General features: G+C 58.9%; 54 protein-coding genes and 1 tRNA gene (2 of these 55 running past the window's edge). 25 read left to right on the forward strand and 30 right to left on the reverse strand.

The features are described 5' to 3' along the window. A protein-coding gene (locus PG871_RS17820; protein ID WP_270731822.1) for a hypothetical protein crosses the window boundary here: on the reverse strand, nucleotides 1-1,071 show its 5' portion. It extends 858 nt beyond the left edge of the window; only the first 1,071 of its 1,929 coding nucleotides appear in the window; the start codon lies at nucleotides 1,069-1,071; its stop codon lies beyond the left edge, outside the window. A 154-nt stretch (nucleotides 1,072-1,225) separates the two neighbouring features. On the opposite strand from PG871_RS17820, the gene PG871_RS17825 reads away from it, so the two are divergent. From PG871_RS17825 to PG871_RS17890, 14 genes are all read left to right on the forward strand, one after another. After that, complete coding sequence (locus PG871_RS17825) at nucleotides 1,226-2,173, forward strand: ABC transporter permease (protein ID WP_270731825.1); 948 nt, start codon at nucleotides 1,226-1,228, stop codon at nucleotides 2,171-2,173. Next, the gene (locus PG871_RS17830) at nucleotides 2,170-2,991 is read left to right on the forward strand and encodes an ABC transporter permease (protein ID WP_443020509.1); all 822 of its coding nucleotides are present in this window, start codon (nucleotides 2,170-2,172) and stop codon (nucleotides 2,989-2,991) included. The genes PG871_RS17825 and PG871_RS17830 overlap by 4 nt, the downstream gene beginning before the upstream one ends. Next, on the forward strand, nucleotides 2,988-4,592 hold the full coding sequence (locus PG871_RS17835) for an ABC transporter ATP-binding protein (protein WP_270731827.1): 1,605 nt from the start codon (nucleotides 2,988-2,990) through the stop codon (nucleotides 4,590-4,592). The genes PG871_RS17830 and PG871_RS17835 overlap by 4 nt, the downstream gene beginning before the upstream one ends. Beyond that, on the forward strand, nucleotides 4,579-6,027 hold the full coding sequence (locus PG871_RS17840; RefSeq protein ID WP_270731830.1) for an aldehyde dehydrogenase family protein: 1,449 nt from the start codon (nucleotides 4,579-4,581) through the stop codon (nucleotides 6,025-6,027). Before PG871_RS17835 ends, PG871_RS17840 begins: the two co-directional genes overlap by 14 nt. Before the next feature lie 75 nt (nucleotides 6,028-6,102). Continuing rightward, nucleotides 6,103-6,846, forward strand: a complete 744-nt coding sequence (locus PG871_RS17845; protein ID WP_270731833.1) for an SDR family oxidoreductase — start codon at nucleotides 6,103-6,105, stop codon at nucleotides 6,844-6,846. 158 nt (nucleotides 6,847-7,004) lie between these two features. After that, entirely contained in the window at nucleotides 7,005-7,589 is a 585-nt protein-coding gene (locus PG871_RS17850; RefSeq protein WP_270731836.1) for an ANTAR domain-containing response regulator, read from the forward strand. Continuing rightward, nucleotides 7,586-8,764, forward strand: coding sequence for a CmpA/NrtA family ABC transporter substrate-binding protein (locus PG871_RS17855; protein WP_270731838.1), 1,179 nt, complete (start codon nucleotides 7,586-7,588; stop codon nucleotides 8,762-8,764). The genes PG871_RS17850 and PG871_RS17855 overlap by 4 nt, the downstream gene beginning before the upstream one ends. Before the next feature lie 251 nt (nucleotides 8,765-9,015). Then, the gene (locus PG871_RS17860; protein WP_270731840.1) at nucleotides 9,016-10,380 is read left to right on the forward strand and encodes a CmpA/NrtA family ABC transporter substrate-binding protein; all 1,365 of its coding nucleotides are present in this window, start codon (nucleotides 9,016-9,018) and stop codon (nucleotides 10,378-10,380) included. Between the two features lie 157 nt (nucleotides 10,381-10,537). After that, entirely contained in the window at nucleotides 10,538-11,620 is a 1,083-nt protein-coding gene (locus tag PG871_RS17865; RefSeq protein ID WP_270731843.1) for an ABC transporter permease, read from the forward strand. A 5-nt stretch (nucleotides 11,621-11,625) separates the two neighbouring features. Further along, nucleotides 11,626-13,305, forward strand: coding sequence for an ABC transporter ATP-binding protein (locus PG871_RS17870; RefSeq protein ID WP_270731845.1), 1,680 nt, complete (start codon nucleotides 11,626-11,628; stop codon nucleotides 13,303-13,305). Nucleotides 13,306-13,310: 5 nt separating this feature from the next. Continuing rightward, a complete protein-coding gene (locus PG871_RS17875; RefSeq protein ID WP_270731846.1) occupies nucleotides 13,311-13,736 on the forward strand; it encodes a globin family protein in 426 nt (141 codons plus the stop codon). Next, the gene (nirB, locus tag PG871_RS17880) at nucleotides 13,733-16,183 is read left to right on the forward strand and encodes a nitrite reductase large subunit NirB (RefSeq protein ID WP_270731848.1); all 2,451 of its coding nucleotides are present in this window, start codon (nucleotides 13,733-13,735) and stop codon (nucleotides 16,181-16,183) included. Before PG871_RS17875 ends, nirB begins: the two co-directional genes overlap by 4 nt. Further along, nucleotides 16,180-16,518, forward strand: coding sequence for a nitrite reductase small subunit NirD (nirD, locus tag PG871_RS17885; RefSeq protein WP_270731850.1), 339 nt, complete (start codon nucleotides 16,180-16,182; stop codon nucleotides 16,516-16,518). The genes nirB and nirD overlap by 4 nt, the downstream gene beginning before the upstream one ends. Continuing rightward, on the forward strand, nucleotides 16,515-19,136 hold the full coding sequence (locus PG871_RS17890; protein ID WP_270731852.1) for a nitrate reductase: 2,622 nt from the start codon (nucleotides 16,515-16,517) through the stop codon (nucleotides 19,134-19,136). Before nirD ends, PG871_RS17890 begins: the two co-directional genes overlap by 4 nt. 3 nt (nucleotides 19,137-19,139) lie before the next feature. Here PG871_RS17890 and PG871_RS17895 read toward each other — a convergent pair whose 3' ends face one another. From PG871_RS17895 to hemP, 5 genes are all read right to left on the reverse strand, one after another. Beyond that, entirely contained in the window at nucleotides 19,140-20,228 is a 1,089-nt protein-coding gene (locus PG871_RS17895; RefSeq protein ID WP_270731855.1) for a DUF1513 domain-containing protein, read from the reverse strand. Then, on the reverse strand, nucleotides 20,209-21,231 hold the full coding sequence (locus PG871_RS17900) for an imelysin family protein (RefSeq protein ID WP_270731856.1): 1,023 nt from the start codon (nucleotides 21,229-21,231) through the stop codon (nucleotides 20,209-20,211). Before PG871_RS17900 ends, PG871_RS17895 begins: the two co-directional genes overlap by 20 nt. Continuing rightward, nucleotides 21,231-22,712 (reverse strand): di-heme oxidoreductase family protein, encoded by a 1,482-nt coding sequence (locus tag PG871_RS17905; protein ID WP_270731858.1) that lies wholly within the window; start codon nucleotides 22,710-22,712, stop codon nucleotides 21,231-21,233. The genes PG871_RS17900 and PG871_RS17905 overlap by 1 nt, the downstream gene beginning before the upstream one ends. 85 nt (nucleotides 22,713-22,797) lie before the next feature. After that, the gene (locus PG871_RS17910) at nucleotides 22,798-24,054 is read right to left on the reverse strand and encodes an imelysin family protein (protein WP_270731861.1); all 1,257 of its coding nucleotides are present in this window, start codon (nucleotides 24,052-24,054) and stop codon (nucleotides 22,798-22,800) included. A gap of 47 nt (nucleotides 24,055-24,101) precedes the next feature. Beyond that, nucleotides 24,102-24,239: a hemin uptake protein HemP gene (gene hemP / locus PG871_RS17915; protein ID WP_443020510.1), complete on the reverse strand. Its 138-nt coding sequence runs from the start codon at nucleotides 24,237-24,239 to the stop codon at nucleotides 24,102-24,104. Between the two features lie 260 nt (nucleotides 24,240-24,499). On the opposite strand from hemP, the gene PG871_RS17920 reads away from it, so the two are divergent. Next, nucleotides 24,500-24,907, forward strand: a complete 408-nt coding sequence (locus PG871_RS17920) for a GFA family protein (protein ID WP_270731864.1) — start codon at nucleotides 24,500-24,502, stop codon at nucleotides 24,905-24,907. Between the two features lie 96 nt (nucleotides 24,908-25,003). Here PG871_RS17920 and PG871_RS17925 read toward each other — a convergent pair whose 3' ends face one another. The 4 genes from PG871_RS17925 to PG871_RS17940 form a co-directional block, all read right to left on the reverse strand. Beyond that, nucleotides 25,004-25,429 (reverse strand): universal stress protein, encoded by a 426-nt coding sequence (locus PG871_RS17925; RefSeq protein WP_054000736.1) that lies wholly within the window; start codon nucleotides 25,427-25,429, stop codon nucleotides 25,004-25,006. 12 nt (nucleotides 25,430-25,441) lie between these two features. Beyond that, a complete protein-coding gene (locus tag PG871_RS17930) occupies nucleotides 25,442-28,075 on the reverse strand; it encodes a TRAP transporter permease (protein WP_270731866.1) in 2,634 nt (877 codons plus the stop codon). Between the two features lie 85 nt (nucleotides 28,076-28,160). Beyond that, nucleotides 28,161-29,123 (reverse strand): TAXI family TRAP transporter solute-binding subunit, encoded by a 963-nt coding sequence (locus PG871_RS17935; RefSeq protein WP_270731868.1) that lies wholly within the window; start codon nucleotides 29,121-29,123, stop codon nucleotides 28,161-28,163. Nucleotides 29,124-29,204: 81 nt separating this feature from the next. Next, nucleotides 29,205-30,071: a MurR/RpiR family transcriptional regulator gene (locus PG871_RS17940; RefSeq protein ID WP_270731870.1), complete on the reverse strand. Its 867-nt coding sequence runs from the start codon at nucleotides 30,069-30,071 to the stop codon at nucleotides 29,205-29,207. Nucleotides 30,072-30,261: 190 nt separating this feature from the next. Here PG871_RS17940 and PG871_RS17945 point away from each other — a divergent pair, with 190 nt between their 5' ends. Next, complete coding sequence (locus PG871_RS17945) at nucleotides 30,262-31,032, forward strand: 3-keto-5-aminohexanoate cleavage protein (RefSeq protein ID WP_270731873.1); 771 nt, start codon at nucleotides 30,262-30,264, stop codon at nucleotides 31,030-31,032. Continuing rightward, entirely contained in the window at nucleotides 31,029-32,351 is a 1,323-nt protein-coding gene (locus tag PG871_RS17950; RefSeq protein ID WP_270731875.1) for an aspartate aminotransferase family protein, read from the forward strand. Before PG871_RS17945 ends, PG871_RS17950 begins: the two co-directional genes overlap by 4 nt. Here PG871_RS17950 and PG871_RS17955 read toward each other — a convergent pair whose 3' ends face one another. The 5 genes from PG871_RS17955 to PG871_RS17975 form a co-directional block, all read right to left on the reverse strand. Beyond that, nucleotides 32,352-33,188, reverse strand: a complete 837-nt coding sequence (locus PG871_RS17955) for an alkaline phosphatase family protein (protein WP_270731877.1) — start codon at nucleotides 33,186-33,188, stop codon at nucleotides 32,352-32,354. Nucleotides 33,189-33,390: 202 nt separating this feature from the next. Continuing rightward, nucleotides 33,391-34,692 (reverse strand): histidinol dehydrogenase, encoded by a 1,302-nt coding sequence (gene hisD, locus PG871_RS17960; protein ID WP_270731882.1) that lies wholly within the window; start codon nucleotides 34,690-34,692, stop codon nucleotides 33,391-33,393. A 235-nt stretch (nucleotides 34,693-34,927) separates the two neighbouring features. Beyond that, the gene (locus tag PG871_RS17965) at nucleotides 34,928-35,407 is read right to left on the reverse strand and encodes a DUF2948 family protein (RefSeq protein WP_270731885.1); all 480 of its coding nucleotides are present in this window, start codon (nucleotides 35,405-35,407) and stop codon (nucleotides 34,928-34,930) included. Beyond that, nucleotides 35,404-36,672 (reverse strand): UDP-N-acetylglucosamine 1-carboxyvinyltransferase, encoded by a 1,269-nt coding sequence (murA, locus tag PG871_RS17970; protein ID WP_270731887.1) that lies wholly within the window; start codon nucleotides 36,670-36,672, stop codon nucleotides 35,404-35,406. The genes PG871_RS17965 and murA overlap by 4 nt, the downstream gene beginning before the upstream one ends. Beyond that, nucleotides 36,672-36,842: a hypothetical protein gene (locus PG871_RS17975; protein ID WP_270731889.1), complete on the reverse strand. Its 171-nt coding sequence runs from the start codon at nucleotides 36,840-36,842 to the stop codon at nucleotides 36,672-36,674. Before PG871_RS17975 ends, murA begins: the two co-directional genes overlap by 1 nt. Before the next feature lie 86 nt (nucleotides 36,843-36,928). Here PG871_RS17975 and PG871_RS17980 point away from each other — a divergent pair. The 5 genes from PG871_RS17980 to PG871_RS18000 all read left to right on the forward strand — a co-directional run bounded on the left by PG871_RS17980 (nucleotide 36,929) and on the right by PG871_RS18000 (nucleotide 43,878). Next, nucleotides 36,929-37,003: transfer RNA gene (locus PG871_RS17980), tRNA-Thr, on the forward strand. 683 nt (nucleotides 37,004-37,686) lie between these two features. Further along, nucleotides 37,687-41,940, forward strand: coding sequence for a Hint domain-containing protein (locus tag PG871_RS17985; RefSeq protein WP_270731891.1), 4,254 nt, complete (start codon nucleotides 37,687-37,689; stop codon nucleotides 41,938-41,940). Nucleotides 41,941-42,095: 155 nt separating this feature from the next. Further along, entirely contained in the window at nucleotides 42,096-42,878 is a 783-nt protein-coding gene (locus PG871_RS17990) for an HpcH/HpaI aldolase family protein (protein WP_270731894.1), read from the forward strand. 20 nt (nucleotides 42,879-42,898) lie between these two features. Then, the gene (locus PG871_RS17995; protein ID WP_270731897.1) at nucleotides 42,899-43,372 is read left to right on the forward strand and encodes a potassium channel family protein; all 474 of its coding nucleotides are present in this window, start codon (nucleotides 42,899-42,901) and stop codon (nucleotides 43,370-43,372) included. Then, nucleotides 43,369-43,878 carry a DUF2478 domain-containing protein gene (locus PG871_RS18000; RefSeq protein WP_333559690.1) on the forward strand — a complete coding sequence of 170 codons (510 nt, stop codon included), beginning with the start codon at nucleotides 43,369-43,371 and terminating at the stop codon, nucleotides 43,876-43,878. The genes PG871_RS17995 and PG871_RS18000 overlap by 4 nt, the downstream gene beginning before the upstream one ends. On the opposite strand, the gene PG871_RS18005 is transcribed toward PG871_RS18000, so the two are convergent. Both PG871_RS18005 and PG871_RS18010 read right to left on the reverse strand, forming a co-directional pair. Beyond that, nucleotides 43,875-44,972 carry an AI-2E family transporter gene (locus PG871_RS18005; protein ID WP_270731900.1) on the reverse strand — a complete coding sequence of 366 codons (1,098 nt, stop codon included), beginning with the start codon at nucleotides 44,970-44,972 and terminating at the stop codon, nucleotides 43,875-43,877. The genes PG871_RS18000 and PG871_RS18005 overlap by 4 nt on opposite strands. A 75-nt stretch (nucleotides 44,973-45,047) precedes the next feature. Then, entirely contained in the window at nucleotides 45,048-45,815 is a 768-nt protein-coding gene (locus PG871_RS18010) for a sulfite exporter TauE/SafE family protein (protein WP_270731901.1), read from the reverse strand. A 142-nt stretch (nucleotides 45,816-45,957) separates the two neighbouring features. On the opposite strand from PG871_RS18010, the gene PG871_RS18015 reads away from it, so the two are divergent. Then, nucleotides 45,958-47,646 carry an acyl-CoA dehydrogenase family protein gene (locus tag PG871_RS18015; protein ID WP_270731904.1) on the forward strand — a complete coding sequence of 563 codons (1,689 nt, stop codon included), beginning with the start codon at nucleotides 45,958-45,960 and terminating at the stop codon, nucleotides 47,644-47,646. 129 nt (nucleotides 47,647-47,775) lie between these two features. Here the strand turns inward: PG871_RS18015 and PG871_RS18020 are convergent, their stop codons facing one another. After that, on the reverse strand, nucleotides 47,776-48,168 hold the full coding sequence (locus tag PG871_RS18020) for a hypothetical protein (protein ID WP_270731905.1): 393 nt from the start codon (nucleotides 48,166-48,168) through the stop codon (nucleotides 47,776-47,778). An 83-nt stretch (nucleotides 48,169-48,251) separates the two neighbouring features. On the opposite strand from PG871_RS18020, the gene PG871_RS18025 reads away from it, so the two are divergent. Further along, nucleotides 48,252-48,803 (forward strand): TetR/AcrR family transcriptional regulator, encoded by a 552-nt coding sequence (locus PG871_RS18025; protein WP_270731907.1) that lies wholly within the window; start codon nucleotides 48,252-48,254, stop codon nucleotides 48,801-48,803. A 3-nt stretch (nucleotides 48,804-48,806) separates the two neighbouring features. After that, nucleotides 48,807-49,214 carry an META domain-containing protein gene (locus PG871_RS18030; RefSeq protein ID WP_270731908.1) on the forward strand — a complete coding sequence of 136 codons (408 nt, stop codon included), beginning with the start codon at nucleotides 48,807-48,809 and terminating at the stop codon, nucleotides 49,212-49,214. Here PG871_RS18030 and recO read toward each other — a convergent pair. The 12 genes from recO to PG871_RS18090 form a co-directional block, all read right to left on the reverse strand. Then, nucleotides 49,189-49,920: a DNA repair protein RecO gene (recO, locus tag PG871_RS18035; RefSeq protein ID WP_270731910.1), complete on the reverse strand. Its 732-nt coding sequence runs from the start codon at nucleotides 49,918-49,920 to the stop codon at nucleotides 49,189-49,191. The two genes, PG871_RS18030 and recO, sit on opposite strands and share 26 nt — an antisense overlap. A gap of 85 nt (nucleotides 49,921-50,005) precedes the next feature. Then, nucleotides 50,006-50,335, reverse strand: a complete 330-nt coding sequence (locus tag PG871_RS18040; RefSeq protein ID WP_270731912.1) for a DUF1491 family protein — start codon at nucleotides 50,333-50,335, stop codon at nucleotides 50,006-50,008. Nucleotides 50,336-50,337: 2 nt separating this feature from the next. Continuing rightward, complete coding sequence (gene era / locus PG871_RS18045) at nucleotides 50,338-51,246, reverse strand: GTPase Era (RefSeq protein WP_270731915.1); 909 nt, start codon at nucleotides 51,244-51,246, stop codon at nucleotides 50,338-50,340. Between the two features lie 94 nt (nucleotides 51,247-51,340). Continuing rightward, nucleotides 51,341-51,850, reverse strand: coding sequence for a phytanoyl-CoA dioxygenase family protein (locus PG871_RS18050; protein ID WP_270731918.1), 510 nt, complete (start codon nucleotides 51,848-51,850; stop codon nucleotides 51,341-51,343). 152 nt (nucleotides 51,851-52,002) lie between these two features. Further along, complete coding sequence (gene rnc, locus PG871_RS18055) at nucleotides 52,003-52,686, reverse strand: ribonuclease III (protein ID WP_270731920.1); 684 nt, start codon at nucleotides 52,684-52,686, stop codon at nucleotides 52,003-52,005. Beyond that, nucleotides 52,683-53,519 carry a signal peptidase I gene (lepB, locus tag PG871_RS18060; protein WP_270731922.1) on the reverse strand — a complete coding sequence of 279 codons (837 nt, stop codon included), beginning with the start codon at nucleotides 53,517-53,519 and terminating at the stop codon, nucleotides 52,683-52,685. Before lepB ends, rnc begins: the two co-directional genes overlap by 4 nt. 56 nt (nucleotides 53,520-53,575) lie before the next feature. Continuing rightward, entirely contained in the window at nucleotides 53,576-53,989 is a 414-nt protein-coding gene (gene acpS, locus PG871_RS18065; protein WP_270731925.1) for a holo-ACP synthase, read from the reverse strand. Further along, nucleotides 53,986-54,297 carry a Dabb family protein gene (locus PG871_RS18070; RefSeq protein WP_270731928.1) on the reverse strand — a complete coding sequence of 104 codons (312 nt, stop codon included), beginning with the start codon at nucleotides 54,295-54,297 and terminating at the stop codon, nucleotides 53,986-53,988. Before PG871_RS18070 ends, acpS begins: the two co-directional genes overlap by 4 nt. Then, a complete protein-coding gene (locus PG871_RS18075; RefSeq protein ID WP_270731930.1) occupies nucleotides 54,294-54,743 on the reverse strand; it encodes an ABZJ_00895 family protein in 450 nt (149 codons plus the stop codon). Before PG871_RS18075 ends, PG871_RS18070 begins: the two co-directional genes overlap by 4 nt. Next, nucleotides 54,740-55,474: a pyridoxine 5'-phosphate synthase gene (locus PG871_RS18080; protein WP_270731933.1), complete on the reverse strand. Its 735-nt coding sequence runs from the start codon at nucleotides 55,472-55,474 to the stop codon at nucleotides 54,740-54,742. Before PG871_RS18080 ends, PG871_RS18075 begins: the two co-directional genes overlap by 4 nt. Before the next feature lie 65 nt (nucleotides 55,475-55,539). Continuing rightward, nucleotides 55,540-56,220, reverse strand: coding sequence for a DUF2062 domain-containing protein (locus PG871_RS18085; RefSeq protein WP_270731935.1), 681 nt, complete (start codon nucleotides 56,218-56,220; stop codon nucleotides 55,540-55,542). Between the two features lie 18 nt (nucleotides 56,221-56,238). Beyond that, on the reverse strand, nucleotides 56,239-57,671 hold the 3' portion of the coding sequence (locus tag PG871_RS18090; protein WP_270731937.1) for a RelA/SpoT family protein. It continues 730 nt past the right edge of the window; 1,433 of the gene's 2,163 nt are visible here — the last part of the coding sequence; the start codon falls outside the window, past its right edge; it ends in the stop codon at nucleotides 56,239-56,241.

The raw sequence follows: 57,671 nt of genomic DNA on the forward strand, positions 1-57,671 counted from the left end.
AAGCGCCAGCGAATAATGCGACAAGGCCTTATCGACCAAGTCAGCCCGCCGCGCCATCGCGCCCGCAGCCTCCAAGAGCGACGCCTTGGGTCTCTGCTCGGCCAGAATTTTCTCGATTGCCGTGTGGGCGGCCTGCGCGTCCTCGCGCCGTCGTGCTTCCGATCCGGTCTGGCGCTGCGGATCCTCCGCATCCTGCATCTTGATCATCAAATCGCGGAACTGTTCGGGCGGCAAACCTCGCAAATGCGACAACTCACCGGGCAAATTCACCTGAAACAGCCGATAAGTCAGCGTATCCACCGCCTCCGGAATACTCGCCCCGGCATTGGGCAACCAGACAGTCTGATGCCCCTCAATGCCCAGCGCCTTGATGTCCCCGGCAATCGCGATACGGTTGTCCTGAATATGCACAGTGAACTGGATTTTCTTTTGCTTGGGCTTCAGAAACCCCGTGACCCACGACAACAGACCGGTCAGGTCCACGCCTTGAATCTTCATCTCGGGCGGCTTCGCGGCCGACCCGCTGCCCGACAGCAACAGCTTCGCCGCTGTGGTGCCATCCCCCTCCCGTTCACGTCCTTCCGCAGCATTGATCAGATCGCGTGCGTTTGGCGTGTTCCCGTCACCCTGCAAGGCTTTGTTGGCAAGACTGATCTTGCTGTCCAGCGCGTCCCGGCGCGACACAAGCAGGCTGGCCAACCCGCTGTCCGCGTTGGAAATCTTGCCCGTCGGGTCAATCACTTCGAACGGTGCAACCACAACGCCGCCTTTGTTGGCCGCAGGCTTGAAGACGTTCAGCATGGCAAGAATGAACAAAGAAACCGCCAGCAGAGCAAAGCTAAAGGTCACCGTCGTTCGCAGGATGGGGGCCGTGTCCTTACCGGCCAATTCCGCCCCAAGAACAACCGCCAAAACAAGAACAACCGCCACAAGTGCAAGAGTTTTCATGAGCCCGTCCGATACTGGAATGTCATAAGCCGGCAACAGGTAGGCTCCAGCGCTGACAGCAAACACCACAACGCCGAGAACAACCGGACGGAGGTATCCGTCCGCATTTTTGAAAATACCCAATGCCAAATGCGCGACCCTGATATGAGGTCTTCAATGCCAAAACCCTCGCTGAAATGGCACGATTCGTCAACTTTTGCGGGAGTTTCTCCCGGCGCCATCACCCGTGCCCCGGCTTCACAGGGCGCGGCCTGTGTGTTGGCTTAGGGTGTCCTGAATGCTGCGCTACGCTCTCAAACGTCTGCTGTCGCTGCTGATCAGCCTCGCCGTTGCGTCGATAGTGATATTTGCGGTGATCGAAATCGCACCCGGTGATCCGGCCAGCTTTATGCTTGGGATGAATGCACAACCCGACACCGTCGCTGCCCTGCGCGCAGAGCTCGGCTTGGACGTCTCCAAAACCCAAAGATATCTCAACTGGGTCGGCGGCATGCTGTCGGGTGATTTCGGCACCTCCTACACCTACCGCACGCCGGTGGGCGAGATGATCAAGGACCGCATCTGGGTCAGCTTGCCCCTCGCGCTCTATGCCCTCACGTTGTCCACACTCATCGCCTTCCCCGTCGGCATCTACGCCGCCGCCCGCCGCGGCAAACCCGGCGACATGGCCGTGATGGGCGCCACGCAATTTGGCATCGCTGTGCCGAATTTCTGGTTCGCAATGATGCTCGTGCTGATCTTCGCCATCAACCTGCGTTGGTTTTCCGCAGGTGGTTTTGCCGGCTGGGACAAAGGCGCGGCGACTGCCCTGAAATCCCTGACCCTGCCCGCCATCGCGCTGGCCCTGCCGCAATCTGCCATCCTTGCCCGCGTCATGCGCTCGTCGCTGCTCGATATCTTGGGCGAAGACTTCATGCGCACCGCCCGCGCCAAGGGCCTCACCCGCCGGCAAGCTCTCTTCCGCCACGGCCTACGCAACGCACTCATCCCTGTGCTGACCATCATTGGCATGCAATTCGCGTTCCTGCTCGCTGGCGGCATCATCATCGAACAGGTCTTCTTCCTGCCCGGTCTCGGTCGCCTGATCTTTCAGTCCATCTCCGCCCGCGACCTGATCGTGGTGGAAAGCGTGGTCATGCTGCTTGTGTTCCTTGTGATCATGGTGAACTTCGTCGTTGATCTGGCCTATGCCGCCGTCGACCCACGCCTGAGGGCCCGCACATGACCTTGTCGCGCAGCATTCTCATCGGCGGCCTGCTCAGCAGCCTGATCGTCACCGCCGCGTTGATTAGCTTTGTCTGGACCCCGTTTGACATCACCCAGATGGACATCCCCAACAAGCTGCAAACCCCGTCCGCTGAACATTGGCTCGGCACCGATCACTTCGGGCGCGATATCTTTTCGATGATCATGGTTGGCGCGCGCACCTCGTTGGCCGTGGCGCTGGTGGCGGTAGGCATCGGCATGGGCCTAGGCGTGCCACTTGGTCTCTGGGCGGCATCTCGCCAAGGTGGCTGGGCTGACGAAATCATCATGCGCGGCAACGATCTGATTTTTGCCTTTCCCAGCCTCGTCATTGCCATCCTGATCACCGCCATTCTCGGCCCCGGCGCGATCAACGCGATTATCGCCATCGGCATATTTAATATCCCCGTCTTCGCCCGCCTCACCCGCGCCGGCGCGCTTCCTTTGTGGCAACGCGAATTCATCCTTGCCGCACGGGTTGCCGGCAAATCCCCCGCCCGCATCAGCTTTGAACACATTCTGCCCAACGTCGCCAATCTGCTGATCGTGCAAGGCACCATCCAGTTCTCGCTCGGCATCCTCGCCGAAGCGGGGCTCAGCTACGTTGGTCTTGGCGCGCAGCCGCCCACGCCGTCATGGGGCCGTATGCTGGCCGACGCGCAAACCATGGTCGCCTTCGCGCCCCACCTCGCTCTGATCCCCGGCCTCGCCATTATCTCCGCCGTGCTTGGCCTCAATTTGCTGGGCGACGGATTGCGCGACCACCTCGACCCCAAAATCCGGGTGATGCGCACATGACACTTTTGTCCGTCGAAAACCTCTCCCTCGCCATCGGCCCTCTGCCGATCCTGCGCGACGTGACCTTCTCCGTCGCCCCCGGCGAGATCGTCGCCATCACTGGTGAAAGCGGCTCCGGCAAATCCATGACCGCGCTCTCGGTCATGCAACTCCTACCCGACGCCGCCACGACCCAAGGCGCGATCCACCTGCAAGACCGCGACTTGCTTACAATCCCAGAATCCGACCTTTGCGACATCCGTGGCAACGACATCGGCATGGTGTTCCAAGAACCCATGACCGCCCTCAACCCCGTGAAAACCATCGGCGAACAGGTGGCCGAAACTATCCTGATCCACTCGGCAAGCACCAAATCCGAGGCCCACAACCAAGCCGCCGCCATGCTCACCCGTGTTGGCCTGCCGCAAGACCGCTTCCCGCTCTCCCGCTACCCGCACGAACTCTCAGGCGGTCAGCGCCAGCGCGTCGTGATCGCCATGGCCATCGCCCGCCGCCCGCGCCTCCTGATTGCGGATGAGCCCACCACAGCCCTCGATGTCACAACCCAAGCCCGCATCCTCGACCTGCTCAAAGACCTCGTGCAGGAATTCGACATGGGCCTTTTGATGATCACCCACGACCTGGCCGTCGTGGCCGACATGGCCCACCGCATCATCGTCATGCGCCACGGCGAAATCGTGGAGCAAGGCGACACCCGTCACCTGCTCGCCAACATGAGCCACCCCTACACCAAAGCCCTCTTTGAGGCCTCCTCGCACCAAGTCGACCTGCCCGCCCCCGACGAGGGCCCCGTGCCCATCTTGTCCGTGGAAAACGCCACCCGCGACTACCCGCTCCCGCGCACCCGCCTCTTTGCCCCGCGCGAACACGCCCGCGCCGTCAACAACGTCTCCTTTGACATCCACCAAGGCGAACGTCTCGGCCTTGTGGGCGAGTCTGGCTGCGGCAAGTCCACCCTGACCCGCGCCATCCTCGGCCTTGAGCCGCTGCAATCCGGCACCATCACCGCCTTCGGCACCACGGTCAGCCCCTCCATGCCCGCAGCCCAGCGCACCAAAACGCAGGTCGTTTTCCAAGACCCATACGGCAGCTTCAACCCGCGCAAAAAAGTCATCAGCATACTTCTCGAGCCATTTCACAATCATCCGTCGCCCCCGCGCGGGCGGGAGTGGTTTGACGTGATCGGAGGTGCGCTCGAAGAGGTCGGCTTGCAAGATTCGGATTCCGACAAATACATCCACGAATTCTCCGGCGGCCAACGCCAGCGCATCGCCATCGCCCGCGCCCTGATCACCAAGCCAGAACTCATCATCTTTGACGAAGCCGTCTCCGCTCTCGACGTCTCGATCCGCGCGCAAATCCTCGACCTGATCGCGGATCTCTCCCGCCGCCACAACCTCGCCTACCTCTTCATCTCCCACGATCTGTCTGTCGTGCGGACTGTGACCGACCGCGTGCTGGTGATGCAATCCGGCGAAATCGTTGAACACGGCGACACCGAATCCGTCTTCACGGATCCACAACACCCCTACACCCGCAGCCTGATCGCCGCCGCGCCCGTTTTACCCGACCTAAAGGAGGTCCAAAATGCACTTGCCTGACTTGCCGTTCGCCCCGTCGCTCTGCCTGATCGGTGGCCACTGGACCGCCGCTCAGGGCAACGAAACGCTCGACCTGACCAACCCGTCTGACGGCACGGGCCTCGCCGCCATTGCACGCGGCACTTCCGCCGACATCGACGCCGCCGTCGCCGCCGCGCATGTGGCCCGCGCGGGCGCTTGGGGCAAAACCACCGCCGCCGAACGCGGCCGCATCCTCACCCGCATCGGCGAACTGGTCAAAGAACACGCCGACACACTCGCCCTGCTCGAAGCCTTGGATGTCGGCAAACCCCTGACGCAGGCCAAAAACGACGTCACAGCTCTGGCCCGCTACATGGAATTCTACGGCGGTGCAGCCGATAAAGTGCACGGTGAAACCATTCCTTATCTGGACGGCTACACCGTCTACACCCTGCGCGAACCCTTCGGCGTCACCGGCCACATCGTGCCGTGGAACTACCCGATGCAGATCATTGGCCGCTCTGTCGGCGCCGCTCTCGCCATGGGCAACGCCTGCGTCCTCAAACCTGCTGAGGAAGCCTGCCTCACCGCACTCGCCTTCGCCGACCTCGCCATGCAAGCCGGCCTGCCCGCGGGTGCGCTCAACGTCGTCCCCGGCCTCGGCGCCGAGGCCGGAGCCGCCCTCGCAGGCCATCCGGACATTCAGCACATCTCCTTCACCGGTTCGGTCAACACCGGCCGCCTTGTGCAAACCGCCGCCGCCCAAAACGTCGTCCCTGTCACGCTTGAACTCGGCGGCAAATCCCCACAACTGGTCTTTGCGGATGCCGACCTTGACGCCGCGCTGCCCTTTCTGGTGAACGCCGGCATCCAGAACGCCGGCCAAACCTGTTCGGCCTCGTCCCGCATCCTTGTTGAGCGATCTGTCTATGACGAGGTCACCACTCGCATGGCCGCCGCCTACGCTGACATGCGCGCCGCACCGGCGGTCGAGGATGCAAATCTGGGCCCGCTGATCTCCGCCCGCCAAAAGCAGCTTGTCTCAGACTTCCTGACCAAAGGCGCCGACCTCACCCACGCTGCCCAAGGCCAGATCGCCACTGACGCCCCCGGCCACTACATCGCGCCAACCCTTTTTGCCGATGTGCCGCCCGACCACAGCCTTGCTCAGGACGAAATCTTCGGTCCCGTGCAAGTCCTGATCCCGTTTGACACCGAAGAAGACGCCGTGCGGATCGCCAACAGCACCAAATACGGCCTCGTCGCCTCTGTCTGGTCGCAAAACGGCGCGCGCCAGATGCGCCTCGCCAAGCAACTCAACGCCGGACAGGTCTTCCTCAACAACTACGGCGCAGGCGGCGGTGTCGAACTGCCATTTGGCGGCACCGGCCACTCCGGCCACGGCCGCGAAAAAGGCTTTGAAGCCCTCTTTCACTTCTCCCAACTCAAAACCGTTGCCGCCCTGCACGGCTAGGCTTTCCTCTTGCCCCAAATATCCCCGTCGGAGGCACTCATCTCGCCTCAGCTACCAGCCAAAAGGACCAATTGCATGCGTCTACAAAACAAAACAGCCATCGTGACCGGCGGCGCCCAGGGCTTCGGTGCCGGGATCGTCGACAAATTCCTGACCGAGGGCGCGAAAGTGCTGGTGGCCGACATCAACGGTGACGCGGCCACGACCAAGGCCGCCGAGCACGACAGCGCCATCGCCGCCCAAACCGACGTGGCAAACCGCGCCAGCGTGCAATCCATGATCGACACCGCGCTCGCCGCATGGGGTCACATCGACATTCTGGTGAACAATGCGGGCGTCACCCACTTGCCAACCCCGCTGGAAGACGTCTCAGAGGACGATTTCGACCGCGTTTTCGCCGTGAACTGCAAATCGATCTACCTCACCGCACAAGCCATCGTGCCACACATGAAATCCCGTGGCTCCGGCGCGATCTTGCACGTCTCCTCCACCGCCGGTCTCTCGCCGCGTCCCAATCTCAACTGGTACAACGCCTCCAAAGGCTGGGTAAACACGGCCACCAAAACCATGGCGGTTGAACTTGCGCCTCAAGGCATCCGCGTCAACGCCCTCAACCCTGTCGCGGGCGAAACCCCGTTGCTGAAATCGTTTATGGGTGAAGACACCCCCGAAATCCGAGCCAAATTCATCTCCACAATCCCATTGGGTCGCTTTTCCCAACCCGAGGACGTGGGCAACGCCGCTGCCTTCCTTTGCTCGGACGAAGCCAGCATGATCACTGGCACACTGATGGAGGTCGACGGGGGGCGCTGTATTTGATTGTGCAGTCGCAGCATTCAATTTGCTCAATCATACGGCAAAAGCCGCAAGAATGCCGATAAATTAAGCAAACCACATGATGCACCCCACGCCACCTCTGGCCCCTGCTGTCCTTGCCCCGATACCAAAGGGGCAAGCCACTCCAGCAGGACAAAGCCGTGACCGACAAGCTCACCATTCTTATTGTCGAACCAGACAAAACCCGCGCCGAGGCGATCATCGACAGCCTCGCGGCCACCGGTGATCACCACATCCGCGTTCTGTCCGGCTCCACCGGCCTCGCGCGTTCGGTTGCTGAAATGAACCCGGACCTCGTGCTTTTGGACATGGCCAACCCCAGCCGCGACGCCATCGACGCGCTCACGCTGGCATCCTCCCCGCTGGAACGTCCCGTTGCCATGTTTGTAGACCGGTCCGATGACGGCTTGACCAAAGCCGCGATTGAAGCCGGCGTGTCGGCCTATGTCGTGGACGGCATGCAGCCGGACCGCATCAAACCCATTCTTGACGCCGCCATCGCGCGGTTCCACATGTTCTCGCGCATGCGCTCCGAGCTTGCCGCCACCAAACGCGCCCTTGAGGAACGCAAGATCATCGACCGCGCTAAAGGCATCCTCATGCGCGCCCGCAACATGTCCGAGGACGACGCCTACGCCCTCATTCGCAAGACCGCCATGAGCCAGGGCAAAAAGATCGCCGACGTCGCCCAAGCCCTCGTCACCGCCTCGGAGCTTCTGTCATGAGAACCCTTCCCCTGACCCTTGGCTTCATGCCGCTGGTGGACGCCGCCCCCCTTGTTATTGCCCGTGAATTGGGGTTCGCCGAAGAAGAGGGTCTCGCTCTCACCCTGCAAAGCGCACCGAGCTGGTCGACCCTGCGCGACCGACTTGTTCTGGGTCAGATCGAAGCTGCCCACATGCTGTCTCCGGTGCCTGTGGCGATGGCGCTTGGGCTTGGTGGATTGCCCACACAACTCGATGCGCTTTCAGTTTTATCCATAAATGGCAACGTGATAGGCATTTCCAACGCGCTCGCCGATCAACTCGACACCGCAGGATCCACGCCTGATTTTCTCGATGCCAAGGCGGCCGGCGCTGCACTTTCAAGCCTGAAAAAACCTCTGCGCATCGGCGTACCTTTCCCGTTTTCCATGCACGCCGAACTGCTGCACTACTGGCTCGCGGCTTCTGGCTTGAACACCGCCCAGGCGCTCGACGTACGCACCATCCCGCCCCCCCTCATGGCCGACGCCATCGCCACCGGCGAGGTCGACGCTTTTTGCGTGGGCGAACCTTGGGGCTCCATCACCGTTGAAAACGGCGGCGGCACGTTGTTGTTGCCGGGCGCGGCCATCTGGCAGTTCGCGCCGGAAAAAGTCCTCGCCGTGCGCCACGAATGGGCGGCATCAGAACCCGACATCACTGGCCGCCTGATGCGCGCAATTTGGAAAGCTGGCCGTTGGCTCGATCAGCCTGACAAACACGCCACCGCCGCCGAGATCCTGAGCTGGCCGGAATATCTCGGAGTCTCAGCCGAAATCACTGAACGCGCTCTTTCGGGAAATCTCCTGATCAATGCCCGTGGCCGTTCGCGCCATGTGCCACAGATGATGGATTTCTTCGCCGGCGCCGCCACCTTCCCGTGGAAAAGTCAGGGCGCTTGGATCGGGGCCCGCATGGCGGCCCGTTTTGGTCTGGACCGCGCACAATCCGCCGCCAAAGCCGCCGCCGTTTTCCGCTCTGATCTCTACCGCCGCCACCTCGGTCCGTTAGGCGCCGATTTGCCAGCAGCGTCAGAAAAACTCGAAGGCGCGCTGTCCGAACCCACCCGCGCCGCAACCGACTCAGGCACGCTGATTCTCGGTCCGGATCGCTTTTTTGATGGTCAGGTTTTCGACCCGGAGCGACCTGAGTGCTGATTTTTTGTGCAAACCCATGCACCAATGCGGCGGCGCAGCATAAATTGCCTCCCAGCTCTTGCTGCGCCGCCGCGATGACTGCCAGATAGGTACAAGTTTGGAGCAAGGTTGTTCCGACCCATGCTTTCCCCAAGGTTGGGGAAAATACAGAGCAAAGCCGCTCGACTTGTCGCCGTACCTCCTCCCTCGGCGCTGGTCAGCGGCTTTTTTCGTTCTCCCGCCTCGCCACAGGCACTGCAAAGGACAGTCTTATGAAACGCATCACTTCCATTCTCGCGGCCACCACGCTGCTCGCGGGTCCGGCATTGGCCCAATTGGAGCTCGAAAAAGACGAGCTGACATTTGGCTTCATCAAACTCACCGACATGGCACCGCTCGCAGTTGCCTATGAACAGGGCTATTTCGATGACGAAGGCCTGTTTGTAACGCTCGAAGCACAAGCCAACTGGAAAGTCTTGCTGGATGGCGTGATCGACGGACAACTCGACGGCGCGCACATGTTGGCAGGCCAGCCTCTCGCGGCCACCATCGGCTACGGCACCGAGGCCCACATCATCACGCCTTTCTCGATGGATCTGAACGGCAACGGCATCACCGTTTCCAACCAGATCTGGGAAGAAATGAAGCCAAACATCCCGCATGACGCCGAAGGCAAGCCGGTTCACCCGATCTCCGCATCTGCGCTCAAGCCTGTCGTTGAAAAATACACCGACGAAGGCAAGCCTTTCAACATGGGCATGGTTTTCCCTGTGTCGACCCACAACTACGAACTGCGCTACTGGCTCGCCGCCGGTGGTCTGGAGCCAGGATACTACTCCCCTGAAAACATCACCGGCCAGATCGGCGCAGACGTGCTCTTGTCCGTGACGCCTCCGCCACAGATGCCTGCCACAATGGAAGCTGGCACAATCTACGGCTACTGTGTGGGCGAGCCTTGGAACCAACAGGCCGTGTTCAAAGGCATCGGTGTTCCCGTGATCACCGACTATGAGCTCTGGAAAAACAACCCCGAGAAAGTCTTTGGCATCAACGCCGACTTCGCCGAGCAATATCCAAACACCACCATCGCCGTGACCAAAGCTTTGATCCGCGCGGCCATGTGGCTCGATGAAAACGACAACGCCAATCGAGAAGAAGCGGTAAAAATCCTCAGCCAGCCAGAATACGTTGGCGCGGATTACGACGTGATCGCCAACTCGATGACCGGCACGTTTGAATATGAAAAAGGCGACAAGCGCGAGGTCCCCGACTTCAACGTCTTCTTCCGCTACAACGCGACCTACCCCTTCTACTCCGACGCCATCTGGTACCTGACCCAAATGCGCCGCTGGGGCCAAATCGCAGAGCCCAAGACAGACGCTTGGTACGACGAGACAGCCAAGTCCGTCTATAAGCCTGCGATCTATCTCGAAGCAGCCCGCCTGCTGGTCGACGAAGGTCTGGCAAACGAAGCTGACTTCCCATGGGACAGCGACGGCTACAAAGCGCCAACCCCGTCCGAAGATATCATCGACGGCATCGCCTATGACGGCAAAGCACCAAACGCCTACCTCGACAGCCTGCCAATTGGCCTGAAAGGCGACCAGCGCGTCGTCGGCACCGAGATCCAGGGCTAACGATCACTCCCTCGGGATGGCGGGTGGGGCGGCGTTGCTCCTCAGAGCAACCAGCGACCCACCCGCCATTCCGCCTTTAACACCGCCGCCGGTTTGCCGACGCAATACCGACGCAAAACAGCCAAGCGAGAACGGCCGCCGCGCCAAGGACCCAGCCATGACCACAATCGACCCGCAATCCATTGCTGACGAAGACCGCGAAGCGCGCCGCGCCCGCCTCTTCACCCGCATCAACAAGGCCGACGGCTGGTTCCAAGTCCTCGGCCTTGGTTTCATGACACCCCTGCTCAAAGCCGCCGCCGGCGACAACCCGCGCGCCCAAGCCGCCGAAATCTGGCGCCTGCTGGGTGTGCCGCTTCTGGCAATCCTTGTCTTCCTGATGCTCTGGGCCAACTTCGCGCCCAAAGTGCAAACCTCACTCGGCGCCGTCCCGGGGCCCAAAGAGGTCTGGACCGAAGCCGTGCTACTGCACGAAGACGCCAAGGCCAAAGCCGCCAAAGAGGCCAAGTTCCTTGAGCGTGTCGATGCACGCAACGCCAAGTTCATCGCCAACGGTCAGCCCGAAAAAGTCAAAGATATCAAATACACAGGCAGCCCGAGCTACTACACGCAAATCTGGACGTCGATCAAAACCGTCTTTTTCGGCTTTCTGATCGGCACGCTGATTGCTGTGCCTGTCGGCATCATGGCGGGCCTGTCGCCCTACGCCAACGCCGCCGTGAACCCACTGATCCAGATTTTCAAACCGGTCTCGCCGCTCGCATGGTTGCCCATCGTGACGATGGTTGTCTCCGCGACCTACACCGTGGACGACGGCCTGTTCTCCAAAGCCTTCCTGACCTCGGCCATCACCGTGACGCTTTGCTCCCTCTGGCCAACGCTGATCAACACGGCCTTGGGCGTCGCCTCCATCGACAAAGATCTGGTGAGCGTGTCCAAAGTCTTGAAAATGAACACATATACCAAGATCACCAAACTGGTTCTGCCTTCGGCCTTGCCCCTGATCTTCACCGGTCTGCGCTTGTCGCTTGGGGTTGGCTGGATGGTTCTGATCGCCGCTGAAATGCTGGCGCAGAACCCCGGTCTTGGTAAATTTGTCTGGGATGAATTCCAGAACGGCAGCTCCTCCTCGCTCGCCAAGATCATGGTCGCCGTCTTCACAATCGGCATCATCGGCTTCCTGCTGGACCGCCTGATGTACGCGATCCAATCGCTCTTCACCTTCACATCAAACCGGTGATCCCCATGAGCATCCTCAAATTTGAAAACGTTTCCAAAAGCTTCGGTGAAGGCACCGCCAAAACCGACGTCCTGAACGGCATCGATCTGGATGTGCAGGAGGGCGAGTTCCTCGTCCTTCTGGGCTTCTCGGGATCTGGTAAAACCACGCTAATCAACCTGATGGCGGGGCTTGAAAGCCCCTCATCAGGCAATGTGACCTTCAAAGGCAAACCGATCTCTGGCCCCGGCCCCGAACGTGGTGTGATCTTTCAGTCTTACTCGCTGATGCCGTGGCTGACGGTGAACGGCAACGTGCGCCTCGCGCTCGACAGCGTGTTCCCGAAAATGCCCAAGGCCGAGAAAGAGGCCAAGGTCGATCACTACATCAAAATGGTCGGCCTCTCCCACGCCGCCACGCGTCGCCCAGCCGAACTTTCCGGTGGCATGCGCCAACGTGTGAACGTCGCCCGCGCCTTGGCGATGAACCCCGAAGTTTTGCTTCTGGATGAACCCCTTAGCGCCCTTGATGCTCTCACCCGCGCCAATCTGGCGGACGAAATCGAAGCCATCTGGCAGGCCGAGAAAAAAACTTGTGTGCTGATCACCAACGACGTGGACGAAGCCATCATTCTGGCCGACCGCATCATCGCGCTGAACCCTGACGGCACCTTGGGCCAAGAGTTCAAAGTAGACATCCCCCGCCGCCGCGACCGTATGGAAATGAACCACCACGACGGGTTCAAGAAACTGCGCGCCGAGGTGACCAAATACCTGATGGACGTCGGCATCGCAGCCAAGACCGAAGGCACCAAAGTGCTGCCAGACGTCACCCCGATCCACGGCGTGCCAGCAGCCGTCAAAGATGCCCAGAAAGGCATGATTGATCACAACTTTTTGGACTTCTCCAAACTGCACAAGATCTATCCCACGCCCAAAGGCCCGCTCACCGTTGTTGAAGACTTCGACCTCAAAATCCAACGCGGCGAGTTCATCTCTCTGATCGGCCACTCCGGCTGTGGCAAATCTACAGTCCTGACAATGGCGGCCGGCCTGAATGAAATATCCAAAGGCGGTATCCGTCTTGATGGCCGCCACGTCGAAGGCGCTGATCCTGAACGCGCGGTGGTCTTTCAATCACCCAACCTTTTCCCATGGCTTTCGGCCAAGGAAAACGTCGCGATTGGCGTGAACAAGGTCTATCCCAAGGCCTCGATGGCCGAACGCCAAGACGTGATCGAATACTACCTCGAGCGCGTCGGCCTGGGTGACGCCATGGACCGCCCCGCGCACTCCATGTCCAACGGCATGAAGCAACGCGTCGGCATTGCCCGCGCTTTTGCCCTGTCGCCAAAACTCCTGCTTCTGGACGAACCTTTCGGCATGCTCGACAGCCTCACCCGCTGGGAGCTTCAGGAAGTGCTGATGGAAGTCTGGGACCGCACCAAAGTGACCGCGATCTGCGTCACCCACGATGTGGACGAGGCCATTCTTCTGGCGGATCGCGTGGTGATGATGACCAACGGGCCACAGGCCACAATCGGCAAAATTGTCGATGTGGATCTGCCCCGCCCACGCACCCGCAAGGCGTTGCTAGAGCACCCTGACTACTACCGTTACCGCCAAGATGTGCTCGATTTTCTTGAAGAATACGAGCACGGTGCGAAGCCAAAGGCCAAACCGGCCAAGGCCATCGCAGCGGAGTAGCAAAGATGAACGATACCCAGATCACATTGGTTCAACAGAGTTTCGAAAAAGTGGCTCCCATCGCGCCACAGGCGGCAGAAATCTTCTACGCCCGCCTCTTTGAAATCGCCCCCGAGGTCACGCCGCTTTTCCAAAGCGACATAGCCGAGCAGGGCGCCAAGCTGATGGCCACTCTGGGTGCCGTCGTCAAAGGACTGCGCGATCTGGATCGCATCGTGCCAGTCGCACAAAACCTCGCCGTGGCCCATTTGGGCTATGGCGTGACCGCTGATCACTATGAACCTGTGGGAGCAGCGCTGCTCCACACGCTCAAAACCGGGCTGGGCAACGATTTCGACGCTGAAACCGAAGCCGCTTGGGAAACCGCATACACGACCCTTTCGGGCGTGATGAAAGACGCCGCTTATGGCGGGTCACCAGGACAGACATGACGCAGAAACTTATCATCATCGGGGCCGGGATGGCCGCGGGCCGCGCGCTCGAAAATCTCTTTGAAGCCGCCCCTGACGCTTATGACGTCACCCTTTTCAACGCCGAACCGCGCGGCACCTACAACCGGATCATGCTGTCCCCCGTTCTGTCGGGCGACAAAGCGTTTGAGGACATCATCACCCACCCCGCCGAGTGGTACGAAGAACACGGTGTCGCCTGCCGTTTCGGCCAGAAGGTCGCCAACATCGACCGTGCCGCCAAAACCGTCACATCCGACAATGGCGACGTGTTGGCCTATGACAAACTGATCATCGCCACTGGCTCCAACCCTTTCATCATCCCCCTGCCCGGCCATGATCTGGACGGCGTGATCGCCTACCGCGATCTGGAAGACACCAACGCGATGATCGCGCTTGGCGACAAACCTGATGCCAAAGCCGTTGTAATCGGCGGCGGCCTTCTGGGTCTCGAAGCCGCCGCAGGTCTTGCGCTTCGCGGTGTCGACGTGACCGTGGTGCACATCATGGGCCACCTGATGGAACGCCAGCTGGACGAGGCCGCCGGATACCTTCTGCGCAAGGCTCTTGTGGACAAAGGCATCACCGTCAAATGCTCTGCCAACTCCAAGGAAATCCTTGGCGAAAACGGCAAGGTCAAAGCTCTCTTGCTGGATGACGGCACCGAATTGCCCTGTGATCTTCTGGTGATGGCCGTCGGCATCCGCCCATCGGTGGCGCTGGCTTCGGAGGCCGGATTGGCCACTGGCCGCGGCATCCATGTGGACGACCAGATGGTCACCTCGGATGAAAACATCCTGTCACTTGGCGAATGTGTAGAACACAACGGCGATATCTTTGGCCTTGTCGCGCCGATCTTTGACCAAGCCAAAGTCATCGCCAAAACCCTTGCGGGTGAAGAGGCGGCATTTTCGAACAAGGAAGTCGCCACCAAGCTCAAGGTCACAGGCTGCGATCTCTTCTCAGCCGGAGATTTCGCCGACGCAGAGAGGCGCGAGGACATCGTCTTCCGCGATCCCGCACGCGGCGTCTACAAACGCCTTGTGATTGAAGACAACCGCATCGTCGGCGCCGTCATGTATGGCGACACAGCAGACGGCAACTGGTTCTTTGGCCTGATCAAAGACCGAGAGGACATCTCCGAGATGCGCGATACGCTCATCTTTGGCCCCGCTTACCAAGGAGGGTCCCCCCTGGACCCTATGGCAGCCGTTGCAGCCTTACCGGATGACACCGAAATCTGTGGCTGTAACGGCATTTCCAAAGCACAAATCATCGCCGCCATCAACGACGGCGCCCATACATTGGACGCGGTCAAATCCATCTCCAAAGCTGGTTCTTCCTGTGGCAGCTGCGTGGGTCTGGTGGGCGATCTGCTGGGCTTCACGCTCGGCGACGAGTTCAAAATGCCCGAGAAGGAAGTGGTCTGTAAGTGTACCGACCTTTCCCACGACGATGTCCGCAAGCTGATCGTCGCCAAAGAGTTGAAATCCATCCCGCAAGCCATGCAGGAACTGGATTGGAAAACCACCTGCGGCTGCCACGTGTGCCGCCCCGCGTTGAACTACTACATGGTCTGCGCTTGGCCCGGTGCCTATGAGGATGACGGTAAAAGCCGCTTCATCAACGAACGCGTGCACGCCAACATCCAGAAAGACGGCACCTATTCGGTTGTGCCCCGTATGCTCGGCGGGATCACCACCCCGAATGAACTGCGCGCCATCGCCGATGCTGCAGACAAATTCGACGTGCCAACGGTTAAGGTCACAGGTGGGCAGCGGATTGACCTTCTGGGCGTCAAAAAAGACGACTTGCCCGCCATCTGGTACGACCTTGGCAAGGCCGGCATGATGTCTGGCCAAGCCTATGCCAAAGGGCTTCGCACGGTGAAAACCTGTGTGGGATCGGATCACTGCCGCTTTGGCACGCAGGACAGCACCGGTCTTGGCATCCAGATCGAAGACGCCATGTGGGGCGCATGGTCACCGCACAAATTCAAGCTGGCTGTCAGCGGCTGCCCCCGCAACTGCGCCGAGGCCACCTGCAAAGACCTTGGCATCATCTGCGTCGACAGCGGCTATCAGATCCTTGTCGGCGGCGCGGCGGGGCTTGATCTGCGCGAAACCGACCTTCTGGTCCAAGTCGCCACCGAAGAAGAAGCCATCGAGGTCTCCTGCGCTTTCTACCAACTCTACCGCGAAGGGGCGCAATACCTGCACCGCCCCTATAAATGGATCGCCAAAGTCGGTCTGGACTGGGTCAAGGAGCAGGTTGTTGACGATCTGGAAAACCGCAAGGCGCTGGCCGAGCGCTTCCACTACAGCCAGAAGTTCTACCAGATCGATCCGTGGGCGGAACGCGCCAAGCAAGGCGTTGACGCCCATGAATTCGCCCCCATCGCGGACTTTACAAAGGTGGCAGCAGAATGAGTGATTTCATCGACATTGGCAGCATCAACGACATCCCCCTGCGCGGCGCCCGCGTTGTGCGCACCCACCACGGCGACATCGCCGTGTTCCGCACCGCAACCGGCAACGTTTACGCACTGGATGAATACCTACCGGGCAAGGCTGGCCCGCTGTCCAACGGCATCCAGCACGACGAGAAGGTCACCGACCCGATGTACAACTGGGTCTTCGACCTCGCCACTGGCGAGGCCCAAGGCGCGGACGAAGGCAAGGTCGGCACCTATGCGATCAAATGCGAAGACAACCGCATTCTGATTTCCGCCGCCGCCGTGAAACCTTCGGTGGCCGCAGAATGAGCACATCAATCTGCACGACCTGCCCGTATTGCGGCACTGGCTGCGGTGTGCTGGCAACGCCCAACGATGCGGGCGAGCTGACCGTCAAGGGTGATCCCAATCACCCTGCCAACTTTGGACGGCTTTGTTCCAAAGGGTCGGCGCTCGGAGAAACCGTCACTGCGGACGGTCGTCTCCTCGCGCCGCAGATCGACAACCGGTCCGCAAGTTGGGACGAAGCACTCGATCTGGTGGCCGAAAAGTTCCGCGCCACGATTGCCGAACATGGCCCCGACTCTGTGGCATTTTACGTCTCCGGTCAGCTGCTGACCGAGGACTACTACGTCGCCAACAAGCTGATGAAAGGCTACATCGGGTCCGCCAATATCGACACAAATTCCCGACTTTGCATGGCCTCATCCGTCGCAGGTCACAAACGCGCCTTTGGCACCGACACCGTGCCCGGAACCTACGAAGACTTGGAGCTGGCCGACCTCGTTATCCTTACTGGATCCAACCTAGCATGGTGCCATCCGGTGCTCTATCAACGCATCGCGGCTGCCAAAGCCGCGCGTCCGGCGATGAAAGTCGTCGTTATTGACCCACGCCGCACCGCGACCTGTGATCTGGCCGACATGCACCTGGCACTACGCCCCGGCACGGATGTGGCCCTGTTCAACTATCTGCTGGCGCAAACCCACGCCCAAGGCGCCGTTGACGCAGCCTATGTCAGCGATCACGTCACGGGCTTTGCCGAAGCGCTGGACGCCGCTAGTTCGACTGACGTCTCTGATACCGGCTTGCCACCCGAGCAGCTCACAGCCTTTGCCGACCTCTGGCTGCGCACCGAAAAGACCGTAACCGCCTACTCCCAAGGCGTGAACCAATCCGATCACGGCGCCGACAAAGTCAACGCGATCCTGAATTGCCACCTTGCAACGGGTCGCATCGGCAAACCCGGCTGCGGGCCATTCTCGGTCACCGGCCAACCCAACGCCATGGGCGGACGCGAGGTCGGCGGGCTGGCCAACATGCTTGCCGCGCATCTCGACATCGAAAACACCACCCACCGCGACGTGGTACAAACCTTCTGGGACGCCCCCACGATGGCCGATCACCAAGGCCTGAAGGCTGTGGACATGTTCCAAGCCATCGGCGCGGGCAAGATCAAGGCACTTTGGGTGATGTGCACCAATCCCGTGGTCTCTATGCCCGACGCCGATACTGTCAAAGCGGCCATCAAAGGCTGCGATTTCGTAGCCGTTTCGGACCTGTCAGCCACAACAGACACCGCGCTTTTGGCCGACGTCGTCCTGCCCGCAACAGGCTGGAGCGAGAAAGACGGCACCGTCACCAATTCCGACCGCACCATCAGCCGCCAACGCGCTCTGATGCCACCCACTGGCGGTGCCCGCCACGACTGGGACATCATCAGCGACGTGGCCCGCCGCATGGGCTTTGCAGGTTTTGATTTCGACACGCCTGCGCAGATATTCCGCGAACATGCGGCCCTCTCCGAACGCGCCGCGGCGCAAGGCAAAGACTTCGACATTTCCGGCCTCGCTGATCTGGACGACGCCGACTATGACGCCCTGAAACCCACGCGCTGGCCGATCCGCACTGATGGCTCCCAAACCGAACGCTTCTTCGCCAGCGGTGGCTTCTTCACGATCAACAAACGCGCCAACATGCTGCCTGTCGCGCAACCCGCTTTAGCGGAACAGCCTGCCGACCGGCCTTACCGGCTCAATACCGGCCGAATTCGTGACCAATGGCACACGATGTCGCGCACCGCGCTTGCACCGCGCTTGAACCAACACTACGGCGAGCCGTTTCTCGAACTGCACCCCGAAGACGCCCTCGCGCTCGGCCTGCGGCCCGCCGATTTGGCCCGGGTCGGAAGCCCTTTTGGCGCCACCATCCTGCGTGCTTTGATCACGGATCGCGTCACGCCCGGCACCGTCTTCGCCCCGATCCACTGGACCGGCGAAACCGCCAGCGCGGGGCGGGTTTCCGTCCTCGTGCCCCCCAGAACAGACCCGATCTCGGGCCAACCCGACAGCAAATCCGCCGCCGTTTCTATCCGGCCTTTCGCGGCCACTTGGTACGGCTTTGCGGTCAGCGCCAAAGACATCGCACCAAACACCGCCTATTGGGCCAAAGCGAAATCCACAACCGGCTGGCGGGTAGAATTGGCCGATCTGGCGGCGCCAGACCACTGGCAGGATTACGCCCGCGACCTGTTTGACGCACCGGATGCTCAGATCAGCAGCGTCACCGATCCCGCCCGTAATCTCGCACGCGTCGCGTTGCATAAAGGTGGCCACCTAATCGGCGCGCTGTATGCCGGACCCTCACCTGTGAGCGTCTCGCGCAATTTCGCCACCGATCTGATTGGAACCTCCGGCCATGGCGCGCTCGCGGGCCATCCTGGCGCGGATCAACCCGATCCCGGCGCCACTGTCTGTGCCTGCTTCAATGTCGGGGTGAACACCATCCTATCCGCCATCCAGGCCGACCAATTGATGAGCGTCGAAGCCATCGGCGCTGCGCTCTCGGCCGGCACCAATTGCGGTTCCTGCAAACCCGAACTGGCCGCGCTTTTAAACAGTGCGCACAACCGTGCCGCCGCCGAGTAAGTCTCAGATCGCCACAAGGTGATTGTCAAACGCCAGCGGATGGTGCGCTGTGATACTCGCCTGAATGCCAACGACATGGCCGCCGCCCGTCGTCGCGACCATGCCCATGCCGGCACCGCTGATCCCGCACACATCCGCCGCACCCACTGAGCCCAGATACGCGCCGCTCATGGCGCTAAACCGCTGGACATGGCCGCCGCGCGGGCTTGAGATCGCAATCCACATACCGCTACCGCAATACGCCACGCTACCCGCATAACCTTTCATGCCCAGATGCTCAGCTTCGGGCGCCATGCAAAACTTTGCCTTTCCGCCCAATCGATGCAAACCCAACAGCGGTGGCGCGTCCCATTCATCGCCTTGCCATTGCATTGCAAACCCCACCTGACCTGTCGAATTGACGGCCAGATGCCGAATTGAGTTGAAGTGCCAATCGTCCCCGATCTGCACGCGTTGCGCCACCGCGCCATCGCCATCCAGATAGGTCAGATTGGGCCGCATATGCCGCAAGTTCAGCTTCTCCCGCCCGCTTTCGGGATGGGTATGAATGCCGCCATTGGCCACCACAAACACATCTTGCCCCGGCAAACGCAACACTTCGTGCGGCCCAACACCGCCCGACGAAAACTCACCCAAACGCCGGTACCCATTGCTGGCATCCCATACGCCGATCATGCCGGCCGCGCCCTCATAGTCATTCTCGGTGGTGTAAAGCCGGGTGCCGTCTTTGGAGAATGCGCCGTGGCCGTAAAAATGCCGCCCTCGGGGGGCTTCAAGCCGTGCCAAAATGCTGCCATCCGAGCAATCCAGCACAATGGCGTAGGTGCCGGGCCGTCGCGCAAAGGCCACCGCCTCCGCCCGTTCCGGATGGGCCGCGGCGGCATGTCCCCGTGCGGGCAGGGTAATCTCAAATGCCAAGGTCGCATCTCTGCGCAATCCAACCAAAACATAGGCCCCGTCAGACCGCCGGGCCGCGCTCAGATAACTTGGATCCCCAACAGCAGCCCAACTGCGCGCCGGTACCACACCCGCCGCCAAAGCCCCTGCTAGAAATCGTCGCCGCGACGTCATTTCAATCACCATCCAACGCATTAAAACCAATCGACACATCAAGCGCGACGGTCATTTCGGCCACGACTTGTTCACGCAGCGCATTGACGTATTGCTGCAGACTTTCGACCTTAAGCCGTGCAATTGGTTCCGCAACACCGGCAAACACCGGATCGTCAAATGTCGCATTGTTCAACACGGTTTCAAACGCATCATCCATTCGCTCGCCAACCGATGTCGTTCCGGCCAAGACCGTCGTCAGCTCTCGGGTCGCCTGCAGCGACAAAACCACATGAAGCTGTGACCGACCAGACCGCCATGCCTCCGCTCGCTTGGGTCGGGGGCGATCAAACGTACCCAAAGGCCGCGCCAGCCGCGCCTCTTCGGTGAACTGCAGCCCCGTCGCCACAGCCTTTAGCAACTCTCCCGCCGCTTCATTTGATGTGTGATACGCTCCGGCCTTAGAGGGTGCCATCATCTGGGCCGCAAAGTACTGTCCCCAATCCCCATTGATTTCCTCAGCCCGCACTGCGATTCCCTCGCTCAGACTGCGGATCAATTCGCAGCGGTACTCCGGCACACCCATCGTCATGTAGGTTGGATCATACAAAAGATAATCCAACGCATAAAAACCCTGCGCCGCTATCGAATGCTGCATCAGCTCTGCAGCCGCCAACCCTGCAGGCGATTCATCGGCAATCAAACCCGCCAAGGCCTTGGGGGTTTTGCCGCGCGTGTCCGGCCAAAAGGCCAGAGCAAAGGCGCGATTGTCGGTCTCACTCGGACCAAAGCGCAAATGGCTGACCCGCACCCAATCATCAAAGGCCGCGTGATATGTCCGGCGCAACTCCGCATCGTCGGCGTTACAATTGGAAAATGCGGCCCGTGACAATGCCCGCGCAGACGTCGCAAACCGTGCATACCTTGGCAAAATATGCTGCTCGACAGCCGCTGTCACCCGCGTTGAGAGGTCGACGTCCTGCGCCGCCGCTTGGGCCACAATGCTCAGCATCACAACAACGCTCAAGACCAAGCTTCGGAACATTACAAACTCTCCAAGAACGCCAGCAACGCGGCGCGATCCTCCGGTGACATTGTCACCACCTTATCTTTCGCGGTCTCAGCCTCTCCACCATGCCATAGCACCGCTTCCAGCACAGTGCGGGCGCGGCCATCATGCAGGTAGCCCTGCTGCCCGCCGACCTGGGCCACAAGGCCAAGCCCCCACAAAGGCGCCGTTCGCCATTCGCGCCCGGTTGCCGACCCATCCGGCCGCCCGTCCGCCAATCCGTCTCCCATGTCATGCAACAGAAGATCGGTATAGGGCCAAATCAGTTGAAAACTCCCCGCAATCGCCTGATCGAGGCGATGGGTCACATGTTTGGGGATGTGACAGGCCGCGCAACCAGAGACATGAAACAATTCCTTGCCGCGCAAGACCATTGGCGACGTCACATCGGACCGCGCCGGAACAGAGAGGTTCCGACTGTAAAGGTTCACCACTCTCATCGCGCGACTGTCCACTTCCAGCCCTTCACGCTCCGGATCGCCCCCATGTGGGGCGGCACGGCAATCGGCTTGCACCTCGGAGCAATCTCCCCAATGCCACGGGAACAGCGGTGTCGAGAGACCCAGATCGGCGGAGAACGCCGCCGCCGCCTGTTCGCTCACCGTCGGTAGCGTCGCTTTGTGACCAAACCGCCCCAACATCGGCACGCCGAATTCGGCACTGGTCACAACATTGGCACGTCCGGATATCCCGTCATTATTGGCGTCTTCTGGATCAGCCAAGGCCAAAATGGTTTCGCTCGGAATGGCCTCCAAAAGACCCAATCCGATCATCGCAGGTGCAACCCGCGCCGAGATCATTGCACCGTCCCCCAACGGACCCTGCTTTAAATCAAAATCATAGCTGGGCACACGCAAACTGGCGCTTTCGCCGCCCGCCAGCGCCACAACGACTTCGTCATAGCTTATAGCAAGCTGAAACTCCGCCTGCATGCCGCTCAGCGCTTTCTGCTGCAATTGTCCGCCATACGTTGGGTGTGGCACTGTTCCGCCATCGCCATCCGGCACCGAAACCCGGATCAACAACCCATCTGTTCCGGAAAATCCACGTCCGTCGTTGATATGGCAACTGCCGCAACTGCGCGCATGATAAAGCGGCCCAAGCCCATCAGACGCCCGCGTCGACGACGGGGATGCCACCCATAGTTTTTCAAACATCGCGCGGCCCAGCTCGAAATCCAGCCGCTGATCTTCTGGCAAATCTTTTGCCACCTGCGAAAACGCCCGACCATCCGTGCGCCGTGGCGCAGTCGCTGCGCCCCCGCTCAGAGCCTCATAGGTCTCAGGTTTGGAAAAATCTGTCGGCGGCTGCAAAATCGCGTCAATTCGCGCCTGCTCCTGGGTTGTTCTCGGAACCACGGACAAATGCGGTTCCGCCAGATTTTCGCCTGCCGACGCCCATCCAACACAGACCAAACCCGCTGCAAAGCCCCACCAAGCTCTCTTCTGTACCGACATACTCATGCCCTGATACTAACGGCGAAAGGGTGCGGATCAATCGTCCGCACCCCCGCGCTCTCATTTTTGTTCCTTGCAGTTGCGGTTACTCAAAAACCGCATTTGGATTGTCCAAACTGTCAGATCCTTCAACCGCGATGCCGTCCAGCCCCAGCGCGCCCACGACTCGTTCAATTGACTTGGTTTGATCCACAAAGCCGTTTACACCGCCCATAATCAGCGCTTCGCCTTCTGCGTTGCCGGCCTCAAGCATCATGTCATAGGCAAAACCGCCTTCAGCCGCGTCCTTGATTGCGCCCAACGCCATCATGGTTGCGCCGAGTTTTTCCTGCATCTCCGCATCGAGATCACCGTCTTTGGCGGCCACCAAACCAGACAAAGACGCACCGCTGATCACCGTGCCGTCGATACGGGTGTAGCTGCCGAGATAGACGTTCTGAACGCCCAGACCGTTATAGAAATGGCTGTTGTGGGTGTTGTCAGAAAAACAATCATGCTCCTCTTCCGGATCGTTTAGCATCAAGCCCAGACGCATCCGCTCACCGGCGGTTTCGCCATAAGACAGGCTGCCCATACCGGTCAGCATCGCACTCAACCCAACGGCCTCGTTCTCCAGAACCGCCTCACGCGCGGCACCGCCCTCACCCCATTGCGAGGTCATCCACATCAGATCGCTGATCAGCAGATCCGTCGCAGCCCTCAGGAAATCCGCACGTCGCGCACAATTGCCGCCAGTGCACGCATCATTCGCCGCGAAATCGCTCGCCGGACGCGCACCCGCACCCGCCTTGGTGCCGTTCAAATCCTGACCCCACAGCAAGAATTCAATGGCGTGATAGCCGGTTGCCACGTTGGCCTCGACCTCATCAGCTTCGTGCAGTGTTTCCGCCAAAAATTCCGGAGTGATGTTGGTCGCGTCGATTTCAACGCCGTTCACGGTCAGCGTTGGATTGGCGATCACATTGGCCACTGCCAAAGGGTTCTCGTCTGTTGTGCCACCATAAGACGGATCCACATAATCAATCAGACCCTCATCCAGCGGCCACGCATTCACCTTGCCTTCCCAATCATCCACAATTGCGTTGCCAAAACGATAGACTTCGGTCTGCTGATACGGCACGCGCGCCGCCACCCAAGCACTTCGCGCTGCGGCCAAACTGGCTTCGGTCGGATCCGCGATCAACGCGTCGACCGCCGTACCAAGTACTTTGGCCGTTGCGGTGCTGTCGCCATATTTTGCCGCGGCAATATCGGCATAGGTCGTCAACACGGCTGTGTCCGCCATGGCCGCACCGGCCGAAATCAGCGCCACAAACGAGGTGCCCAAAATTGTGCGTTTCATACTGTCTCTGTCCTTGGATGGAATCTCGTTCATGCGGATGGGCCGCATCATTTTGTCAGGATCAACTTGTTGGCTTTGGTGATGCGCAGCGTGTAGACCTGCCCGTCCAAAACGATACGCGCCTGCGTTTCGCCTTTGGTCAGATCTTTCGCGTCATACACCGGATGGTCCTCAAATGAGGTCATGCCCATGCTCCCTGTTGTCCCACGAGACTTATCTGACAAAATCACTCAATCATGTCAATCCGAGTTTTTTTGTCAGAATAAATAATTCTACCTAACTGTGACCCAGCAGGCCTTTCCCTCACATCGCAACGCGCGATCACTGAAAACAGCGGAGACCGTCTCAAGGATCGATGTGATCACTCTTGCGTTGCCGACTTGATGATCGTGGCGTTTCCCATAGGGTCGGCGCGACAACAACGCGCAAGCTCAAAGGAAATCCGATGACAAAACTTACTGGCCAATGCCTCTGTGGCGAGATCTCATTCGACGCTGACGGCGATGTGCCGGTCATGGCAAACTGCCATTGCACCGCATGCCGCCAATCCACCGGCAGCGCCTTCGCCACTTTGATGTTCATGAAACAGTCCGACGTAAAGGTCAGCGGCACCGCAAAGACTTACCAGCACAGCTCGGACACCGGCAACACGATGACCAAATCTTTCTGCGGTACATGTGGAACGCCTATGTTCACTCAAAACTCGGCACGCGAAGGCATGTTGGGGTTGCGCGCTGGCCTGATCAACGAACATCAGGAATTCACCCCGAAAGTGAATGTTTACACCTCGAGCAAAATGCAGGCCACGGTTCTTGACGACGCGCTCCCCGCTTTTGAAAAAATGCCGGGCTAAACCTGCCAATCCCATACCGTCAGTCTGGCCTTTAGGCACTTTCAAACAAAAAGGGCGCCCCGGTCGGAGCGCCCTTCTCACTTTCTAATAAACCGCTTATCGCACCACAAACACTGACTGTTTTGCATGGCGCGAAATCCGCGCCGCGTTGGGTCCGATCAGGTAATCCTGTAGATGCGACTTGTGGGCCCCGACGATGATTGCGTCGGCCTTGACGGCTTCGGCCTCCTTCAACACCAAATCATAGATCGTACCCTGATCCACATGCAGGCGCAGGTTTTGAACTTCGGCGAAGCGTTCTTTTCCCCAAGCCTCAAGCGCTCCTTTAGCTTCCTTTAGGATCGCCTTGTTGTGATCACCGCTGAAAAAGCTGCCGACAATCGACATGCCATAGTCCGGCACCACGTTCATCACATGCAGCTCTTCCCCTCCGTTTTTCATCATTTCGGAGGCTACGTCTGCAGGGCGTTCCGCCCCCTTCAGGTCATTCACATCAACCGTCAGCAAAATTGTCTTGAACATATCCGTTCCTCCTCAGAACGCCGGTTGTGTTGCGCGCGGACGCTGGATCAACATCAGACCCGCCAGCAACAACAGGGCCGGAATAAAGAACAGCTCTTTGGGCAAGCGCTCGTTCTCCACTTCGGCTTTTGCGATCACCACCGGACTGTCGCCGTAGTAATCATACTCGGTGCCCAACGTTCCGAAGAATGGCGAACCCGGGAAGGGTTCTTCAAGCAACAGCTTGTCCTCCTCGGCAAACACCGTCAGCCCGTTGTCCCCCATTGCGGCGTCCGCATCCGGTCCATCATAGACAAAAGTCACGGTTGTTCGTCGGTCCTTACCAGTGTCAAAATCCGGTCCCGACACCGTCAGTCGCACGGTACTGCCAAGCTCCTGAGCACTGATCACCTCAAGCGCCGCAGGCCCTTCAACAACAGTGTATTTCTCACTTACCTGATCGAGGAAAAAGTCCGGCCTAAACAGCATAAAGGCGATGAACAATAGCGCTGCGCTCTCCCATCGCTTCGATTTGGCGATGAAATAGCCCTGCGTGGCCGCCGCGAATATCAACATCGCAATCAGGGCAACACAGAACACCAGCACCGCTTTGCCCAGCCCCACGTCAATCAACAGCAAATCGGTGTTAAAGATGAACATGAACGGCAACAACGCGGTTCGGATGTCATAGGCAAAGCCCTGAATACCGGTCTTGATCGGATCGCCCCGCGAAATCGCCGCCGCCGCATAGGCCGCAAGGCCCACCGGTGGCGTGTCATCCGCGAGAATACCGAAATAGAACACGAACATATGCACCGCGATCAGCGGCACAACGAGACCCGATTGCGCGCCCACGCCGATGATCACCGGCGCCATGAGCGAGCTGACCACGATATAGTTCGCCGTGGTCGGCAACCCCATCCCAAGGATCAGGCTGAGCACCGCAACCAAAAGCAACAAGATCATCAGGTTGCCGCCCGAGATTACCTCGATCACCTGCCCGATCACCTGATGCGCGCCGGTCAGGCTGATGGTGCCCACAATGATACCAGCGGCACCCGTTGCAACACCAATCCCGATCATATTGCGTGCCCCCATAATGAGGCCCTGAACAAAGTCGTCTTTGCCCGCCATCACCGCTTCCGCCAAAGCACCTTCGCCACGGAAGAACGCTTTGATCGGGCGATGGGTCAGCGCCACGATGACCATAAAGATCGTCGCCCAAAACGCCGAGAGCGCAGGTGAAAGCCGCTCAAGCGAGTCGGTCTTCACCATCAGGTTCCACACAAGAATGAAAATCGGCAGCGCGTAATACAAGCCACCAATCAGCGTCGGCGTCAGCCTTGGCGCCTCAAGCGGTGAATTGGGATCGTCCATCTCGACGTCAGGATATTTCGACGCGACATAAAGCAAAGCCAGATAGATCAGCCCAACCATGCCGACGGCTGCATAAATGCTGTCTCCCATAATGGGATCAAGCACGCCACGCAGGCCAATCATCAAGAACGTACAGGCACCGAGGACAAGGAAGCCAGACAGGAACAGGATCAGAATAAGGATCGGTCCGATATGTCGCCCGGCCTTCTTCAAGCCCTGCATCTGCATTTTCAGCGCTTCAAGGTGCACGATGTACAAAAGCGCGATGTAAGAAATCACCGCAGGCAAAAACGCGTGTTTCACCACGTCGATGTAGGGAATGTTGACGTATTCCACCATCAAAAAGGCCGCGGCCCCCATCACCGGTGGCGTCAGCTGTCCATTGGTGGAACTCGCCACCTCAACCGCACCCGCTTTTTCGGCCGAAAACCCGATCCGCTTCATAAGCGGAATGGTGAACGTGCCTGTGGTCACGGTGTTTGCAATTGACGATCCGGAAATCATACCGGTCATCATCGAGGCCAAAACCGAAGCCTTTGCCGGACCACCGCGCAGCGCGCCCAAAAGGGCAATCGCCACTTTGATGAACCAGTTGCCCCCACCCGCACGGTCAAGCAGCGCGCCAAACAGAACAAACAGGAAGATCATCGTCGTCGAGACGCCCAGCGCGACGCCGAACACCCCCTCGGTCTGCATCCAATAGTGGCCCAGCGCCTTCTTGGGCGAGGCCCCACCATAGTTGGTGATGTCCCGCACCCATGCGCTTTCACCGCCGAAAAAGGCAAACAACACAAAGATCGACGCAATGATCACCAACGGCAATCCAAGCGAGCGATAGACACAGATCAACAGGACTATCATGCCGATGGCCGACACAATCATATCCGTATCGGTCCACAGACCTGGACGGTCAGCGATCTGATAGCGGAAGAAAACAAGATAGAGGCTGGCCCCAACGCCCAACGCAATCAACACCCAATCATAAAGCGGAATGCGGTCGCGCGGCGATGTCTTAAACAACGGGAACGCCAGAATCGCCAAAGACATGGCAAACGCCAGGTGGATGTAACGCGCCTGCGCCACCACATTGGCAAAATCGGTAAATCCGGTCAGTTGCGCCAGCACTCCGGGCAATTTCGACGCGATATAAAGCTGGAAAAGCGACCAGATGATGCAGATCCAGATAATAAGTTTGCCTTGAAATCCAGTCGCGTTGCGCGCGCCTGTATCGGCTTCTGCCACAATGGCGTCGGCGGCGGCGGTGCCATCATTTTGATGATCTTGTGCCATGTCTGTCCCCGTTGAACGAATATGCGAAGGCGCCCCGCATCACACGGGGCGCTTTCAATGGCTTTAACTCAGGGTCATACCCGCCTTACTGCAGGCCAAGCTCCATGTACGCTTTGGCCGCACCAGGGTGCAGCGGCGCACTCAGGCCGTCTTTGACCATTTCCGCTGGGTCCAGGTTGGCAAACGCAGGGTGCAGCTTGCGGAAATCTTCGATGTTTTCCATCACGGATTTCGCAACGATGTACACAACGTCATCAGGAATGGTCGCCGAAGTCACAAAGGTCGCGCCCACACCAAAGGTGGTGGTGTCGCCGTCGGTGCCTTTGTACATGCCGCCCGGAATGGTCGCCACGCGATAGAACGGGTTGTCTGCAACCAGCTTGTCGATCTCAGGACCCACAACGTTCACAAGGTTCGCGGCACAGGTTGTGGTCGCTTCCTTGATTGCGGCGGCCGGGTGACCAATGGTGTAAACCATTGCGTCGATGTTGCCGTCACACAGCTGCTTTGCCATTTCCGAGCCTTTGTACTCGGTCGCCAGAGCAAAATCGTCCATGCCCATGCCATAAGCGGCCATCACAACTTCCATCGTGGCGCGCTGACCGGAGCCAGGGTTACCAACGTTGACGCGCTTGCCTTTGAGATCGGCAAAGCTGTTCACGCCTGCATCCGCACGCGCAATCACGCTAAACGGCTCAGGGTGTACCGAGAACACAGCGCGGATGTCCGGGAACGGACTGTCGGCAAATTTGGACGTGCCGTTATAGGCGTGGTGCTGCCAATCGGACTGCGCCACACCAAATTCAAGCTCACCGGCTTTGATGGTGTTGATGTTGTAAACCGAGCCGCCGGTCGATTCCACAGCACAGCGGATGCCGTGCTCTTTGCGGCCTTTGTTCACCAGACGACAAATCGCGCCGCCGGTTGGGTAATACACACCGGTCACGCCGCCGGTACCAATTGAGATAAACTCTTGTGCAGTGGCAACACCGCCAAAGGTCATCGACGCGACAATGGCTGCGCCTGCCAGTTTCAGTTTGGAAATCATCTTAGGCTCCCTAGTTGATGATAGTAAAAGTTAGTGTTTTGTTTTTGCGCCCTGATTTTGCGGGCGGGTTTTGTCTTGGTCTTACTCAGCCCAGAAATCCCCCAGGCTCTTGTTCCGGCGTTCAACGTCACGGATGCGCTGACTCGTATCGGTTCCGGACTGCGCCACCAGCATGGCGATAATTGTCTCCATCAAGGCCAGAGTCGCAGCATAAGATGAGAAGAACTGTGGACTTTCTGACGGCACAATAAAAGGAAAAGTCGCATATTTGTTTGCCGGACAGGCATGGCTGTCGCAGATCACGATGGTTTTTGCCCCCACCTCCTGCGCCATTTCCGCGGCCCGCACAGCGCGGCTGGCATAGGGTGCTTTGGTCACGACAAGCAGCACATCCTCAGCTCCCATCGACGCCAGCGACGCACCAAGCGACGCCCCCATGCGGCCCGCGAGCGTCCAGTTGGTGGCAAAATAGTTCGCCAGATAAGCCATGTATTCCACAATGCCGGTCGAGCCGAAGGCGCCAAACAGCACCACATTTCGGGCCCCATCCAAAGCGTCCACCGCCTCTTGCAGGCGTGCGCGATCCAGCGTTCCGCCCATTTCCGAGAGGTTCCACACACAGGCCGCTGTCTGACGGTCCAAAATCGTCTGGCTTGAATCGCTGCTTTGTTTAAGCAGATCCGCGCGCTCCGCAAACGACGTCTGCCGCCCGCCAACCGCTGCGCGGCACAATTCGCGCATCTCTTCATAGCTGGAAAAGCCAAGCGATCGCGCCAGCCGCGACAAGGTCGCTGGCGACACACCACTGGCGGCAGAAACCGACCGTAAAGAGCGCGCCGCCACATCCATCTGGTTGGCCACAACGTAATCCGCTGCTGCCTGCAAACGCGCACTCAGGTCAGAATAGCTTTCTGCAATTCTGTCTTCGATCCGTATCGGTTTGTTCACGAATCCCCTCCACTTGACAGGAACATTCCATTCGTTTTACGCCAAGTCAACAGAAGAAACATTTGTTTCAAAGACACTCAGAACTGTCTCAAGAGACACATCCACGAGGAATAAGCGCAAGATGTCAGGTGGTTACAATTTTTCAGAAATTTTGACAGATCGGCGACTCACCGCCCCCACCGGGCAGAAGATGCCGGGAATCACCGTGGCTCCCAACGGCGCTCGGCGCCAGAAGGCGGATCATCCCGCTATTCCGTTAACCATTTCCGAGATCACAAAGACCGCGCGCTGCTGCCAAATCGCGGGCGCCAGTGCGATCCATTTGCACGTACGTGACACAGCCGGACGTCACACGCTCGACACCGGACTTTATCGCGAAACCATCGCGGAAATCGAAACCCACGCCCCCGACATGGCGATCCAGATCACCACCGAAGCTGGCGGCATTTTCGACGTGCCTGCCCAACTGGCCTGCCTGCAGGGTCTGCGACCCGCAGCCGCCAGTGTGTCGGTGCGCGAAATCATGCGCAGCCCTGATCTGGCCCAGCAGTTTTACGCCACCGCAGCCGATATCGGCACCGGGGTTCAGCATATCCTCTATGACACCGACGACCTAAACACCCTGCGCCACCTGATCGACGCCGGCACCATCCCGCAAGACATGCGCGACGTGCTTCTAGTGCTGGGCCGCTACACCCCGCCGCGCCCAGCGCGCACCTTCGAACTTGCGCCCTTTGTTGCAGCACTCAAGGGTGAATTCCCCAACTGGACCGTCTGCGCCTTTGGCGCCAACGAGCACGCCGTCATGCTTGAGGCCGCCAAGATGGGCGGCGACCTGCGCCTCGGTTTTGAAAATAACCTTTGTCGCCCCGACGGCTCGCCCGCTTTGGACAACGCCGAAAACATCGCCCGCATCGCCACCGCGCTTCGTGAACCCTCTAGAAAGGAGCCCACGCCATGAGCCACGTCTTCCCCCGTCACAGCCGCAAAACCCCACCCGTCGTTGCACGCGGCGAGGGCCCGTTCCTTTTTGACCAATCCGGCAAAGCCTACTTCGACGGTACCGGCGGCGCCGCGGTTTCCTGCCTCGGCCATTCCGATCCCGCAGTGATCCAAGCCATCAAAGACCAGATCGACACCGTCGCATTCGCGCACACCGGCTTTTTCACCTCCGAACCCGCCGAAGCCCTTTCCGACGCATTGATCCAAGCCGCACCTGGCAACCTAGACCGGGTTTATCTCGTGTCCGGCGGATCAGAAGCGATGGAATCCGCCCTGAAACTTGCCCGCCAATATACGCTGGAAAAAGGCGAGACCGCCCGGCGCCACATCATCGCACGCCGCCAAAGCTATCACGGCAACACCCTTGGGGCGCTCGCGGCGGGCGGCAACATGTGGCGCCGCGAACCCTTTGCGCCGATGTTGATGGACACGCATCACATCGCCCCCTGTTACGCCTATCGCGGCCAACAGGACGGCGAATCCGAATTCGACTACGGCCAGCGGGTTGCAAATGAACTCGAAGATAAAATCCACGACCTCGGTGCGGAAAACGTCCTCGCCTTCGTCGCTGAACCCGTCGTCGGTGCCACTTCCGGTGCCGTCCCACCCGTCGAAGGATATTTCAAACGCATCCGCGAGATCTGCGACACCCACGGCGTCCTTTTGATCCTGGATGAGGTCATGTGTGGCATGGGACGCACCGGCAGCCTATTTGCCTTCGATCAGGACGAGATCACTCCCGACCTTTGCGCCGTCGCCAAAGGTCTTGGCGCTGGCTATCAACCAATCGGCGCAATGCTCTGTACGGCCGAGATTTTTGACACCATCCGCGACGGCACCGGATTTTTTCAACACGGCCACACCTACAACGGCCACCCAACTGCCGCCGCCGCCGCCCTCGCTGTTCTGAACCGACTAACCACCGACGGCATTGCCGATCGCGTGGCCCCTATGGGTGAAAAACTGCGCGCCGCGCTGAACGACCGCTTCGGCCAGCACGCCCATATCGGCGATATCCGCGGCCGCGGCCTGTTTATCGGCATGGAACTTGTGGCGGACCGCGAAACCAAAGCGCCGTTTGATCCCGCGCTGCAAGTGCACGCCAAAATCAAAGCCGCCGCTTTTGACGCAGGGCTGATCTGCTACCCGATGGGCGGCACAATTGATGGCAAACAGGGCAACCACATTCTGCTGGCGCCACCATTCATTATGCAAGACGACCACATCGGCCTTATCACCGATGCGCTCGACACAGCCCTGACGGCAAGCCTGCCCTGATCACCGCAGGAACGGCTCACCCTTCATTGTCTCAGGAATCTCCGCGCCCATCCGGCTCAAAATCGTCGGCGCCAGTTGCAACTGATGCAAAACGGTGTCGCTGTCCGGCCCTTTGGCGTCACCGAAGTAATAGAGCGCGAATTCCTGCTGCAAATCGCTGCGCCCGCCGTGATGGCCGCGTTCGTCTTGCCCGTGATCCGCGGTCACGATCACCTCATAGCCAAACTGCCGCCACTTCGGAATGAATGGCGCCAGCATCTCATCCATCACAAAACAAGCATGATCCATCTCATGGCTTTCGTGCTGAAACCGATGTCCCATGCTGTCGAGCGTACAGGTGTGCAGCATGCCGTAGTCCAGCCCTTGCTTCAGACACAGGTTGGATAAGGTCGCAAACAAATCGACATCGCTTGGGGTCATCTGGTTGGCCGCCCCATAGCCGGTCATCGTGTGAAACCGCCCGTGGTTGATGGTCTTGGCATCGGGTTCATCATACTCAATGTCGCGCACGTAATCGAATGGATGGCGGTTGAAGAACTCGCTCCAGAACGAATGTGCCACCGCGCCGGTCTTGCCGCCCGCCTTGCGCACCTGCGCAAAAATGTCGGGCTGCTTGATGCGGAACACATTGCCATTGCCGGTGCAGCCATGCTCCTGAGGCGTCACGCCTGTATGGATTGACGCGTAACAACTTGCCGAAATCGACGGCAACACCGCGCGCATTTTCCATTTTTGCGCCGTGCCGTCTTCGACCCAGCCCTCAAGGTTGCCAAACAAACGGTTCCAGTTGCGCCACGGCACCCCGTCCAGAATGATCAACAAAAGTTTGCGGTCCATGATTGTCTCTCCAAGCCCATTGCCTTGGTCAAACTCTAGGCTGGCCCGTCGCTACGGCACAATCCGCAAACGACGCTTCCCGAGCGGCATCCGAACACAAAAATGCCGACCTATCCTCTTGCCTCAAATATCCTGGGGTGAGCGCGCCAGTGCGAGGGGCAACGCCCCTAAACCAAAACAGTGCCCCCACTTTGGCCAGCCCCTATTTGTTTAAGGCATCCAATCGCGCCCGCACACTCAACCCATGCGCCTCAAGGCTTTCAGACTGCGCCAACGTCTCCGCCGCCGGTCCAATTGCCTTTAGCGCTTCCGGCGTCATCTTCGACAGCGTCGTGCGTTTGACAAAATCCATCACCGACAGACCCGAGCTAAACCGCGCAGACCGCGCTGTTGGCAAAACGTGGTTCGGCCCACCTACATAGTCACCAATGGCTTCCGGCGTATACTGGCCAAGGAAAATCGCGCCCGCGTGGGTGATCTGGTTGGACAACCCATCCGGATCCGCCACGCACAGCTCAAGGTGCTCTGGTGCCACGCGATTGGACAGCGCCGCTGCCTCTGCCAAATCTCGCACCACAATCACCGCGCCATAATCACGCCAGCTCGCTCCAGCAATCGCACGCCGCTCCAGAGTCTCAAGCCGCGCCTCAACCGCCTCTGCCACCGCCTGCCCAAACGCGGCATCATCGGTGATCAGGATCGACTGCGCGCTTTCGTCGTGCTCGGCTTGTGACAACAGATCCAAGGCGATCCAATCCGGCGTGTTGTCTTTGTCGGCAATCACCAGAATCTCGCTAGGGCCTGCGATCATGTCGATGCCGACCTTGCCAAACACCCGCCGCTTGGCGGCTGCAACAAAGGCATTGCCCGGACCGGTGATCTTGTCCACCGCTTCGATGGTGTCTGTGCCGTAAGCCAGCGCCGCCACCGCTTGCGCACCGCCAATGCGGTAAATTTCGTCCACACCTGCAATGCGCGCGGCCAACAACACCAGCGGGTTCGCCACGCCATCCGGCGTTGGCACCACAATCGCCAGTCGCTCTACGCCAGCCACTTTGGCGGGGATCGCATTCATCAGAACCGACGACGGATAGCTTGCCAACCCACCGGGCACATAAAGGCCCGCCGCGCTCACCGCACTCCAGCGCCAGCCCAGGGTTGCGCCACTTTCGTCCGTCCAACTGTCATCCTGCGGCATCTGACGCGCGTGATATGCGCGGATGCGCTCCGCCGCCAACTCAAGCGCTGTGCGGTCTTCGTCACTGACCTCAGCGCAAAAGGCGTCGATTTCGTCTTTCGAAAACCGCATCGTCTCAGGCGTCAGTTCCAGCCGGTCAAACTTTGCCGTCAGCTCGATCACCGCCGCATCACCCCGATGTCGAACGTCCGCGATGATGTCGGCAACAACCGCATCCACATCCGGGCTGTCTTCACGCTTAGCACCCAAAAGGGCCGCAAAACGGGTTTCGAAATCGGCATCCGAGGTGTTCAGAAACTGAGGCATAAAAAGACTCCTTTGCGCGGGTGTCTTAGCCTTGGCAGAGCTTCCCCTCAAGGCGCAATGCCCGCGCGCCTTTGTTGCACCTAACTGTTGCGCAACGTACGCGGCCTTTACGGCCGCTCTCCGCGCCTGGCGCACCGACACGATACCGACGCAATGCTGCCGCCATGCCGCACCTCAAAACCCCAAGGATATAAGGGCGTTAACCATTTTCGGCGAATTTAGAAACCGGTGCCTGTCACGCGTCGTGCTGCGGCGCCGATTTGGAAGGCGCCACATAGGGCCGCGTGACATCCCGCAACGAGACTTCCAGTGCTTCAACCTGCAACCGAATGCCGCCATCGCCTGCCAGCATCAACTCGATGACTCCGTCAGCGTCTTCACCGACAGTGAAGGCCACGGACAACAGCGACAGGATCGTGTCTGTATCCCCGCGCGCCACACCTTGGCTCGCCACATGCACCACGTTGTCGATCACGAGCAAAGACTGCACCCGCTCTACCGCCCGCTTACGCGTCTCAGCGGCTTTGAGGTCCTCCCAACGAAACCGGTTCAGCAAAATTGCAAACCGCCGCTCGGTGGGAAGCCACTGCATCTCACTCGCCGGAAACACCGCATCCTGCGTCAGGGTGGACAACACCTTCAGGTCTTCGGCGTCCAGCGCCCCAAGGTTCAGCGGCTTGTCGCCCCCGTCTTCGAAACGTGCGTCTTCAGTCACTGATCCTTCACCCTTTCAATATGAGCGCCCACGGCCCCCAATTTATCCTCGATCCGCTCATAGCCGCGATCAAGGTGATAAACACGGCTTACCACGGTCTCCCCCTCTGCGGCCATCCCTGCCAGAATGAGCGATACAGACGCCCGAAGGTCCGTCGCCATCACCCGCGCACCCTTGAGCTGTTCAACCCCGTGCACCGTGGCTGTACCGCCATGCACCTCGATCGAGGCACCCATCCGGATCAGCTCGGGCGCATGCATAAACCTGTTTTCAAAGATCTTTTCCTCAAGCACAGACGTACCCTCGGCAATACACATCAGCGCCATGAACTGCGCCTGCAGATCGGTCGGGAACCCCGGGAATGGTTCGGTCGTTACATCGACAGCCTTCACACGGTCGCTTCTGCGCGCGACTTTCAAACCCGCCTTGGTCTCGGTCACGTCAATGCCCGCGAGGTCCAGCTTCTCCGCAAAGCTCTGCACTAAATCCATGCGGCCGCCCAGCAGCTCTACTTCGCCGCCACAGAACGCCGGCGCCAACATAAACGTGCCCAATTCAATCCGGTCGGTCACAACCTGATGCGTCGCACCGTGCAGTCGATCCACGCCCTGCACCACAATCTCAGAAGTGCCGTCGCCCTCGATTTGTGCACCCATCGCCCGCAAACAGTCCGCGAGATCGACAATCTCCGGTTCGCGTGCCGCGTTGCGGATCACCGTGGTTCCCTTGGCCAACGTCGCCGCCATCAGGATGTTTTCTGTTGCGCCCACAGAGGCAAACGCCAATTCCATCTCGGCGCCTTTAAGGCCACCGGGCGCTTTGGCATGCAGGTAACCGTCTTTCAATTCAATCTCGGCGCCCAGTTTCTCAAGGCCATAGATATGCAAATCCATCGGCCGCGCCCCAATCGCGCAGCCCCCTGGCAGCGACACCACCGCATGTCCCAGACGCGCTAACATCGGCCCCAACACAAGGTTGGACGCCCGCATTTTGCGCACGATGTCATAGTCAGCGACGTGGTTGTCGAGGTTGTGCGAGCTCATCGCTTGCACTTTGCCATCCTGCAACGAGGTCACTTCGGCGCCCAGCGATTGCAACAGTGTTGTCATCGTCTTGATGTCGCTCAGCCGTGGCGCATTGGTCAGCGTCAGCGGTTCTTCGCTGAGAATGGTCGCTGGCATCAACGTCAGACAGGCGTTCTTGGCCCCTGCGATCGGAATCTGCCCCTTAAGCGGACCATTCCCGCGCACTACAATAGAATCCATTATTCCTGCCCTTCACTCTTCACTGTCTCAATGTTTCCCTCCGGCGCGGCGGCGCGCGCCTTTGCCTGTGCCTTGCGACGGCCCATGTTGGCCTTAAGGGCCGCCTTAAGACGGTCCTCTTTGCTAAGCGCTTTTTGCGCTGGTTTTTTGGAGGGTGATTTGCGTTCCATGCACTTTCCTTACATGAGCAGCAAAAAACCGTCCAGATTGCGCTTGCACCCTCTGTGGTTTGAGTCTAAATCCCCGCCACGGTAATGCTGTGGTAGCTCAGTGGTAGAGCACACCCTTGGTAAGGGTGAGGTCGGGAGTTCGATCCTCCCTCACAGCACCACCGGATCCCCCCGAGATACGGCAAGACGATCTACCGCGCGCAAGCACCGACTCGCCCGAATGTCACTCGTATGATTCTTAGCACTCACACCGTCGCCCCTTCGCCAAATTATGTCGTTGATTCGAATCACCTTTGTTTGCGCATTCTGATCAATCAGGCGCAACGCGCGCTTTTGTTCGCGAATTGAAATCAATTCCGGTTACTCCCAAACAGCCACGTCACAACAGATTCTCAATCCACCAAATCTCCGGATTGGTTCCCATTTGGAAACGACTGAAGCAGCGGTATCAAATGTGGCGCGAAGCCTTTGCTGCAATTGAGCAATTTGGACCAAATTGTGTCAAAAATGCACACCGAAAACCGCACCTTTCCGCCACACTTCTGCCGCAATACGGAAACAATAGCCAAATTCCCCTGCAAAAACAGACAAGGTTAACAATTGGTTAACGCCACAATTTCGGTTCTTTTTCGACCAAATTTAGATGTTTTTGTTTCAACGCCGCCTTCTTTCGCCCATATTTGGGTCACGCCTATCTGGGGGGCGTATGTTCTGGCTGGGGCAGCCAATCAACAAATAGGCATCTTTCGGGATGTCGAATTGCCGCTTCTTTTTGAGCGGTGGGAGCGCTGTGCTTCGTGTTCATTTAGAACCACGAGCCGTGCACAAAGGAAACGAGGGAACAATGGCTGATCCGACAGGTCCTGGCATCGTGGACGGAACCGAGAACGATGACGTAGTGAATGTGGGTTTCACCGACGGCGAAGGTGACGCAGCTGCAAATTCCGGCGCCGCAATCAGCACGCAAGGTGGTGACGATCTGGTCGTCAGCGGTGCTGGCGATGACACAATTTATGCCGGTAACGGCGACGACACCGTTCTCGCAGGCGCCGGCGACGACGAGGTTCTCGGCGACGAATCCGACCCGCAAGACGCGGATCAGGATGGCGACGCGGAACCGGGCGATGACCTGCTTGCCGGCGAAGCTGGTTCCGACACCATCGACGGTGGCGGCGGCGACGACGTGATCTATGGTGGTTTTGCGCCTGTCAGCGATACCAGCGGCGGCACGTCTGGCGGTGTTGAAAGCTTTAACTGGAGCGAAATCGGCACGCCGGCGGATGGTGACCCGCTCGCGGGCCCCGTTACACAGGACACCGGTTCTGTTTCCGTGGCTTATTCCTCCACGACCACCGGCGGCACAACTCCAGAGTTTGACGACGCCACGCAAATCGTCGATGGCCTCGACGGCGGCGGCGAAACGATTGACCCGAACAGCGGCCTGCGCATGGACACCGGTGCCGGCACCGGTGCCACAACCACTGCGGCGCTTGAGTTCTCCGAAGCGGTTGAAAACGCTCAATTCCGCATCAATGACATCGACGGCAATGCCGTGACAAAGGTCTGGGCCTACGACACTGAAGGCAACCGGATTGAGGTCACACTGACCAGCGAAGATGGCAGCAACCTGCATCTCGTGGACATCGATGGCGACGGCACCACCGAAGGTGCAATCTCAGACGGTAGCGCTCCGGGTGACGCGGCGACTGGCGGCAACTCGGTCTTGGTGGACATTCCCGGTCCAGTGGCGCGCATCGAGATCATCACCATCAACCTCGATGATGAGTCAGCGGATGTGACCGTTTCCGACGTCTACTTCACCACAGATGGCGTTGTGACCTCGACCGAGGACGGCGACGACGTTCTGTTGGGCGGCGATGGCAGCGACATGATCTATGGTCAGGACGGCGAAGACGAGATCACCGGCGGCGCAGGTGTCGATACCATCGACGGCGGCGCAGATGCAGATACCATACTTGGTGGGTCTACTCTGGATCTGGTCGACGGCGGAAGCGACGGCGATGACAACGACACATTGGATCTGCGCGGTCTTGGTGCGATCACAGTCGTCTATGATCCCGAGAATGGCGAAAACGGCGTGGCCGTGATCGAAGAAACCGGTGAAGCGTTTGAATTCTTCGATATCGAGAACGTTCTCGCCGACGAGATTTCAGACCGCACACGTGACGGCATCGTCGAAGGCACGGCGGGAAGCGACCTGATCGACCTGGAGTACGATGGCGATCCGGACGGCGATTTTGTTGACAACGAAGACAACATTTTCCCTGGAAATGCCGAAAACGACGACATCATCGTAGCTTATGGCGGCGACGACACTATTGTCGCGGCTGAAGGTGACGACATCGTATTTGGTGGCGAAGGCAACGACGTCATAGGCGGCGGCGCAGGTGACGACAGCATGGCTGGCGGCGCGGGCGACGACTACATGGAAGGCGCAGCTGGCGACGACGTGCTTTACGGCCGCGACGGCAACGATACCCTCGCAGGCGGCGACGACAACGATATTCTCGTTGGCGAAGCCGGCGATGACGTCCTTGCAGGTCATTCGGGTAGCGACACCCTTGACGGTGGTTCCGGCAACGACACGCTCGACGGTGGTTCCGGCGACGACCTTATGAAAGGTGGCGCTGGAGACGACGAACTCGACTCGGGCGGTGGCGACGACACTGTGTTCGGTGGTGCTGGCAACGACTTCATTGAAGGAAACCCCGGGAACGACGAACTCTGGGGCGAAGACGGCGACGACACCATCTTCGGCAACGACGGCGACGACACCATCGAAGGCGGCGCAGGCAACGACGTGATTTCGACTGGACCGGGCGAAGATGTTGTTAACGCAGGCGACGACCGCGATACCATCATCGTTGTTGGTCAAGACAACCAGTTCATTGACGGTGCCGAAGGCGGCGACGACTTTGATACGCTGCAAGTTCTTGGCAACGCCGAGATCGAATACGACGTCGACAACCCGGAAAACGGTGTGGTCTATTATCTGGATGCGGACGATGTGCGCACCGGTGTAACCACCACATTCGTGAACATCGAGAACGTTGAAATCGTCGACCTCAGCGGGCTGGATGGTGTTGTCGAAGGCACTGACGGAGACGATCTGATTGACGCATCCTACGTTGGTGATCCGGAAGGTGACCGAGTCGACAATTTCGATGCGCTCGACAACTTCTTGGACGAAGCCCTCGATTCAACTGTACCGTCCAGCTTCTTCGAAGCTCCAGGCGGTGCGCCTCGCGGTGACCAACGTGATGCGATCGATGCCGGAGCAGGTAACGACACTGTGCTTTCCGGTGACGGTGACGACGTCGTCCACGGCGGCGCAGGCGACGATAGCATCGATGCCGGTGCAGGCTTTGACGATGTCGCCGGCGGAGACGGAGACGACACCATCTTCGGTGGCATCGGTACCGATAAGTTGTTCGGTGAAGCCGACGACGACGTTCTCTACGGCGGCGGTCAGTCCGACACCATATACGGTGGCGACGGTAACGACGAACTCTGGGGCGAAGACGGCGCTGACTCTTTGATCGGTGGCGACGGTGCCGACACCTTTGTTGGTGGCCAGGGCTCCGACACGATCGACGGCGGCGAAGGTGACGACTCGATCCTTGCTGGTGACGGCGATGACGTGATCATGACCGGCGATGGTGCCAACTTTGTTGACGCAGGCTCCGGTGACAACATGGTCATTGCAGGAGACGGCGACGATACGCTGACTGGTGGCATTGGCGGAGACAGCATTGATGGCGCCGGCGGCGACGACCTGATCATTGGTGGCGCGGGCGTGGACACCATCGACGGCGGCGACGGCAACGATGCGATCACCGGCGGCACGCCAGGTGTGACCGGCGTGGCCTCTGTGGGTCAAACACCCGACTTCCTCAGCGGCGGCGCTGGCGATGACATCATCAACGGTGACTCTGGCGACGACGTGATTAGCGGCGGTGCGGACAACGACAGCATCGGCGGCGGCATCGGTGGCGACACCATCACCGGCGGCACCGGCGACGATGTTATCTATGGCGAAGACAGCCTCGATCTGGCAACCGGCGAACTGGTCGACCGTCCCGCGGACTTCGACGATGCTCTGGCACTTGAACCGGGCGACGACGACATCCGTGGTGGCGCGGGCGACGACATGATCTTCGGTCAAGAGGGCGACGACACCATCCGTGGCGGCACCGGCAGTGACACCATTGAAGGTGGTGCTGGCACCGACGAGCTTCGTGGCGGAGCCGACGAAGACGTCTTTGTCATCGGGTCTGCCGAAGACGGCATTGGCGACCAAATTTTTGGCGGCGCAGCTGGAGTCGACCTCGATACTATCGACATCTACGGTGAGCGTGACGTTGATTGGCGCGTGACTAACCTTGTCACAGATAGCGATGGAAATGGTTTTGACGGAACCATCGAATTCCTTGATGCCGACGGTATGGTCACTGGCACTCTGGACTTCGAGAACATCGAAGGTGGTCCCGCCGTTGTCTGCTTCACACCAGGCACCAAAATCTTGACCCCGATGGGCGAAATTGCGGTGGAGAACCTTTCCGAAGGTGATCTGGTTGTGACCCGCGACAATGGTTTGCAGGCAATCCGTTGGGCCGGTTCCCGCAGCCTGAACACTGCCGAGATTGCGGCGCGCCCACAACTGCGTCCGGTGATGATCCGCCAAGGCGCATTGGGACCGAACCAGCCAGAGCGTGACATGATGGTCTCGCCAAACCACCGCATGCTGCTCGTGTCCGAGCAGGCCGAGCTGCTCTTTGAAGAGCGCGAGGTTCTGGTGGCCGCGAAGCACCTGACACATCTCGAAGGTGTGGACGTGGTTAACGTCGATGACGTGACTTACATCCACATCATGTGCGAACAGCACGAGGTGGTTCTGGCAGACGGCGCCTGGAGTGAAAGCTTCCAGCCTGGTGACTATTCGATGAAAGGCATCGAAAAATCCCAGCGCGAAGAGATCTATTCCCTCTTCCCGGAGTTGCGCAATGAGGAAGGCCTCGCCGCCTATCCAGCCGCGCGTTTGTCGCTCAAGCGTCACGAGGCTCAGCTGATCGCCTAGCCGGCGCACAGCACAAAGTTCGCTATGGGATGGGTCGGCCGTGGGGGCCGACCCTTCTCTTTTTAACGCGAACATTTCACATCTCGACTGGACAGCCTGATCGCGAAAGTCTTTGATCGGAAAAACGCAATTCATTTCGCTCGAAAGGACACGGCATGCCAGCGCCTAAAAACACATTCAAGGCCGCACTGGCACAACACAAACCGCAAATAGGCTGCTGGCTGACCTTTGCTGAAGCTTATGCCGCCGAATTGATGTCGACCACCGGCTTTGATTGGCTGGTCGTTGACGGAGAACACGGCCCCAATGATTTGCGCAGCATTCGCGACCAGTTGATGGTCATCGATCCCTCCCCCAGCCACGCCGTTGTGCGTGTACCCTACGGGCAGGACTGGATTGTCAAACAGGCACTGGATGCGGGCGCTCAAACCCTGCTGGTTCCTCTCATCGACACGGCTGAGCAGGCGCGAGACATGGTAAAAGCCTGTCGCTATGCGCCCAACGGCATCCGCGGCATGGGCGGCGCCGGATCACGTGTCACGCGCTTTGGGTCTATTCCGGATTACGTCACCACTGCGGACGCGGAAATCTGTTTGCTCGTGCAGGCCGAAAGTCGCCAAGCACTTGAGAACCTGGATGAAATTCTTGCGGTTGAAGGTGTCGATGGCGTGTTCATCGGCCCAGCTGACCTGTCCGCCGATATGGGATATCCCGGCAATGCCGGCGCACCTGAGGTTCAGACGGCCATCGAGGCCGCCATCAAGAAAATCCGCGCCGCGGACAAAGCAGCGGGCATATTGACCCTGACTTTGGACGGCGCAAAAACCCACCTCGATCAGGGTGCTACTTTTGTGGCCGTGGGCATGGACACGCTCGTTCTGGCTAAGGCCGCGCGCGCCCTGTCCGCCGACGCCAAAGGATTTGTGGACAAGGCATAGGACACCCCATGGGAGAAGTGATGAGCCAATCTGATCAACTCTTTTGGGGGTCTGTCGTTCTCAGCCTTTGCGCCATCATTCATGTCGGCCTTTTGGCTGCCATGATTGGGCCTCTGGAAATTCTGGGCCGCTGGATGCGGCGGCGGGGACGTGCAATTCGCACGGCCGTTCTCACAGGTGCCGCCTTTGGCATGATTGTGTTTTCCCACACAGTTCAGATTTGGCTCTGGGCCTATTTCCTGATGTGGATGGGCGCTTTGGTCGAGTTCTACGATGCGTTGTATTTCTCGATCGTCACCTACACCACTGTCGGGTACGGCGACCTTATCTTGCCGGTCGAATTCCGTGTCTTCGGAGCATTCGGTGGTGTGACCGGCATTCTGTGTTTTGGCATTTCGACAGCCTTTCTGGTTTCTCTGGTCAGCAGCTTGATGCCGCGCGCTATTGGTCGGTCGTTTGACTCCAAACCGCGTTCCAGCAACAAGGACACATGATGAAAATCGCCTACACGATGGCCCACGGACGGGGCGAACTTGATCTGCTGCTTGCGGAGCTTGCCAAACGTCTGGAGGCCCGCGGCGTTGCCACGCGCGGCATTGTGCAAATCAACAGCGAATGTGAAAGCGATCATCGCTGTGACATGGACGTGCAAATTCTGCCGAACGGGGACGTGATCCGCATCAGCCAGCATCTCGGCAAAGAGGCCCGTGGCTGTCGTCTCGATCCAAATGCCATGGCACATGCGGTGACCCAAGTCGCGCGCAGCATGGAAGCGCCATATGATGTCTTCATGCTCAACAAATTTGGCAAACAGGAAGCAGACGGGCAAGGGTTCCGCGACCTCATCGCGGAAGCTGCCGCAAGCGGTGCCACGGTGATCGCGGGCACCAACCCGCTCAACTCCGAAAAGTTCGAACAATTTGCTGACGGTATGGCGACCGAAGTCGCCCCGGACATCGACGCGCTACTGGCATGGTATGACAAGGTCAACGCCGCTTAATCGGCCGCGTCAGACAACTCTTCGCGGCGGCTTGGCACTTCGCCATTGTTGGTCAGCAAAATTGCCATTGGCCTCGTGACCGCAAAGAATGACATGATCGTCATAATGCCTGAGGTCAGAATGACGGACAAAATGGCGCCAATCAGGCCCCAGATCGCAGCCCAAGAGGCAAGCGAGACCATGACGATTACAGGACTTAGGTTCATCGACCGCCCCATCAGACGCGGCTCCCAAAAATAGCCGATCCCAAACTGCGCGGCACTTAGCAGCGAGAACAGCCAGAACACGTTCCAACTCAGCCCAAGCTGCCCGACGGCAAACAACATCGGCAGGGCCATTGCGATCCACGACCCGACATAAGGGATGTAGTTGAAGATCGCCGTCGTCACGGCAAAGAAGGCCGCAAATTCCAGTCCAAACATCTGAAAAATCAGCCAGCAGATCAGCCCCAACACAACGTTGATCATCGTCTTGGTGGTGAAATAGGTCCCGATCTGGTCGGTGATCAAGTCGATGGTATGCCACACATCCTGACGACTTTGCTCATCCGGCGTTATTGCTGCGACCTTAACGGCTATGCTTTCCCGTTCGATCAGGAATAGCACGGCATACAGGAACACCAGAGCCAGATATCCCGCGGAATAGCTGACCGAGTTCAAGGTGTATCGGATCAGCCATTGCACATCGATATTGTCAAAGATCAGCCGGTCAACCGATTGCCATGTCAGTTCAAATTCGACATCAAACCGCGCAGCAATTTCGGAGACCGCAACAGACAATCCGGTCACATAAGCCGGAATCGCGCGCACCACCGGGTCAAGGTTTCGGGCGAAAAAGCTGATGAGGCCGGTCAGCGCCACAAAAAGAACAACCGTGGTCAACGTCATACGCAGCCAACTTGGCACAACAGCACTGTAATACGGAATGCGGGCAAGAACGCGGGAAATCCCGTCCATCAAAAACGCCAGCAACGCACCAAGAACGATTGGAATGATGATCGGCTGCGCGGCGTTCAGAAACCAGCCAAAGGCAATCACCGCAATCACGGCTAGGCACGCGGTCGCAAGCCGGAGATAGCTGTTGGTTTGGGTCACGGGACGCCCTCATTCTGAGTCCATGCATCCTACCCTAGGTGCGCGTAGGAACAAGCAAGGAAAGCAAAGAAACGCTTATCCTAGTAACCCGCGGCGGATCAGGTTTAGGGAAGCCAACAGCAAAATCAGAAGGGTCGCCTGCCGGAACATGTCCTGATCAATCCGGTCCGAGATCTGGCCGCCAACCCACATGCCAAGAATGGCTGGCGGGATAAGCGCCATGGAAAACGGAACCGTTGCGGCACTCAGAACACCTGATCCGAGATGCGCACCCACCAGCAACAAGGCGCCAAGCCCATACACGACACCCTGCACACGGATCTGTTCTACCTTTGGCGTGCCGATGGCCGTCAGATAGGTCACAGTAGGCGGCCCCCAAACCCCGGACAGCCCCCCCAGCACGCCGGCTACCGTTCCTACGGCCATCTCGCCTCTTGCCGAAGGTTTGGCGATGCGGATTGGCCGTCCCAGCAACTGGCTGGCTGCAAACACCGAAACTGGTATCCCGATGATCAAAAGCATGATCTCCGACGGCAGCACTCGCACAAATTGGGCACTGATCAGCATCGTTATTCCTCCGGCAAAAAGGAACCGCCGAAAACGGCGCACGGATTGCCACGCTGCTCGGATGCCTTGGCGAAACGCTTGAATGCCGTTGGTGATTAGCGTCGGCAGAATCAGTCCCGCAAGCGCAAGTTCCGGCGCGATGAACGAACTCAGCCCGGAAATCAGAACCATCGGCATGCCGAAGCCGACCATGCCCTTTATCACCCCAGCCAGAATCGCCACGCCACACGCTAGAAAAAGTGTGACGGGCTCAAGGTTTGAGAAAAATACATCCATACCCTGCTATAGCCCGTAATTGCTGCACCCGCAAAATTCACGCGCGCAACATATGAACAAAACGTCGCGTTAGTTGGCATTTTTGTTGCGCTGCAACTGCAAAAGAATTATGTCACACTGCAGAAACAGAGGATACAATTCCATGGCCCATGATGGACAGGACCCGACGATGACAAGCCCCGTAATTCTCCCCGATCTTTTGACTCTGACTGGCGCGGCAGTGGCCCCGGTCGAAGCGCTTTTGGCCACCGCAACTGCCCGCGTACGCGACACCGTGTCGACAGACGGCAAGGTTTCCGGCCAATTGATCGAAGAGAACCAAACAGCCGCTCACGGCCTGTCCTGGCTTGCGACTTACGCTCAGTCTCTCAAGCAAATGCAGGCGTGGGCCGAACGGCTGCAATCAGACGACAAGTTTGGCGAGATCGAGCAATTGATCCACCAGATCGCTTTTGGCGAATACCTCTGGCAGGTCTATGGCGGTATCCCGATGAGCCAAGGCGAAATCATCCGCTTGCAGGATCTCGGCCTGACGCAGGACGAATTGCGCGGCCTCATGCAGCCCGCAGTTATGACGCTATGCGATTCCGGCAATTCCCAGGCCGCCCGAATGCGTCTTGTTGAACTGATGCAGGAGCAATCCGCCAACATCATGTTCGGGGCATCCGGACTTGATGACGAGCTGGAAATGATCCGCGAACAGTTCCGCCGCTTTGCCGTTGACCGCGTGGAACCAAATGCACATGAGTGGCACCTGAAGGATGAGCTCATCCCGATGGAAATCATTGAAGAGCTTGCGGAATTGGGCGTTTTCGGCCTGACCATTCCTGAGGAGTACGGCGGGTTCGGCCTGTCCAAGGCAAGCATGGTTGTGGTGTCCGAGGAACTGTCGCGTGGTTATATCGGCGTGGGCTCGCTTGGCACACGCTCCGAGATCGCAGCCGAGCTGATCCTCTGTGGCGGAACTGAAGAGCAGAAACAGCAGTGGCTGCCCAAAATCTCGAGTGCTGAGATCCTGCCAACCGCGGTATTTACCGAACCAAACACCGGCTCCGACCTCGGCTCGCTGCGCACCCGCGCAGTAAAGACCGAGGACGGCAATTGGGAGGTCACAGGCAACAAAACCTGGATCACGCATGCGGCGCGCACCCACGTCATGACGCTGTTGGCGCGCACAAATCCTGACACCTCGGATCACCGCGGTCTGTCAATGTTCCTCGCCGAAAAGACCCCTGGTTCCGACGAAAACCCTTTCCCGACCGAAGGCATGACCGGAGGCGAAATCGAAGTCCTCGGCTATCGCGGCATGAAGGAATACGAGCTGGGATTTGACGGCTTCAAAGTCAAAGGTGAAAACCTTCTTGGCGGCGAAGAAGGCAAAGGTTTCAAACAGTTGATGGAAACCTTCGAATCCGCGCGCATTCAAACTGCAGCCCGCGCCATCGGCGTTGCACAATCCGCCATGGATGTTGGCATGCAGTATGCGATCGACCGCAAACAGTTCGGAAAGTCGCTGATCAACTTCCCACGCGTGGCCAGCAAACTCGCGATGATGTGCGTGGAAATCATGGTGGCGCGTCAGCTGACATATTTCTCCGCTTGGGAGAAAGACCACGGCCACCGCTGTGATCTTGAGGCCGGTATGGCCAAGCTGTTGGGCGCCCGTGTGGCATGGGCGGCCGCGGACAATGCGTTGCAGATCCACGGTGGCAATGGCTTTGCGCTAGAATACTCCGTCAGCCGCATTCTATGCGATGCGCGTATCCTGAACATCTTTGAGGGTGCTGCGGAAATTCAGGCACAGGTGATCGCGCGGCGTTTGCTGAGCTGATCGACCCGAGATTTCCATCAAAAGCCCCGCGAAACCTTGGCGTTTCGCGGGGCTTTTTTGTGGCCGCTGCATCCTGCAAGGCCGGTGTCTGTAAAACGTCAGTATTGCGACTGCAGAGCGTCTGTTTCGTTATCGCGCCACAACCAGTGCTATGCTTGGGCCTCGCGCGCCGATTGCCGTCACGACCGAGATGGTCAGAAAGATTGTCCACTGCGGCATGATCCAAAGCGTACCAAGCAACGCCAGACCGTAATAGACAAACAGCGCCGAAAACCCGACCTGCACGGCCACCATCACATATGCCAACGCGGGGTTTCTATGCGTGGCCAAATAGGCGCAGGCGATTGCAAACACCGCCAAGATCACTGTCACCGCGTGCCAAAGCACTGCCGCCACGCCGCGCACGCTCGGGGCCAGTTCGCTTTGCTGAATTACGTGGTGAATTTCAGGGCCACCCAAGAAGAGGTGCACAAAATTGGTCAGCACCAATAAGGCCGTCGCGGCCACCATCCAATAGTTCATAAATCATCTCCATACGATTCCGTATGGTGGGAGCGTGTGTCATAACGATTGCCAGAGTCAATACGGAAGCGTATGGTTTGGACATGAGCAAAAGATTGAACAAAGAAGATTGGCTGAAGGCGGGGTTTCGTGCCCTGACCGAAGCAGGGGTGGCGGCGTTAAAGGCCGAGCCAATGGCGCGGCGGCTGAACACCACCAAGGGATCGTTTTACTGGCATTTTGCAGATGTGCCTGCCTTTCACGACGCAATGCTGCACACTTGGGAGGCCCGCGCCTATGACGACATCGTTGCGCAGCTTGAGACCCACGAAACGTCGGTGTTGAAACTGCGCGCACTTGGGCAGATTGCCGTGTCTGGCGCGCCCGAGGAATACGGCGGCATGGCTTTAGAGCCTGCAATCCGCGCGTGGGGGCGCAGTGATGCGGCGGTGTCAGAGGCTGTGGCGCGGGTCGATGGGCTGCGGATGCAGTATTTGGCAAAGCTGATGCAGGACATCGGGCTGTCCAATCCGGAATTGGTGCGCATTCTGTATGCGTCTTTCATCGGGATGGAGGATTTGTCGTCGCGAGATGCGCTGGAAAACGGCGCTGCGATGGGCACGCTGGTGGATTTGATTTTGGCGCTTTATCAATAAGTCATGAAATATCTTTTGCCTCTTGTTGGTCTGCTTGCTTTGGCGGGATGCGGACGTGATGAAACCCTGACCCAATATGGTGGGGACGCGTTTCCGTGGCGGCTGCTTATCCTAGACGGGAAACCAGTGAGTTTTCCCAATGAGATCACCTTTGGACCGCGCGGCAGCGTATCGGGGTTTGGGCCATGTTCGACTTATTCTGCGCGCCAGACAGCGCCCTACCCTTGGTTTGCGCTTGAGGATGTGCAGCTGCTCGAGGTCACGCAGGATTGTGCGTTTCAGGCGCAAGAGGCTGCGTATTTTGCAGCGCTCAGCGAGATGAGTCTGTCAGAGGTTTCTGGCAACAAGCTGGTGCTCAGCGATGATACAGGCCGCGAGATGGTCTTTACGGGCGTGTCATACGCGCGGTGAACAGGTCAACAAACCGACCACGGGCCTCGGGCAGCGGGCGGTGACCCAATTCTGGTGCGAGCTTTTCAGACAGGAAATAGCCAGTGGTCCGGAAGGCTTGAGCGATCTCTGCATCAGGCGCGTCGCCCTTGCCAAGCATAACCTGCGGCAGAGGCAACAGACGATCCACCCACTCCCCCGCACCCTCTACTGAAACCGCCCGACCGGACTTCGGCGACACATAGTTCAGGTGCTGGTTGGTACCTTTCACCGCGCAAGCCGAGAGGTCAAAGCCAAACCCCAACTCTTCCAGCAAGGCCATCTCCCACCGCAGATAGGCCAAAGGCCAAAGGTCGTTCTGCCCCAACAGATCCAAAAGTTGTTCGGATCGGTGGTAAAAATCGGGATGCGGTTCCCGTTCCGGCAAACAAAACGCCAAGAGTGCTGTCACGGCGTTGAGACCGGCCAGCGCCAAGCGATCCCCCAGAACCGTGGCACGGCTGCGGACAGGTTCCACCGTAAAGCTGCCAATGTGATCTTCGAGCCGCGCCCGCCAGCTGAGATCAAGCTGACCACCGGGTTGCAAAATAGGGGTCATTTTACGGCTGACCCCACCGCGCACGATACCCGCGTGCCGGCCGTGTTCCGGTGTAAAGACCTCAAGAATGACCGAGGTCTCGCCGTGTTTTCGGGTGGAGAGCACAAAGCCCTGATCGCGCCAGTCCATAGCCAAATCCTTTGCGCCATCCAAAACCGGTTGAGATGATTTTTCTAGAAAAATCGACCTGCACGATCCGCCTCAGTGGAGACTATCACTCGGAAAGACCGGGCTCGTCCAGCAAATGCCGCCCTTGCCGGTCTTCGACTTCGATCACCCAAGCATCGGTGTCAAATCCGCGTTGGCGTGCGAGCGCCGCGTCCACATCGGCCTCAGCGCCCTCAGATAGCACCACCCAACGCCGCTCACCGCTCATCAAATCAAACGAACGTTCAAACACTTTGGCCTGACCGTCTAGCGTGTTGAGTTTCACCAGCACCGCACCAGCGGTGTCATCGCCATGCGCGACGACAAAGGCTGGGATGTCCATCAGACGAAGCCGCGCCAGATAGGCTTGCACCCAAAACTCCGCGGTCAGGCGCATCCTCAGGCGTTGCCGTCTTTGAAGTCGAGACCCATCTCGGAATAACGCTCTTTTTCTTCTAGCCAGTTTGGACGCACTTTGACCTGCAAGAACAGGTGGATACGGCGCCCCATGAATTCTTCGAGTTCTTCGCGGGCGGCTTTGGACACGGCTTTGATGGTCTCGCCCTTGTTGCCCAGAACGATACCTTTGTGACCATCGCGCATGACGTAAATTATCTGGTCCACTCGGGCGGAGCCGTCTTTGCGTTCTTCCCAACTCTCAGTTTCCACCGTCATCTGATAAGGCAGTTCCTGATGCAGGCGCAGAGTCAGCTTTTCGCGGGTGATTTCGGCGGCAATCATGCGCATCGGCAGATCGGCAATCTGGTCTTCGGGGTAGAGCCACGGACCTTCTGGAACCTCTCCCGCCAGCCAGGTTTTAAGATGCTCGCAACCGTGGCCCTTTTCAGCAGAGATCATGAAGGTCTCAACAAAGTCGTAGCGGTCGTTGAGGTTCTTGGACAACGCCAGCAGCACTTCGGATTTAACGCGGTCAATTTTGTTGATCGCCAGCGCCACCTTGCGGCCTTTGCCAATTTCCTGAAGCCCATCAAGAATGGCTTCCACACCTTTGGTCACGCCGCGATGTGCCTCGATCATCAGCACGATCACATCAGCATCCGCAGCCCCGCCCCAAGCGGCGGCGACCATGGCGCGGTCCAATCGACGACGCGGGCGGAACAAGCCGGGTGTGTCAACAAAAACAAGCTGGCTGTCACCTTGCAACGCCACGCCACGGATACGGGCACGCGTGGTTTGCACCTTGTGGGTCACGATCGACACTTTGGCGCCCACCATCTGATTGGTGAGCGTGGATTTGCCCGCATTGGGCTCTCCGATCAGGGCGACGAATCCGGCGCGTTTGGTCATTGGGCTTGGCCTTTGATTGGTTAAGGCGCGTCTGTAGCTTACTTTGGCAGCAGGGGCTAGGGGAAGGTTGTTTCCCCATGCAGAGCTTGGCCGCCTATTGCGCCCACTTTAATGGATCGGGCAGATCAATAGCGGCATAGTCGATCCGCAGCACCCGTCTTTGCTGTGGGGATGTGGTCGGGCGCGAACGATGCAGCGTCATTATCGAGAGCAAAAGAGCGTCACCGGCTGAACCTTGAGTGACTTCAGTGTCAAATCGCTGCGCTTGACTGTCTGCCTCCGACGCAGGGATCGCCCCGACCTTGTGGCTTTCTAAAGCAATCTCCATCGCGCCTGTCTTGTCGGTGTTGTCGTCTAGATGCAGGCGCACAAAGAGCATATTTTCCAACACGTCCAATGGAGGTTCGCAATGCCAGACCCCGCGCTTGCAGGACCAATTGACATATCCCGGCGCCATATCGCGATCTTGCACCGCAATGATCCGATCTTGGTGCCAGGGCACTCCCCAGTTGCTGTCCTGTGTTTTGTTAAACCCCACCACACGCACTGGCTTCATAGCGGGGAAAAGGGCTGAGACCTGACCGTGAAATCCGGTGTGCGCCAAGCACTGTGCCAATGGGTCAGTCGGCGATATTCTTTTACCCGCGCCAAACTCGCTTCTCCAATTGGCCCGAAGATCCATGAGATTTTGATCCGATAACACGTCGCGCAGCCACAGACGGCCGTCGGTCTCAAAGGTGTCGATATCTGAGCACGTCAAGACGTGGTCACATTGTCCAACAAGGCCTTGGCCGCGGCCTGTTCGGCTTTGCGTTTGGAATTGTCCGTCGCCTCGGCCTTTAGGCCGTTTTCAAGTGTCACCGCGATGGTGAACACCGGCGCATGATCCGGACCGGATCGCGAAACCAAATCGTAATTCGGCGGCGGCAACTTGCGGGCCTGCGCCCATTCCTGCAATGACGTCTTAGGGTCGCGCGCGTCGGCCTCGACACTCTGAACCCGATTGCCCCAAAGGCGCAAAATCATCGCGCGGGCCGCGTCAAAACCCGCGTCGCGATAAACGGCGGCAATCACCGCCTCCATCGCATCACCAAGCAAGGCTTGTTTGCGGCGGCCGCCGCTCATCATTTCGGACCGTCCAAGTTTCAAAGCCGCGCCAATATCGATTTCGCGTGCCACATCGGCGCAGGTTTCTTTGCGCACCAATGCGTTGAACCGTGGTGCAAGTTGGCCTTCGGCGGCTGATTTGTCGTGTTCCAGCAAGGCCTCGGACATCACCAGACCCAACACCCGATCCCCGAGGAATTCGAGCCGTTGGTTATCTTGTCGGGTGGGCGAAGACATCGACGAATGCGTCACTGCGCGCACGAGCAGGTCGGGGCGTTCAAAAGTGTGCCCCAACCGCGCCTCAAGCGCTTTCAGTTCCGCAGCCAGCTTCACTCTACCGCCTTAAAGAAGCGGTCCCCCCGCCACGTCCAGAAATAGAACATGGATCGACCAGCAGAAGAGAACATGATCCGGTCCGCACGACCAATCAGGTTTTCATAGGGCACAAATCCAACCCCACGCCGGTTCTGGCCAACGCGACTGTCGACCGAGTTGTCGCGATTGTCGCCCATGAAGAAGAAGTGGCCTTCGGGAACGGAGTAGACACCGGTGTTGTCGACAGCCGTTGTGCCAATGTTGAGCACACCATAGCTTTTGCCGTTGGGCAGCGTTTCAATCTTGCGAGATTTCACACAGATGCCACCAAGGCCAACCGGATCGTTTTCGCAAGACGGCGGTCGACGTTCCGGTCCCTGAAGCTCCTTGGGTTCTTCAAATACGCCATCCGGCATTTGCTGGACCGGCACGCCGTTAATGTAGGGCACACTGGCTTTGATCTGCACCTTGTCGCCCGGCAAACCAATCAGCCGTTTGATATAATCCTGCCCAGTGACGGGGTGGCGGAACACCACCACATCCCCGCGTTCGGGCTCGCCGCCCCAGAAGCGTTTGTTGTCGCGATCCAGCCAGCCGCAGATATCCTTGGCATCGATGTTCACGCCAAACCGCTGCATTCGGATCGACGGACAAGACGCGTAGGAGTAGCCGTAGGTCATCTTGTTCACAAAAAGGAAGTCGCCGATCAGCAGCGTGTCCTTCATGGATCCTGACGGAATCCAGAATGGCTGAAAGAACAGGGTGCGGAACACGCCCGCAATCAAAAGCGCATAGACAATGGTTTTGATGGTTTCAACGATACCGCTGTCTTGTTTGGCTTTGTCGGCCATGGGTCTGGTCTCTCCGGATTGGGTCGGGGGTTACATGCGGGCGCAGGCGGGGCCTGTCAACCCGGCTTGGATGCAATGGGGCGGGCTTCGATCACCACAAAGGCCTGCGCCCATGGGTGGTCGTCGGTCAAAGTCACGTGGATGATGGCCTCATGGCCTTCTGGTGTCATCTCCTTGAGGCGTTCCGCCGCCCATCCGGTGACATGCATGATCGGCTGGCCGGTGCGCAGATTGCTAACCGCCATGTCCTTCCAACTGATGCCCATGCGAAGGCCCGTGCCCAATGCCTTGGAGCAGGCTTCTTTAGCCGCCCAGCGTTTGGCGTAGGTGCCCGGCGTGTCGAGGCGGCGTTCAGCCTTGGCCTGCTCCACCTCGGTGAACACACGGTTGCGAAAGCGGTCACCAAATCGCTCAAGCGTCCCTGCGATGCGGTCAATATTCGCGAGATCCGTGCCGACGCCCAAAATCATGTCGCGATCTCCAGATCGTACACCATGATGCCCTTGGCGCCTCCTTCGCACATCGCCACCAGCCGCGCGCCCAGCGCCTTGTGATCGGGGTGCTCGGCATAGGTCGCCAGCGTTTCGGCGTCCTTTGCGTCAAACATAAATCCATAAGGATAGTCCGGCGATTTCTGTTCAAAATCTCGATTAGGGCCAGATACGAAGTTGTCACAGCCCTCCAGTTGATCAACCAGATCCGCCAGCTTGCCCATCACCACTTCAAGCGGGGCTTGCACATGCGGGCGCAGGTTGAGCATCACAACGTGTCGGATCATGCGCCGCTGGCCTTCTTAGCTTGCACGCGCAGCACGTTTCTGACGCCTATCCACAGGAAGCACACGTTGCTGAAATAGATCGCGACAACCATAATGGCCGTGATGATCGCCAGTCCCGGCGCGCCAATGCCCGCCACATGAGAGAGCATGTTGACGCCGGTCATCACTGCCAGCCCGCCAATGACCGCCGTAGCCACAATCAGATGCAACACCACAGCAATCACGGTGGCAGGCACACCTAAACGCCAATAGGTCCCGACAGGCAAAGGTGCGCCCGTGTCACGTGCAATGGCCTGTCCTGTTACGAGGGCCCCGACTGCTGGTGACAGCCACGTGTTCATGCCAGGGGGCACGCCAATGCGAAAATAGCTTAACGCAAATCCTGCAATCGCCAGCCCCACAAGTGTCAGCACAAAAGCAACGGCATATCGGCGAGGATTGATCATGCGCGTGCCTCGTCCATGATACGACGCATTTCCTTGATCGCGGGCTCAAGGCCGAGAAAAATCGACTCCCCGATCAGGAAGTGACCGATATTGAGCTCCATGACCTCGGGCAATGCCGCAATCGGGGTCACTGTTTCATACGTCAGGCCGTGACCGGCGTGCACCTCGAGGCCCAGCGAGTGGGCAAAAGTTGCCATCTCCGTGAGGCGGGCCAGTTCAGCGTCGCGTTCATCAAAGCGGCCTTCGGCGTGAAAGTCGCAATAGGCACCGGTGTGCAACTCAATCACTTGCGCCCCGATGCGGTTCGCGGCCTCGATCTGCGCTTGATCTGCGGCGATGAAGATCGACACACGGCAACCGACCTCGCGCAGCGGCGCGATGAAATGCGCCAGCTTGTTTTCTTCGCGTGCGACTTCAAGTCCGCCTTCGGTTGTGCGTTCCTCACGCTTTTCCGGCACGATGCACACCGCGTGCGGTTTGTGACGCAGAGCAATGGCCAGCATTTCGTCAGTCGCCGCCATTTCAAAGTTCAGCGGCACCGTCAGCGCCTCCATGAGACCATCGATATCGGCGTCCTCAATGTGGCGGCGGTCTTCACGCAGGTGGGCCGTAATGCCGTCTGCGCCGGCCTCTTCGGCCAGCTTGGCGGCGCGCACCGGATCAGGATAGGCAGAGCCCCGCGCGTTTCGCACCGTGGCGACGTGGTCGATGTTCACTCCGAGACGCAACATGGCAGTCCTCCTAAGGTCGTTAGGCCGACACTACGGCGCAGCCTGTCGAAGGAAAACCGGTTTTTTCAGGTTTTGGAGCTGTCGTTTTGGGCCTGCTCGACCTGCGTGCGGGCGACCTGTTCTTCGGCCATAGCGCGCACCTGCATGATCTTTTTCTGAAACCGAGCGGAGCGGCGTTTTTGATAGGCTCGGATCACCGGCACGCTCAGGTAGTAGGCCACCGTGCCCGCAACGATTCCCGGAAGGATGCCGCCGATCAGGTAGGGGTAGAAGACTTCGTCATAAAAGATCGTCAGCCCGTGCCAATCCGCAACGTCCTCGTTAAAAATGGCAAAGAAATTATGCCAGAGGTCAGCCCCCGCATCGGCAAACTTGCGACCCAGCGTCTTTGTTTCACCGGCCTCAAATTCAGTCCCCAACAGGAAGTGACCGGTCTTGAGCGACACCACCCCAATCGGAAGATAAGTCAACGGATTGCCAAAGAACGTTGCCAGCAAAGCTGCGAGCAGATTGCCGTTCAGCACCCGCGCCAAAACCGCAGCCACCAGAAAGTGCATGCTATAAAACGGCGTAAAGGTGGTGAAGACGCCCGCCCAGATGCCGCGCGCGATGGTCTCTGGCGTGCCTGGTAGGCGTCGCAACCTGTGTTGAACATACCGCGCCGCCCGGCTCCAACCACCACGCGGATAGAAAAGCTCTCCCAAAGCCTGGAAGAATGGTCTTCTATCGCGCCGTTTGAATACCACCTTGGGTGTCCTTGCGTGTCAGGGTCCGCTAGGCGCGCGCGCCGGTTCGGGGTTGCGATAACGTGAAACCTCGGCAACGTCGTTCTCTGCCTCCAGCGCCAGCATCAACTTGTGCAGATGTTCGGCATCCGCAAGTTCGACGCTGACCAGAAGGCGATAGAAATCCGGCTTGCGATCCACAAATTCAAGGTCAGAGATATTGGCCTTGTTCTCTCCGATCAATGTGCAAATACGTCCCAGTACCCCGGCGTCGTTGCCAATCGTGACCCAGACCTTCACATCAAAGATGGGTTTGTATTTGCCAGAATGCCAATGCAGGTCCAGCCAACGGTCCGGCTGATCCTCATAATTGGACAGGCTGTCGCAATCAATCGAGTGCACCACGACACCCTGACCACGATAGGTGATGCCGACGATGCGTTCACCGGGCAGCGGCTGACAGCATTTCGCGCGTTGAAAGCTCTGATCTGCCGCCAGACCAATCACCGCCCGCTCGCTGGTCACCATTTCGCTCTCGTCCGGAACCAGTTCGGGATAGACCGCCTGCACCACTTCGGTGCCAGCCAGTTCCGCCGAGCCGAGTCGTGCCAGAACCTCGTCCTTGTCCTTCAGGCGGAAGTGTTTGGCTGCCACGCCCAACGCCTTGTCGGTTGGCTTTTTGTTGACCTGCTCAAACGCTGCCACGGCCAACTGTGCACCCAGTTTGACATAGCGTTCGCGGTCCATCTCGCGCAAAGCGCGGCGGATGGCGGTGCGCGCCTTGCCGGTTGTCGCGATATCAAGCCATGTGGCCTGCGGCATCTGGCCCTCGGCGGTGATGATTTCGACCGATTGCCCGTTCTTGATACGAGTCCAAAGCGGCACCCGGCGGTGATCAATCTTGGCGCCCACACAGGCGTGACCGATGCGGGTGTGAATGGCATATGCGAAATCAATCGGCGTCGCGCCACGCGGCAATTTCACAACTTCGCCTTTAGGCGTGAAGCAAAACACCTGATCGGAGTACATCTCAAGCTTCACGGCTTCGAGGAAATCCTCGTGATCTTCTTCCGCATCAAACTGTTCAGAAAGGCCAGAGATCCACTTTACCGGATCCACCGCAAACGGGTTTTCACCGCGCACACCGTCCTTATAGGACCAATGCGCCGCAACACCGGATTCGGCCACATCGTGCATCTGCTGGGTGCGGATTTGCACCTCTACGCGGCGGCCGTTGCGCCCGGACACCGTTGTGTGGATCGAGCGATAGCCGTTGGATTTCGGCTGACTGATATAGTCTTTGAACCGGCCCGGCACTGCGCGCCAGCGCTGGTGGATCACGCCCAAGACACGGTAACAATCCTGTTCGCTCTCAGTGATGATGCGAAATCCATAGATGTCGGATAGGCGCGAAAACCCCTGATCTTTTTCCTGCATCTTGCGCCAGATCGAATAGGGCTTTTTCGCCCGGC

Source organism: Shimia sp. Alg240-R146 (assembly GCF_947331465.1).
GTDB lineage: Bacteria > Pseudomonadota > Alphaproteobacteria > Rhodobacterales > Rhodobacteraceae > Shimia.

What these genes read in the sequence shown, in the direction of transcription:
- recO (WP_270731910.1), bottom strand. Translation starts at nt 49,920, where the DNA reads ATGGACTGGCGCGATCAGGGCTTTGTGCTCTCCACCCGAAAACACGGC.
- murA (WP_270731887.1), bottom strand. Translation starts at nt 36,672, where the DNA reads ATGGATTCTATTGTAGTGCGCGGGAATGGTCCGCTTAAGGGGCAGATT.
- PG871_RS17900 (WP_270731856.1), bottom strand. Translation starts at nt 21,231, where the DNA reads ATGTTCCGAAGCTTGGTCTTGAGCGTTGTTGTGATGCTGAGCATTGTG.
- PG871_RS17990 (WP_270731894.1), top strand. Translation starts at nt 42,096, where the DNA reads ATGCCAGCGCCTAAAAACACATTCAAGGCCGCACTGGCACAACACAAA.
- PG871_RS18075 (WP_270731930.1), bottom strand. Translation starts at nt 54,743, where the DNA reads ATGATCAATCCTCGCCGATATGCCGTTGCTTTTGTGCTGACACTTGTG.
- PG871_RS17875 (WP_270731846.1), top strand. Translation starts at nt 13,311, where the DNA reads ATGAACGATACCCAGATCACATTGGTTCAACAGAGTTTCGAAAAAGTG.
- PG871_RS18025 (WP_270731907.1), top strand. Translation starts at nt 48,252, where the DNA reads ATGAGCAAAAGATTGAACAAAGAAGATTGGCTGAAGGCGGGGTTTCGT.
- PG871_RS18080 (WP_270731933.1), bottom strand. Translation starts at nt 55,474, where the DNA reads ATGTTGCGTCTCGGAGTGAACATCGACCACGTCGCCACGGTGCGAAAC.
- PG871_RS17840 (WP_270731830.1), top strand. Translation starts at nt 4,579, where the DNA reads ATGCACTTGCCTGACTTGCCGTTCGCCCCGTCGCTCTGCCTGATCGGT.
- PG871_RS17865 (WP_270731843.1), top strand. Translation starts at nt 10,538, where the DNA reads ATGACCACAATCGACCCGCAATCCATTGCTGACGAAGACCGCGAAGCG.
- era (WP_270731915.1), bottom strand. Translation starts at nt 51,246, where the DNA reads ATGACCAAACGCGCCGGATTCGTCGCCCTGATCGGAGAGCCCAATGCG.
- PG871_RS17925 (WP_054000736.1), bottom strand. Translation starts at nt 25,429, where the DNA reads ATGTTCAAGACAATTTTGCTGACGGTTGATGTGAATGACCTGAAGGGG.
- nirB (WP_270731848.1), top strand. Translation starts at nt 13,733, where the DNA reads ATGACGCAGAAACTTATCATCATCGGGGCCGGGATGGCCGCGGGCCGC.
- PG871_RS17935 (WP_270731868.1), bottom strand. Translation starts at nt 29,123, where the DNA reads ATGATTTCCAAACTGAAACTGGCAGGCGCAGCCATTGTCGCGTCGATG.
- PG871_RS17910 (WP_270731861.1), bottom strand. Translation starts at nt 24,054, where the DNA reads ATGAAACGCACAATTTTGGGCACCTCGTTTGTGGCGCTGATTTCGGCC.
- PG871_RS18040 (WP_270731912.1), bottom strand. Translation starts at nt 50,335, where the DNA reads ATGCGCCTGACCGCGGAGTTTTGGGTGCAAGCCTATCTGGCGCGGCTT.
- PG871_RS17835 (WP_270731827.1), top strand. Translation starts at nt 2,988, where the DNA reads ATGACACTTTTGTCCGTCGAAAACCTCTCCCTCGCCATCGGCCCTCTG.
- lepB (WP_270731922.1), bottom strand. Translation starts at nt 53,519, where the DNA reads ATGGCCGACAAAGCCAAACAAGACAGCGGTATCGTTGAAACCATCAAA.
- PG871_RS17830 (WP_443020509.1), top strand. Translation starts at nt 2,170, where the DNA reads ATGACCTTGTCGCGCAGCATTCTCATCGGCGGCCTGCTCAGCAGCCTG.
- PG871_RS18070 (WP_270731928.1), bottom strand. Translation starts at nt 54,297, where the DNA reads ATGATCCGACACGTTGTGATGCTCAACCTGCGCCCGCATGTGCAAGCC.
- PG871_RS17950 (WP_270731875.1), top strand. Translation starts at nt 31,029, where the DNA reads ATGAGCCACGTCTTCCCCCGTCACAGCCGCAAAACCCCACCCGTCGTT.
- PG871_RS17995 (WP_270731897.1), top strand. Translation starts at nt 42,899, where the DNA reads ATGAGCCAATCTGATCAACTCTTTTGGGGGTCTGTCGTTCTCAGCCTT.
- PG871_RS17930 (WP_270731866.1), bottom strand. Translation starts at nt 28,075, where the DNA reads ATGGCACAAGATCATCAAAATGATGGCACCGCCGCCGCCGACGCCATT.
- hisD (WP_270731882.1), bottom strand. Translation starts at nt 34,692, where the DNA reads ATGCCTCAGTTTCTGAACACCTCGGATGCCGATTTCGAAACCCGTTTT.
- PG871_RS17825 (WP_270731825.1), top strand. Translation starts at nt 1,226, where the DNA reads ATGCTGCGCTACGCTCTCAAACGTCTGCTGTCGCTGCTGATCAGCCTC.
- PG871_RS17975 (WP_270731889.1), bottom strand. Translation starts at nt 36,842, where the DNA reads ATGGAACGCAAATCACCCTCCAAAAAACCAGCGCAAAAAGCGCTTAGC.
- PG871_RS17860 (WP_270731840.1), top strand. Translation starts at nt 9,016, where the DNA reads ATGAAACGCATCACTTCCATTCTCGCGGCCACCACGCTGCTCGCGGGT.
- PG871_RS17870 (WP_270731845.1), top strand. Translation starts at nt 11,626, where the DNA reads ATGAGCATCCTCAAATTTGAAAACGTTTCCAAAAGCTTCGGTGAAGGC.
- acpS (WP_270731925.1), bottom strand. Translation starts at nt 53,989, where the DNA reads ATGATTTTGGGCGTCGGCACGGATCTCGCGAATATTGACCGCATCGCA.
- PG871_RS18020 (WP_270731905.1), bottom strand. Translation starts at nt 48,168, where the DNA reads ATGAACTATTGGATGGTGGCCGCGACGGCCTTATTGGTGCTGACCAAT.
- PG871_RS17895 (WP_270731855.1), bottom strand. Translation starts at nt 20,228, where the DNA reads ATGCGTTGGATGGTGATTGAAATGACGTCGCGGCGACGATTTCTAGCA.
- PG871_RS17920 (WP_270731864.1), top strand. Translation starts at nt 24,500, where the DNA reads ATGACAAAACTTACTGGCCAATGCCTCTGTGGCGAGATCTCATTCGAC.
- PG871_RS17955 (WP_270731877.1), bottom strand. Translation starts at nt 33,188, where the DNA reads ATGGACCGCAAACTTTTGTTGATCATTCTGGACGGGGTGCCGTGGCGC.
- PG871_RS18030 (WP_270731908.1), top strand. Translation starts at nt 48,807, where the DNA reads ATGAAATATCTTTTGCCTCTTGTTGGTCTGCTTGCTTTGGCGGGATGC.
- PG871_RS17905 (WP_270731858.1), bottom strand. Translation starts at nt 22,712, where the DNA reads ATGTCGGTACAGAAGAGAGCTTGGTGGGGCTTTGCAGCGGGTTTGGTC.
- nirD (WP_270731850.1), top strand. Translation starts at nt 16,180, where the DNA reads ATGAGTGATTTCATCGACATTGGCAGCATCAACGACATCCCCCTGCGC.
- PG871_RS17855 (WP_270731838.1), top strand. Translation starts at nt 7,586, where the DNA reads ATGAGAACCCTTCCCCTGACCCTTGGCTTCATGCCGCTGGTGGACGCC.
- PG871_RS17845 (WP_270731833.1), top strand. Translation starts at nt 6,103, where the DNA reads ATGCGTCTACAAAACAAAACAGCCATCGTGACCGGCGGCGCCCAGGGC.
- hemP (WP_443020510.1), bottom strand. Translation starts at nt 24,239, where the DNA reads ATGACCTCATTTGAGGACCATCCGGTGTATGACGCGAAAGATCTGACC.
- PG871_RS18000 (WP_333559690.1), top strand. Translation starts at nt 43,369, where the DNA reads ATGATGAAAATCGCCTACACGATGGCCCACGGACGGGGCGAACTTGAT.
- PG871_RS18010 (WP_270731901.1), bottom strand. Translation starts at nt 45,815, where the DNA reads ATGGATGTATTTTTCTCAAACCTTGAGCCCGTCACACTTTTTCTAGCG.
- PG871_RS17945 (WP_270731873.1), top strand. Translation starts at nt 30,262, where the DNA reads ATGCCGGGAATCACCGTGGCTCCCAACGGCGCTCGGCGCCAGAAGGCG.
- PG871_RS17890 (WP_270731852.1), top strand. Translation starts at nt 16,515, where the DNA reads ATGAGCACATCAATCTGCACGACCTGCCCGTATTGCGGCACTGGCTGC.
- PG871_RS18015 (WP_270731904.1), top strand. Translation starts at nt 45,958, where the DNA reads ATGGCCCATGATGGACAGGACCCGACGATGACAAGCCCCGTAATTCTC.
- PG871_RS17985 (WP_270731891.1), top strand. Translation starts at nt 37,687, where the DNA reads ATGGCTGATCCGACAGGTCCTGGCATCGTGGACGGAACCGAGAACGAT.